At 36.2% G+C, this 44,733-nt stretch carries 41 protein-coding genes and 1 pseudogene; 23 read left to right on the top strand and 19 right to left on the bottom strand.

Translation table 11 applies throughout. The features are described 5' to 3' along the window. A partial coding sequence (locus FJR06_RS19160; protein WP_168652064.1) for a tetratricopeptide repeat protein occupies window positions 1-416 on the top strand: 416 nt, incomplete at its 5' end. 633 nt (window positions 417-1,049) lie between these two features. Here the strand turns inward: FJR06_RS19160 and FJR06_RS19155 are convergent. After that, a complete protein-coding gene (locus FJR06_RS19155) occupies window positions 1,050-1,664 on the bottom strand; it encodes a hypothetical protein (protein WP_168652063.1) in 615 nt (204 codons plus the stop codon). 151 nt (window positions 1,665-1,815) lie between these two features. On the opposite strand from FJR06_RS19155, the gene FJR06_RS19150 reads away from it, so the two are divergent. Further along, the gene (locus tag FJR06_RS19150; protein WP_168652062.1) at window positions 1,816-2,703 is read left to right on the top strand and encodes a DUF4351 domain-containing protein; all 888 of its coding nucleotides are present in this window, start codon (window positions 1,816-1,818) and stop codon (window positions 2,701-2,703) included. A 294-nt stretch (window positions 2,704-2,997) separates the two neighbouring features. Next, window positions 2,998-3,360, top strand: coding sequence for a hypothetical protein (locus FJR06_RS19145; RefSeq protein ID WP_053541086.1), 363 nt, complete (start codon window positions 2,998-3,000; stop codon window positions 3,358-3,360). A 156-nt stretch (window positions 3,361-3,516) separates the two neighbouring features. Here the strand turns inward: FJR06_RS19145 and FJR06_RS19140 are convergent, their stop codons facing one another. The 3 genes from FJR06_RS19140 to gloA form a co-directional block, all read right to left on the bottom strand. Further along, on the bottom strand, window positions 3,517-4,146 hold the full coding sequence (locus FJR06_RS19140; protein ID WP_168652061.1) for a methyltransferase domain-containing protein: 630 nt from the start codon (window positions 4,144-4,146) through the stop codon (window positions 3,517-3,519). 30 nt (window positions 4,147-4,176) lie between these two features. Next, window positions 4,177-6,795, bottom strand: a complete 2,619-nt coding sequence (gene clpB, locus FJR06_RS19135; RefSeq protein WP_168652060.1) for an ATP-dependent chaperone ClpB — start codon at window positions 6,793-6,795, stop codon at window positions 4,177-4,179. Between the two features lie 92 nt (window positions 6,796-6,887). Continuing rightward, complete coding sequence (gloA, locus tag FJR06_RS19130) at window positions 6,888-7,280, bottom strand: lactoylglutathione lyase (protein WP_015080233.1); 393 nt, start codon at window positions 7,278-7,280, stop codon at window positions 6,888-6,890. Window positions 7,281-7,453: 173 nt separating this feature from the next. On the opposite strand from gloA, the gene FJR06_RS19125 reads away from it, so the two are divergent. From FJR06_RS19125 to FJR06_RS24785, 6 genes and pseudogenes are all read left to right on the top strand, one after another. After that, complete coding sequence (locus tag FJR06_RS19125; RefSeq protein WP_168652059.1) at window positions 7,454-8,038, top strand: Uma2 family endonuclease; 585 nt, start codon at window positions 7,454-7,456, stop codon at window positions 8,036-8,038. A 25-nt stretch (window positions 8,039-8,063) separates the two neighbouring features. After that, window positions 8,064-8,642: a Uma2 family endonuclease gene (locus FJR06_RS19120; RefSeq protein WP_168652058.1), complete on the top strand. Its 579-nt coding sequence runs from the start codon at window positions 8,064-8,066 to the stop codon at window positions 8,640-8,642. A 168-nt stretch (window positions 8,643-8,810) separates the two neighbouring features. Next, window positions 8,811-9,047: pseudogene (gene eno, locus FJR06_RS19115) on the top strand (phosphopyruvate hydratase); the annotation flags it as partial. 33 nt (window positions 9,048-9,080) lie between these two features. After that, window positions 9,081-9,500 carry an element excision factor XisH family protein gene (locus FJR06_RS19110; RefSeq protein WP_027400758.1) on the top strand — a complete coding sequence of 140 codons (420 nt, stop codon included), beginning with the start codon at window positions 9,081-9,083 and terminating at the stop codon, window positions 9,498-9,500. Further along, entirely contained in the window at window positions 9,488-9,823 is a 336-nt protein-coding gene (locus FJR06_RS19105; RefSeq protein WP_168652057.1) for a XisI protein, read from the top strand. Before FJR06_RS19110 ends, FJR06_RS19105 begins: the two co-directional genes overlap by 13 nt. Window positions 9,824-9,850: 27 nt before the next feature. After that, a complete protein-coding gene (locus FJR06_RS24785; RefSeq protein ID WP_256369520.1) occupies window positions 9,851-9,979 on the top strand; it encodes a hypothetical protein in 129 nt (42 codons plus the stop codon). 372 nt (window positions 9,980-10,351) lie between these two features. Here FJR06_RS24785 and FJR06_RS19100 read toward each other — a convergent pair whose 3' ends face one another. The 4 genes from FJR06_RS19100 to FJR06_RS19085 all read right to left on the bottom strand — a co-directional run bounded on the left by FJR06_RS19100 (window position 10,352) and on the right by FJR06_RS19085 (window position 14,804). Then, window positions 10,352-11,233 (bottom strand): DMT family transporter, encoded by an 882-nt coding sequence (locus tag FJR06_RS19100; RefSeq protein WP_168652056.1) that lies wholly within the window; start codon window positions 11,231-11,233, stop codon window positions 10,352-10,354. A gap of 3 nt (window positions 11,234-11,236) precedes the next feature. Then, a complete protein-coding gene (locus FJR06_RS19095) occupies window positions 11,237-14,140 on the bottom strand; it encodes a hypothetical protein (RefSeq protein WP_168652055.1) in 2,904 nt (967 codons plus the stop codon). Window positions 14,141-14,221: 81 nt separating this feature from the next. Continuing rightward, window positions 14,222-14,596, bottom strand: coding sequence for a hypothetical protein (locus FJR06_RS19090; protein ID WP_168652054.1), 375 nt, complete (start codon window positions 14,594-14,596; stop codon window positions 14,222-14,224). 34 nt (window positions 14,597-14,630) lie between these two features. Next, on the bottom strand, window positions 14,631-14,804 hold the full coding sequence (locus FJR06_RS19085) for a hypothetical protein (protein ID WP_168652053.1): 174 nt from the start codon (window positions 14,802-14,804) through the stop codon (window positions 14,631-14,633). A 668-nt stretch (window positions 14,805-15,472) separates the two neighbouring features. On the opposite strand from FJR06_RS19085, the gene eno (FJR06_RS19080) reads away from it, so the two are divergent. Beyond that, window positions 15,473-16,762 (top strand): phosphopyruvate hydratase, encoded by a 1,290-nt coding sequence (gene eno / locus FJR06_RS19080; RefSeq protein ID WP_168466113.1) that lies wholly within the window; start codon window positions 15,473-15,475, stop codon window positions 16,760-16,762. 205 nt (window positions 16,763-16,967) lie between these two features. Here the strand turns inward: eno (FJR06_RS19080) and argC are convergent, their stop codons facing one another. Further along, complete coding sequence (gene argC, locus FJR06_RS19075; RefSeq protein ID WP_168652052.1) at window positions 16,968-18,026, bottom strand: N-acetyl-gamma-glutamyl-phosphate reductase; 1,059 nt, start codon at window positions 18,024-18,026, stop codon at window positions 16,968-16,970. Window positions 18,027-18,236: 210 nt separating this feature from the next. Here argC and FJR06_RS19070 point away from each other — a divergent pair, with 210 nt between their 5' ends. Both FJR06_RS19070 and FJR06_RS19065 read left to right on the top strand, forming a co-directional pair. Then, window positions 18,237-18,458: a helix-turn-helix domain-containing protein gene (locus FJR06_RS19070; protein WP_015080221.1), complete on the top strand. Its 222-nt coding sequence runs from the start codon at window positions 18,237-18,239 to the stop codon at window positions 18,456-18,458. After that, window positions 18,459-19,289 carry a ScaI family restriction endonuclease gene (locus FJR06_RS19065; protein ID WP_168635469.1) on the top strand — a complete coding sequence of 277 codons (831 nt, stop codon included), beginning with the start codon at window positions 18,459-18,461 and terminating at the stop codon, window positions 19,287-19,289. A gap of 21 nt (window positions 19,290-19,310) precedes the next feature. On the opposite strand, the gene FJR06_RS19060 is transcribed toward FJR06_RS19065, so the two are convergent. Further along, window positions 19,311-20,162, bottom strand: coding sequence for a site-specific DNA-methyltransferase (locus tag FJR06_RS19060; protein WP_168652051.1), 852 nt, complete (start codon window positions 20,160-20,162; stop codon window positions 19,311-19,313). Between the two features lie 292 nt (window positions 20,163-20,454). Between FJR06_RS19060 and ribBA the strand changes: the two genes are divergently transcribed. From ribBA to FJR06_RS19045, 3 genes are all read left to right on the top strand, one after another. Next, a complete protein-coding gene (gene ribBA / locus FJR06_RS19055) occupies window positions 20,455-22,128 on the top strand; it encodes a bifunctional 3,4-dihydroxy-2-butanone-4-phosphate synthase/GTP cyclohydrolase II (protein WP_015080219.1) in 1,674 nt (557 codons plus the stop codon). Window positions 22,129-22,325: 197 nt separating this feature from the next. Continuing rightward, window positions 22,326-23,618, top strand: a complete 1,293-nt coding sequence (locus FJR06_RS19050; RefSeq protein WP_015080218.1) for an ATP/GTP-binding protein — start codon at window positions 22,326-22,328, stop codon at window positions 23,616-23,618. Window positions 23,619-23,622: 4 nt separating this feature from the next. Then, complete coding sequence (locus FJR06_RS19045) at window positions 23,623-24,258, top strand: RloB family protein (RefSeq protein WP_168652050.1); 636 nt, start codon at window positions 23,623-23,625, stop codon at window positions 24,256-24,258. A 136-nt stretch (window positions 24,259-24,394) separates the two neighbouring features. Here the strand turns inward: FJR06_RS19045 and FJR06_RS19040 are convergent, their stop codons facing one another. Next, window positions 24,395-25,273 (bottom strand): Rpn family recombination-promoting nuclease/putative transposase, encoded by an 879-nt coding sequence (locus FJR06_RS19040; protein ID WP_168652049.1) that lies wholly within the window; start codon window positions 25,271-25,273, stop codon window positions 24,395-24,397. A gap of 105 nt (window positions 25,274-25,378) precedes the next feature. Further along, window positions 25,379-26,236 (bottom strand): peptidoglycan recognition family protein, encoded by an 858-nt coding sequence (locus FJR06_RS19035; protein WP_168652048.1) that lies wholly within the window; start codon window positions 26,234-26,236, stop codon window positions 25,379-25,381. A 453-nt stretch (window positions 26,237-26,689) separates the two neighbouring features. On the opposite strand from FJR06_RS19035, the gene FJR06_RS19030 reads away from it, so the two are divergent. The 5 genes from FJR06_RS19030 to FJR06_RS19010 all read left to right on the top strand — a co-directional run bounded on the left by FJR06_RS19030 (window position 26,690) and on the right by FJR06_RS19010 (window position 31,380). Beyond that, window positions 26,690-26,899, top strand: coding sequence for a DUF2997 domain-containing protein (locus FJR06_RS19030; RefSeq protein WP_015080214.1), 210 nt, complete (start codon window positions 26,690-26,692; stop codon window positions 26,897-26,899). A 38-nt stretch (window positions 26,900-26,937) separates the two neighbouring features. After that, window positions 26,938-27,324, top strand: coding sequence for a DUF1257 domain-containing protein (locus FJR06_RS19025; RefSeq protein ID WP_015080213.1), 387 nt, complete (start codon window positions 26,938-26,940; stop codon window positions 27,322-27,324). Further along, window positions 27,324-27,779: a ferredoxin gene (locus FJR06_RS19020; RefSeq protein ID WP_015080212.1), complete on the top strand. Its 456-nt coding sequence runs from the start codon at window positions 27,324-27,326 to the stop codon at window positions 27,777-27,779. Before FJR06_RS19025 ends, FJR06_RS19020 begins: the two co-directional genes overlap by 1 nt. Window positions 27,780-27,838: 59 nt before the next feature. After that, window positions 27,839-29,566, top strand: a complete 1,728-nt coding sequence (locus FJR06_RS19015; protein ID WP_168652047.1) for a DnaJ domain-containing protein — start codon at window positions 27,839-27,841, stop codon at window positions 29,564-29,566. 365 nt (window positions 29,567-29,931) lie between these two features. Next, on the top strand, window positions 29,932-31,380 hold the full coding sequence (locus tag FJR06_RS19010; protein WP_015080211.1) for a glycoside hydrolase 100 family protein: 1,449 nt from the start codon (window positions 29,932-29,934) through the stop codon (window positions 31,378-31,380). 156 nt (window positions 31,381-31,536) lie between these two features. Here FJR06_RS19010 and FJR06_RS19005 read toward each other — a convergent pair whose 3' ends face one another. Continuing rightward, window positions 31,537-32,295, bottom strand: coding sequence for a TIGR00297 family protein (locus FJR06_RS19005; RefSeq protein WP_168652046.1), 759 nt, complete (start codon window positions 32,293-32,295; stop codon window positions 31,537-31,539). Window positions 32,296-32,352: 57 nt separating this feature from the next. Between FJR06_RS19005 and FJR06_RS19000 the strand changes: the two genes are divergently transcribed. Both FJR06_RS19000 and FJR06_RS18995 read left to right on the top strand, forming a co-directional pair. Beyond that, the gene (locus FJR06_RS19000; protein ID WP_015080209.1) at window positions 32,353-32,784 is read left to right on the top strand and encodes a VOC family protein; all 432 of its coding nucleotides are present in this window, start codon (window positions 32,353-32,355) and stop codon (window positions 32,782-32,784) included. A gap of 435 nt (window positions 32,785-33,219) precedes the next feature. After that, the gene (locus FJR06_RS18995) at window positions 33,220-34,098 is read left to right on the top strand and encodes a 2OG-Fe(II) oxygenase (protein WP_168652045.1); all 879 of its coding nucleotides are present in this window, start codon (window positions 33,220-33,222) and stop codon (window positions 34,096-34,098) included. 8 nt (window positions 34,099-34,106) lie between these two features. Here FJR06_RS18995 and FJR06_RS18990 read toward each other — a convergent pair whose 3' ends face one another. Next, window positions 34,107-34,709, bottom strand: coding sequence for a triacylglycerol lipase (locus tag FJR06_RS18990; RefSeq protein ID WP_148760203.1), 603 nt, complete (start codon window positions 34,707-34,709; stop codon window positions 34,107-34,109). A gap of 434 nt (window positions 34,710-35,143) precedes the next feature. Here FJR06_RS18990 and FJR06_RS18985 point away from each other — a divergent pair, with 434 nt between their 5' ends. Then, window positions 35,144-35,476, top strand: a complete 333-nt coding sequence (locus FJR06_RS18985; protein WP_168652044.1) for a hypothetical protein — start codon at window positions 35,144-35,146, stop codon at window positions 35,474-35,476. Window positions 35,477-35,566: 90 nt separating this feature from the next. Here FJR06_RS18985 and FJR06_RS18980 read toward each other — a convergent pair whose 3' ends face one another. The 5 genes from FJR06_RS18980 to pcrA all read right to left on the bottom strand — a co-directional run bounded on the left by FJR06_RS18980 (window position 35,567) and on the right by pcrA (window position 44,345). Further along, window positions 35,567-36,076, bottom strand: a complete 510-nt coding sequence (locus FJR06_RS18980) for a Tfp pilus assembly protein FimT/FimU (protein WP_168652043.1) — start codon at window positions 36,074-36,076, stop codon at window positions 35,567-35,569. A 159-nt stretch (window positions 36,077-36,235) separates the two neighbouring features. Beyond that, entirely contained in the window at window positions 36,236-37,237 is a 1,002-nt protein-coding gene (hpsC, locus tag FJR06_RS18975) for a hormogonium polysaccharide secretion pseudopilin HpsC (RefSeq protein ID WP_235081808.1), read from the bottom strand. Window positions 37,238-37,399: 162 nt separating this feature from the next. Further along, window positions 37,400-38,026 carry a type II secretion system GspH family protein gene (locus tag FJR06_RS18970; protein WP_168652042.1) on the bottom strand — a complete coding sequence of 209 codons (627 nt, stop codon included), beginning with the start codon at window positions 38,024-38,026 and terminating at the stop codon, window positions 37,400-37,402. A gap of 23 nt (window positions 38,027-38,049) precedes the next feature. Continuing rightward, window positions 38,050-41,517 carry a hormogonium polysaccharide biosynthesis protein HpsA gene (gene hpsA, locus FJR06_RS18965; protein WP_168652041.1) on the bottom strand — a complete coding sequence of 1,156 codons (3,468 nt, stop codon included), beginning with the start codon at window positions 41,515-41,517 and terminating at the stop codon, window positions 38,050-38,052. Between the two features lie 500 nt (window positions 41,518-42,017). Then, the gene (gene pcrA, locus FJR06_RS18960; RefSeq protein WP_168652040.1) at window positions 42,018-44,345 is read right to left on the bottom strand and encodes a DNA helicase PcrA; all 2,328 of its coding nucleotides are present in this window, start codon (window positions 44,343-44,345) and stop codon (window positions 42,018-42,020) included. Window positions 44,346-44,733: the final 388 nt, after the last annotated feature.

Raw genomic sequence — 44,733 nt, 5'->3', positions numbered from 1 at the left:
TTTATTTGCAATCTTTAGATATCAGAAAACGCCAATTAGGTGATGATCATCCCGATGTCGCACAAAGTCTGAATAATTTGGCACTATTGTATGAGTCTCAAGGTAAATATTCAGAAGCTAAAAATTTAGCTAAACAAGCATTGGTAATATATCAAAACAGATTAGGTAATGAACATCCTAATACGCAAAATGCAGCAGTTACAGTAAAAAGCTTGTATATAACGGGACTTTTACATTGTAATATAGAAACCTTGTTTGGTATTCTCCAAGTGCTTGCACAACAAGCAAACCTTCCTGAACTTAATAATGAAACAGCGTTAACCTTACTAGAAAGAATAGAAAATAATCCTGAACTATTGTCATCTATTCGAGAATCTTTGCAACAGCAAACAGAAGCATCTGATGGCGATACATAAAAACAGGTTTGTAATGCAATCATAAAATTGTCTGAATCAGGATGTCCAGGATTATAGGATTTACAGGATTACAAGTGTCAAAATACTTGGTAAATTACTAAAACCCTGAAGAAAATCATGCTTGAGTTAAATAAATATAGTGCGATTTTGTGGGAAACTCTCACAAAACTAATTCTGCTTTGCGTAATTCATCATTAACTTACCAAAAACCATTGAGAACAACTACAAAAACCATAGATAGAAAACTGCCTAGATAGAAAATGAGGCAATAATTAAAGTAAATCCCATAAATCATCCACAATAATTACTCTTATACATATAATCCTGTAAATCCTCAGCAATTCTCATTTTGAAAAAAATAAAATAGGGTCTGAATCACGGATTAGACGGATTGCACTGATTTCACGGATTTTAGTGACTCTTATCATAGCAAACAACCTAATCCGCGCTATCAGACAATTATTCCCAAAGCATCAGATAACAATCCAAAAAAATACTCTCATCATCCATTCATAACTCATCACAAAAAAAAGGTAATAAACCTATTGACATCTCATTTTAAATATGTTATACTGAAATTGATAAGGAAGAACTATCTTAAATAATTTTTAAAATGAAGTAGTATAAAAATCATTAAGATTCCAAAATTTCCACTAAAATTCGCAATAAATCCTCCAAGTCAGCCGGAACACGATATAAATCAAGGTCTTGAGTTACTGTACGAGACTGACGATCAAATTTCCCAAACTGCCAAATATTGCCTGTAGAAACTGCACCATGTAAAATATTCTTGTCTGATTCAATCCATTGATCAAGAGCAATTAGTTCAATTGCTAATTGCAAAAAACCTTTTTCTAAGTCTTCATTTTTAGCTTCAACAACTAGAAAAACTTGGCAGTTTTGCATTAAATAATCTAAAGAACCCTTTAATTGATTATTAACAACAATCGGATATTCAATATTAAGCGTAGCTTGAGTATAGTGCAGTACATCTGTTAAAACTGGAGCAATCAGAAATTCCCTTCGAGCCATTTCACTAGTCAGACTAAGACGAGGTAAAACTTCTTCAATACGTGCTTTTAGATCAGTTAAACGATCAAAAGTATGAGTAGATTGAGGTAATTTTAAAGAGCGACGTTGAAGAGAAACATTAAAATAAGCTAAAATATCTTGTGGAGCAAAGTTAAGTTTAAAATAATCAGCAAAAGTATAAGACTGTTCTGGATTAATGATGTTTGTTTTTGGCATTTTATTTTTAGTACCTGTTTATTGTATAGTAATTTAAGGATTGTTTTTATTTGTAGTCTTACTTAATTATAGTTTTTATTTTATGATTTAATACCTGTTATTGTAAACTTAATCAACAAAATCTATCTTCAGAATCTAAATAGAACCAATTGTGACCCGCTTTATCCATGACCAATTTGCCAAAGACTATTTAGAAGAACTACTAAAACCCTTTGGACAAGTTGAAGCACCCAGCCATTTAGCTGGAGAAATCAGGGAAATAGATGTATTATTTTCCCCCGTCAGCACACAAACCGCCGACATCGAGATATTAGGATTGTTAGGTAAACTAGCAGCTACACCTGCTATCTTTGAACCCTTTCGCAATCCAGCAAGCAAAGAAGAAATCTGTGATTGTTTGTTAAAATCATTAGAAGTGAGAGGTGCATTACAACGAGAAGCAAAACGGAATAAAAACCCCATAGCTACCATAGAAACACCTAAACTATGGGTTCTGACACCAACAGCATCACAAACCCTATTATCCGGCTTTAGAGCCATAGAAAACCCCAATTGGCCAGCAGGAATCTACTTTTTAGCAGATTACTTGAATACAGCCATTGTCGCCATTCATCAATTACCACGTACACCCGAAACCCTATGGTTAAGACTATTAGGACGGGAAACAGTACAAAAAAGAGCAATTGATGAATTAGAAACATTACCAACTAATTACCCATTCCAACAAGCAACGTTAGAATTGCTTTACAACCTCCAACAGACTTTAAAGATCAATAACAGTTCAGAACCAGAAGATAAGGAGTTAATTATGCGGTTAGCACCATTTTATCAACGAGATAAACAACAAGCTAGACGAGATGGTGAAGAACATTTGATTTTACGGCAATTAAATCGCCGATTTGGTGAAATTAAATCCTCATTAATCGAGCAAATTCAATTATTGTCTATAGAACAACTAGAAAATTTAGCAGATGCTTTGTTAGATTTTTCACAACTTGCTGATTTAGAAACTTGGTTAAAGCAACAAAAACCACAATAAACAGATATAGCCATATACCATAAAACCCGTAGGGGCGGGGAAACCCCGCCCTCAATTGTATTGCATCAAGCATAATAACTTAATATTAACAATACTAAAAAGATTAAATTGTAATTTTAAATCATTGTCATTTATTCTTTAAGCATTGCATAAAAAAACAAAAAGATTAGATATCAATACACAAGCATTGTTTAGCAATCCAAATCTACTCAAATAAAAAATCTAAATAACGTATTGCCATAAATACACATTGTATAGTAAACTGATACAAATATTTTTAACAACAAAGTTATCATGCCAGCCCCAGATACTAGTCGCCGCATCACCCCTAGCAACCTCCAGCAAGATATAGATTCTTACAACGGACTCAAAGCCGTCTCCGGTTATACCACTGCTCGTGTAGCAGCCACACCGGAAGCATTACAAAAAGCTTATGCAGAAATGGTGACAAGACAACAAGAAGAAACCGAAAAACAAGCATTATTTAAAGCCTCCGCAGATGCAGCCAAACAAGCAGAATGGGAGTTCCATAATGCTGTTTTAGCCATGAAAGAAGCAGTAAAAGGTCAATTTGGGTCAGATAGTGATGCAGCCCAAGCAGTAGGTTTCAAGAAGAAATCAGAACGGAAACGTCCCACCAAAAAGAAAACCGAGTAGGATATTCTCATGATCTTATACCATTTCTTTATGAAGCTGCGTTGAATTTTGTAACCTTGTCTTTTCCTCCTCTGTGTTCTCTGTGCCTCTGTGGTTCGTTCCTTTCTAAATTTGGGGCATCTTTATACAGAATTGGTATTAGACAAGCGATCGCACTTATATTTTTTCTAAGATCAAAAAGTAGTGATATGGGAAAGTAGGATCAACATATTCTTCCCTCACTATCAAACCAGCTTTAGCAACAGATTCCAAAAACCGCTTTTTGGGATATCCTTTCAATCCCAATTCCCAATAATGTTCATCACAAAGTGGTGTTGTACTCCAAAATTGGGGAATTTCCCAGAGTAAATGTCTGGCTTTAAGTAGAAAAGAAGTTTTGATTTGCAATGATAGATATTCAGTAGCATTGGGAATCGAAATCACCAAATATTTCTTAGTAATTGCGGCGAGTTTTTGCAATGCTAATTCAGATTTTTCATAAGGAAAATGTTCTAATACCTGAAACAGAACAATTGCATCAAACTTATCTTTTGGTAGTATAAAGTCCGCCGTCAAATCCAACATTATATCTGGTTTGAGACTAGGATCAATATCCGCCGTAGTTACGTTATAGTTATTTTGTCGGAGTATTTCTGTAAACAAAGAATTAAAAATACCAATTTCTAGAACATTTTTAACTTGACTACCCAAGGAAAACAATAACCGCGACTGATGATGATAACTAATAAATCTTTCCTTGGAAAGATATTGCGAACTTGTAATCCCTAAAGAAGAAATCAATTCCATAGAAAGCCCCCTATTTACTAATGAAAATGCTTAAAGTTTTTTACTAAAACTTAACCCAGTTTCAGCCTTATCAATGATGATAGTATCACCAGAAACAAAAGTATTTTCCAGTAACTTCGTAGCCAGAGGATTTTCTACCTCGCGCTGAATTGAGCGTTTTAATGGACGTGCGCCATAAACAGGATCATAACCAGCTTCCACAAGATGATCACAAGCGGACTGGGATATCTCGAAAGAGATTTTCTGTTCTTTGAGCAGATTTTCCACCCGTTTGAGTTGAATACGGATAATATGCCCCATTTCTGAACGATTAAGAGCGTGGAAAAGAATTAAGTCATCTATGCGGTTGAGAAATTCGGGACGGAAGTGACTTCGCAAACCTTCCATCACCTTATTACGCATCAAATCATACTTAGAATCATCCCCAGATACATCCAAAATATGTTCACTGCCGATGTTGCTAGTCATGACTATGACAGTATTCCGAAAATCTACAGCCCGTCCTTGGGAATCAGTAACTCTACCATCATCTAAAACTTGCAACAAGATATTAAATACATCGGGGTGGGCTTTTTCCACTTCATCTAACAGCACCACCGAGTAAGGATGTCTGCGAATTGCTTCCGAAAGTTGTCCCCCTTCTTCATAACCCACATATCCGGGAGGCGCACCCACCAAGCGGGAAACTGAGTGTTTTTCCATGTATTCAGACATATCTAAACGCACTAAAGCATCATCAGAATCAAAGAGAAATTGAGCTAAGGCGCGGGCGAGTTCGGTTTTACCCACGCCAGTTGGTCCCATAAACAAGAATGAACCAATGGGGCGAGAGGGGTCTTTCATCCCCGCACGGGCGCGACGAATCGCCGCAGAGACGGCGGAAACGGCTTCTTCTTGACCAATTACCCGTTCATGCAAATGACTTTCTAATTGCAGTAATTTTTGCCGTTCTGATTCCAAAAGGCGATTTACAGGGATTCCTGTCCATTTAGCGACAATTTCGGCAATATCGGCTTCGGTGACTTGTTCGCGCAACAAAGTCGAACCTTGAGTTTGCATTTCTAAAAGTTTCGCTTCTTTAACTTCTCGTTCTCGTTGCACACCTTCTAACTTACCGTACTTCAATTGAGCGGCTTTGTTTAAATCATAGTCTCGTTCTGCTTGTTCAATTTGCACCCGCATGGCATCTTCTTCTTTCTTTAACCCGCTGATAGATTCTAAAATCTGCTTTTCCCCTTGCCATTGTTCATTAAATATTTGCTGTTTAACTGTTAAACTGGCAATTTCTTGTTCAATTCGTTCTAATCGTTCTCTAGTTGGAGAAATACTCTGTTCTTCTCCAGATAATGACAGCTTTTCCATTTCTAGCTGCATTAAGCGCCGGTCAATGGTTTCTAATTCCGCAGGTTTGGATGTAATCTCCATTTTTAATTTCGCTGCGGCTTCATCAACTAGGTCAATAGCTTTGTCTGGTAGAAATCTATCGGCAATGTAACGCGCTGATAAAGTTGCGGCAGCCACTAAAGCGGAATCGGAAATTTTGACGTTATGATGCACTTCATAACGCCCTTTCAAACCTCGCAAAATCGAAATTGTATTTTCTACTGTTGGTTGATCTACATATACTTGTTGAAAACGTCTTTCTAATGCTGCATCTTTTTCAATAAATTTGCGATATTCATCTAAAGTGGTTGCCCCAATACAACGCAACTCGCCCCGCGCCAACATAGGTTTAAGCAAATTTCCGGCATCCATTGACCCTTGTTGATTAGAACCAGCCCCGACTACGGTATGCAGTTCATCAATAAATAAAACTACTTGCCCGTTTGATTCCGTAACTTCACGGAGGACATTTTTTAAACGGTCTTCAAATTCACCTCTGTATTTTGCTCCTGCAATCAAACTACCGATATCCAAGGAAATCAATTGGCGATTCTTTAAAGACTCAGGAACGTCGCCATTTACCATTCTTTGGGCTAATGCTTCAGCGATCGCAGTTTTGCCAACTCCTGGCTCACCAATTAACACAGGGTTATTTTTACTACGTCGAGACAATACCTGAATTACCCGGCGAATTTCATCATCTCTCCCAATCACAGGATCTAATTTTCCTGCTTTGGCTTGTTCTGTCAAATCTCGTCCAAATCTTTTTAAAGCTTCCTCTTGCACATCCGCTTCTGCTTTTGGAGATGCTTTGATTTTGGGAGTAGCGCGAACAGATTTAACCCCAAGTTCTACTTGAGCAATATCTATATTTAAGCTTTTAAATAATCTTCTACCAACCCGTTCATCATTACCAAACGCTAAAATTATATGCCCTTCTGAGATTTCCTCCTCTCTCATTTTGGCTCTAATTTCATCGGCTTTATCTAAAAGTAAATCTAAATTTCGCCCCAGGTAAAGTTGATCACTTTTTCCAACTTTCGGTTGACGTTGGGTAAAAGCCTCTAGTTGTTGTTTAAACCGCACAGAATCAACTTCCGCACGGGTGAGAATGGCTGTAGCTAGGCTGGTAGGTTCTTCTAAAAGGGCGAGAATTAAATGTTCAACTTCTAATTGTTGTTGTTTATAAGCACGAACCACGTCTTGGGATTTTGTTACCGCTTCCCAGGCTGTATCAGTAAATTTATCAGGATCTGTAGGCTGCATTTGTAAAATTTTAGATTTTAGACTTGTAATTTAAGTTTAGGGGGGAATTGGGTAATGGATAAAGAAGTTATCTTCCTACCCTCTACCCTAAATTATTCTGGAGTTTTTAATTGAATCAATTCAACTTTATAACCATCTGGATCTTCCACAAAAGCAATTACCGTTGAACCATGTTTCATTGGTCCTGGTTCTCGGACTACTTTACCACCCAGTTGTCCAATGGTCTCACAGGTAGCGTAAATATTATGCACACCCAAGGCGATATGACCATAGGCACTACCTAAATCATACTTTTCTACGCCCCAGTTGTGGGTGAGTTCTAAAACTGAATGATCACTTTCTTCTCCATAACCGACAAAAGCCAGGGTAAATTCTCCCGCTGGATAATCTTTCCGACGGAGTAACTTCATTCCCAGTACATCACAGTAAAATGTTAAGGACTCTTCTAAATTACCTACCCGCAGCATTGTATGTAGTAATCGCATATTTACCCTTTATTCAATTCTTATATTTTATATCTTATATCTGATCAGGAATTTTCACGATACTTGCGTTTAATCCTGCTTTTGATTGCCAAATCGTTGATAATTCTATCTTGACCAATTTCAGCAAGAGATTGTGGTAAAATTGATTTTAATTTCAGATGGAGGAAATAATTATGATTTCATCACCTTTGATATTACATTTTCCCTCATCAATGCAAATGACAGATGAAGAATTTTTTGATTTCTGTCAAGAAAACCGTGATTTACGCATTGAGAGGAATGAATTCGGAAATATATTAATTATGCCACCTGTTGATTCAGAAACGGGAAATCGAGAATTTCATATTATTGGACAGTTAGCAATTTGGTCAGATGAAAATGGTTCAGGAATTGGCTTTTCTTCCAGTGCGGGATTTACACTTTCCACAGGTGCAATACGTTCTCCTGATGCTTCCTGGATAAAATTAGCAAGATGGAATCAACTCACACCTACACAACAACAGAAATTTGCACCTATTTGTCCTGATTTTGTGATTGAATTAAGGTCAGCTTCTGATAATTTGCAGCCTTTAAAAGAGAAAATGCAGGAATATATGCAAGAACCAGGAATCCAATTAGGGTTATTAATTGACCGCAAAAATCGTCGAGTTTATATTTATCGTCCTGGACAAATAGAAGAGTGTTTAGAAAATCCTGATACTGTGAGTTGTGATATTATTTTACCAGGGTTTGTTTTGAATATGGGTAAAATTTGGTAAACCAAATAAACAGAAGGAAATTATCATGCTTTCATCTCCTTTAATGTTACAAATGCCTTCATCAATGACAGATGATCAATTTTTTGAATTTTGTCAACTAAACCGTGATTTACGAATTGAGAAAAATAGATTTGGAGATATATCAATTATGTCACCCGCAGGTTCAGCAACAGGAAATCGTAATTTTAACTTAGCTGGACAATTATATGTTTGGTCAGAAAAAGATAACACAGGTATTTGTTTCGATTCTAGTACAGGATTTACACTGTCTACCGGTGCGAAACGTTCTCCTGATGCTGCTTGGGTAAAGTTAGAAAGATGGAATCAACTCACACCTACACAACAAGAGAAATTTGCACCTATTTGTCCTGATTTTGTGATTGAATTAAGGTCAGCTTCTGATAATTTGCAGCCTTTAAAAGATAAAATGCAGGAATATATGCAAGAACCAGGAATCCAATTAGGTTTATTAATTGACCGCAGAAATCGCCGAGTTTATATTTATCGTCCTGGACAAACAGAAGAGTGTTTAGAAAATCCTGATACTGTGAGTTGTGATCCTATTTTACCGGGGTTTGTTTTGAATATGAGTAAAATTTGGTAAACCAAATAAACAGGAAGATGCACGTTATTAGTTTTAGAATAGTAAGAGAGTAGAAAAATGACCCTTACTTTTAATCCAGAGAAATACAAGGAATTATTAACAACATATCTTCCCAAAATTATCAAGACTGAAGCAGAAAATGAACAAGCTTTAGTTATTGTAGAAGATTTAATTCGCTATTTAGGTGGACCTTTGGCGAATTTATTGCCAGTCCCCTTAATGAATGTGATCAACGGTGGAGCGCACGCATCTAATAACGTTGACTTTCAAGAGTTTATGATTGTCCCTATCGGTGCGCCTTCTTTCAAAGAAGCTTTGCGTTGGGGTGCGGAAGTATTTGCCACTCTCAGCAAAGTGTTAGATAATAAGAGTTTGCTGACAGGTGTGGGTGATGAAGGTGGTTTTTGTTAGGCTAAAGTTAATATTCTTGATTTAGTAATGCCACAGTACGATTTATATCACAATCAAGTTAAAAATGCTCTAACCAAAGATGGATGGGTAATTACCGATGACCCCTTTATACTAGAATACAAAGGCTTGCGTTTATATGCTGATTTAGGAGCAGAAAAATTATTTGCTGCCCAGAAGATGCAGCAAAAGATTGTAATTGAAATAAAAGTTTTTAATAGCCCTTCTTTAATTACAGAATTAGAAAAAACATTAGGACAATATAATATTTATGTTAGTTTAATTAAAAGAATCAATCCAGAACGTAAATTATATTTAGCGATTCCTGAAGCTGCTTATCAAGACTTTTTTCTTAAACCAGCTATTCAAGATATTTTAAGTGATCAACAGCAGATTAATTACATTATTTTCGATCCAATTCAGGAGGTAATTGTACAATGGATAAGTTAGAAAAATACAGAAGAATTATAATTAGTATTGTTGGAAATCACGCTAAGTATAAACCTAGTCATGGAAAAATTGAGGCTTTATGTATTTGTGATCAAGAATCTGATAATTATTTGTTAATGGATACAGGTTGGGATAAAACAGGTAGAGTTCATGCAGTGGTGTTTCATTTGCGAATTATTGATGGGAAAATCTGCATTGAATGGGATGGTACAGAAAGGGGAATAACTGGGGAATTATTGGAATTAGGAGTAGAAAAGGATGATATTATTTTAGGGTTTATTCGTCCTGAATATCGGCAGTTTACAGATTTTTCTGTAGCTTAGAACACAGCCATTACTACGGTGCGTCAGATGTCAAAAATCAGTTCATCTGCAAATTTCACGGTTTATCTGCAAATGCCATACCGCAATTGGGACAATGAATATCAAAGCTACTCCAAACAGATGTTTTATGATAGTCCCAATAATAGCCATGTTTAAATAGTTGTGTATGACACTTTCAGCAATAGTTTATGTGTGTTTGATGTCGACAAGTTCTACAGTCTGCTGTGTATTTTTCTGCCCCTTGTTTTGGGTGAAGATTTACGCTGGTACTACCACAATTCAAACAAAATAAATCATTAGTAGGTTGTGGATCTATTGGATTTCCATTTTTTGCATTTTTATGACTTTCTAAAAGATACTCAAAAGCCATTCCAACTATTTTTTTTAGGTTATCTGTAAAATTTGGTTTGTGCGTAATATATCCATATTTGTGAAATGGAAATGTAGGTTCAAATATGATTCCTTCGGTGAGCTAGGCACATCACCCTCTTGAACAAGAGCGATCGCTTTAAATCCACAAGATACAGATTAGGAGAAAGTTAATAAACAAATTCCTAACACCATAATTGCACTACCGAACAACCTTGTTCTGATGTTTTTTTCCTTAAATATCAGATAACCGAATCCTACACCCATCAATAGGCTAGTTTGTCTGACAGCAACAGAATTAGCTGCTACCGTTAACCCTACAGCAGTTACATGACACCACATATCTACTGCTTTCAAACTTCCCAATAAAACCAATTTAGAGAAATTTGTTCTTAGTTGAAAAAACCAATTGGGCGAGAAAACCACAACTATCGGTAACATCATTAATGCTGTACAAAAATACAAAGCAGCCGAAAATACCAAAGGAGAAGAATTTTTAGCTCCTATTTTGTCAAGGGATGTTGTTAATGCCCAGAGTGCTGCTACTATAATCATTAACCGCGATGATTGGGTATTGATTATAGATAATAAAGGGGCAAAATAGTTATTTTCTTTGGGTTTTAAATTTAAAAAATAAGCACCTAGACAAATTAAACTAATACTAATTATCTGTATATTATTCGGCAGTTCTCCCAGAGTAAAGGGAGAAGCTATCACTAAAAATAGGGGAGAAAAACCCATTAAGGGAACAGTTAATGACAAGTCTCCTAAGCGCAAAGCCCTCATATATAAAATGCCGCCAACTGTGGATAAAGTAGCATCTGCTAACAAAGCCCACCAAAAATCTTTGCCAATATCAGGAATAGGTTGGGGAGATAATAATAACCAAGGGATATAAATAATCAGGGTAAAAGCTCTTAATCCCCAAGCAACTAAATATTCATCCAAAGGGCGATCGCTCTTATTTGTCACAATTTTACTAAAGACATCTCGCAGAGATTCAAAGGTAGCCGCCGCCAGTGAGAAGTATAACCAAGTCATTGTCTAATAAAGCCTAATTGTTAGTTTTGCTAAATTATCAGCTAGAAATGTAATTTTATCCCCAGAACTTAATGTAATAAAGGATTCTTCTAAACCGTTTAATATATTTTGAATAGGAGGTTTAACATAATGCTCAACGATGATACTTTCTGGTAAATTGATGATAATTAATTGTCCAGAAGCGTGATAGGTAAAATTAGCATCTTCGACAAAGCCTTCATGCTCAACTTCTTTGATTTCAGAGGACACTTGCTCGCTATGATGACTAATTTGAACATTTCCTTGAACATCTAATATTCTTACGGGATTGGTTTCTGTGGTTTGCACTTGAATTTTTTCTGATGAAGTAATTTTCTGAGTCAACTTGATTTGTTTCGCGTTTGAATCGTAGTTAGGAAAGGACAGCTTATAGTGATAAGAATTTTCTAAGTAATGTTTTTCAATCCGCACAACTTGTGAATCATCTAGAATATTGTGTAACGATGGATCAGTATTAGAAGTCTCAATTAATACGGTTAGCTCAGATGAAGAATTAGATGCTTCGGAATAAATGGAAACGGCATCTTTAGAGGTATTGTTATGGCGACAAATGAGAATGGCTTGTATATGGTCGTTATTTAACAGCGCATTTAAGGCTTCATCCCCTTCGATTTGGAGAGCAAAACTAGGATTAATATGCTTGATTAAGTTTCTGTGGTTAATGTTCGAGGTATCGAGTTTATAATTCCATGTATGGTTATTCGTCGTTAATGCAAAACTGGTTTGATGATTTTGAGGATCAATATCAATTCGGTAATCAATTTTATTGTTCTGATTTTGGGTTGTTAAGTAGCCAGAATAAAAATTACTTTCAGGATAGGGGGTTAATGTAATAGCTTTACTGAGTAAGGTTTCTGCGTTTTCAAGAGACTGGATAAAATCTACTAATTCTGAATCTAATCTGTTAAGGAAATTAACAAAAGTCTGTTCATCTAGGTTAACTTGATAGCTATTACTCCAGTTAAATTGTGCGGATTGAAGATGCAATGTATATTGATTTTGATGTGTGGGGATAAGACGATAGTTGATTTGGTAACTTTCATCATTACTGGATAAAGTTCCTGTATATTGATTATTAGAGCTTTGCTTGGTGAGGAATTTTAATGTGTTAGTAAAATCTAAAATTTGATCAGGATCAACGACTTCTGAGAATAACTCTTGAAAGAGTTTATTTTGATAGTTAGCAATATTTTGACTGTTGATAATTCTTTGGCTATTTTCTGTGACAATAATGTTTAATTGGGTATCTGTATTGGGTTCATCGCTGGCGATAAAAATTCCAGTAATAGTTTCGGGAAAGACACTATTTATTTGAATAGTTGTTTCTAAGATTATAGAAGATTTTGGTTTGATGGCGTTGATAAAATTTGTCTTGGCTGTATTTAAAATAGTAAAACTTGAAGCAAAAATAGATTCTTGAGTAAGTTTATAGAAGTCTGCTAAGATGATCTCAATTTTTTCTGGATTATTTTGAAATGATTTGACTGTTTGTTGATAGATACGTTGGTAAAAGTCTGGACTAGATAAATTTTCAGAATTGTCTAGGATGTCTTTAAAATCAGTGATTTGTTCAGCAATAGAAGAAAAAAGTCGAGTTCCTGATACAGCGTCAAGATTTATTAATATCTTATTAATATATTCTGACATCCTTTTGGAGTTTACTTCAGTTATAAAATTAATACCTATTTCTTTATGAGTGGAATCATCCTTATAAAAAGAGAGAGCTCTCCCAGGCCACAATGTAGATTGATAAACGAATAAGTGATGACGTTCACAATTAATTTTTAGTTTATTCTGAAGAGTTGACAACTTTAAAAGAAGAGACAAAATGAAAACTATTTTTTCAGACTCAAAATCACTAGTTGATATTTTATTTTGATGATTAAATATTTTTTTACATTCGTTCAAATAATCAAATTTTATTTGCTGAAAATCATCGATAAACTTTTTTTCTTGAAACCGTAAATTATCACAAATTTCATCATCTCCTATTATGTATTCATGTGGATTATCTGAATACTTATCCAGCCATTTAGCACGTAAATTATAATCATAATAAGCAGGATTATCTTTAAGAGGACAGTAATATGTATGAAAATACGTATAATCCTTAGACTTGTCACATTTGAAACATCTTATTTTAAAGAAAAGCTCGTTTTGTTTCTTTTCGTATAGATATTTTCTTTCTTTTGGCCATTTAGAGGGTCTATCATCATCATATCTCCATTGTCTATATTCGTCATCATCAGGAGTTAAGGGTGGAAAATTAGGATATTCAACATAAGACTCGATCATATCCTTAAGAGGTGTTTCCATAATCGGTTTACCCAACTCAGAAACTAACAATAACTGCTCAAAACTAATAGAGAATACTGTCTCTGGAATTGCTGACAATTTATATTTTAAAATTCGAGCATACTTGACCAAATTTTTATCGTCCTGATTAACCGCTATATTCCATTTACTATCATTAAATGTAACTTCAATATTTCGACTCTCATCATTCTCAATAAGCAGGGCAATCTCCAATATTCTTGTTCCATCTATCGTACTCACAATAGTCTGAATACAAGAAGAATTATCTGCATTATCAACCTTAGACTGAAACTTTAAAGAATTAGCCAATTGAATTAGATTTTCAGGAATCCCAGACTGGATAACTGCATCGAAAATCTTATTTTCATAATCAGATACCTGAACAGCATCAGTAATAACATTAATGACTTCCCCATCATTAACAACCTTTATTTCCTGAATGCCTAATTTGTTGTCCGTGAGAATTTCCAGTTTTTCACCATCAATTATTACCTCTGTAATTGTCTCCAAAGTTTTAGACTTAATCTTCTGTGAAGGGTAAGTTACTGACATAGTTACACTCCTTAAAACTGATGTACAAGAGCAGCGATCATAAAGGCTATTACTTAATCTCAAGGTTTACGTAGGCTTTATCTAGATACTTTTGACATCAGCGTAGGCTTTATCTAGATACTTTTGATATTCTGGCAATTTTTTAAAACTATTTGCGGCATCGTTGAAGTTTTTTTCAGCCTCTTTAATGCTATTAAAATTGCCATCACCTCCAATACCTACCTCAGACGCACCCCGATAACCAGACAAAGCATCATCAGCAAATTCACGAATGTTTTCTGTGGATTTTGATCTACCCTTTTCGGACTCGTAATAGTCCAAAGCTTTTAAAAGAATATTAAGATTAACAATTTCCAGCCTGTATAAAGCTTCATTCATTGGTGTGGATACAAACCGCCTGTATAAACCTAAGATAACGAAAGATCCAAGAGTTTGAAATATAAATGGGATAGCCATTTTAGCCTCCACTACTAGGGGAATACATATACCACTATAAAACCAGAAACCCTAATTCCTCTTTTTGTAATGATAGTTCAAGAAAATCAGCTAATACTTGTTGTGTATATCCTAACCCAAGTAAAGCTATTCGTGCCTTCTCTCTTACTTCAGCAGAGGCTGTCAATGTACTGCGTCCAGGGGAAACGCATCTAAATCTTATTGACAAAATACCGTTTTAATGTATAAACCAAGAAATTCCTATTTATCGTTTGATTGATTTTTTCAGTATGACAGTGATGGGCTAAAAAAAATATTGTCAATAAGTGGTCGTTAATGCGAATAGTTTGGTCATTATTGATAAGATGCGTTTCCCCTGCTAGTGTCATAGATTCTATATTTGGGTGAAATATTTACAGCACTCAAGCACAAAATAGTCTGGAATTGATTAAAATCTCAGCTAATACAATAGATTCGATAAGAGATACCAATAATCTCAAATATATAAATTTAGGAATATCTGTCTGAATCAGGATGTCCAGGATGTGAGGATTTACAGAATTTTGTACATAAATATTAAAAATGGCAATTTATGTATTCAAAACAAGCAAACTATCAATAAAGAATCCTGTACATTCTTTAATCCTAGAAATCCTGATTCTGACAAAATAAAGTATCAATAAATAATCCTGTACATCCTTTAATCCTAAAAATCCTGATTCTGACAAATTCCGTGTTTCCTTCCATACTCAGGGATCATTACCACCCGTCGTGATTGGAAATCTTCTTTAATGTCAGCCGATTTTCCCCCAGAAACACATAAACTAACGATTGGGTTATTAGTAAACTGTAAAGGTTAACCCTGACGACATACTCAAAATCAAGGACAAACCACGAATGACTAAATTTCTAGACACTGCTATTGAAGCCATTGTTTCCCGCGAAATCCTCGACTCACGGGGAAGACCTACACTAGAAGCGGAAGTACATTTAGCTGGTGGTGCAGTCGGACTCGCGCAAGTTCCTAGCGGTGCTTCCACAGGCACATTTGAGGCTCATGAACTGAGAGATGGGGATAAAAGCCGTTATGGTGGTAAAGGAGTCCTCACGGCGGTAAAAAACGCCAATGAGATATTAGCACCCAAATTATTAGGGTTGGATGTCCTCAACCAAGAATTGTTAGACCGGACAATGATTGCTACAGATGGTTCTTCTAACAAATCTAACTTAGGCGCAAATGCCATTTTAGGTATTTCTTTAGCAGCAGCCAAAGCAGGTGCAGCAGCTTTAGATATTCCTCTCTATCGCTATTTGGGTGGACCTTTGGCGAATTTATTGCCAGTCCCCTTAATGAATGTGATCAACGGTGGAGCGCACGCATCTAATAACGTTGACTTTCAAGAGTTTATGATTGTCCCTATCGGTGCGCCTTCTTTCAAAGAAGCTTTGCGTTGGGGTGCGGAAGTATTTGCCACTCTCAGCAAAGTGTTAGATGATAAAGGTTTGCTGACAGGTGTAGGTGATGAAGGTGGTTTTGCACCTAACCTAGAATCTAACCAGGTAGCTTTAGAATTGTTGGTAGCAGCGATTAAACAAGCTGGTTATAAGCCCGGGGAGGAAGTAGCCTTGGCTTTAGATGTGGCTGCTAGTGAATTTTACAAAAATGGCCAGTATGTTTATGATGGTAAACCCCATAGTCCTGTTGAGTTTATTGATTATTTAGGTCAGTTGGTTGACCAATATCCGATTGTATCTATTGAAGACGGTTTACATGAGGAAGATTGGCAAAGTTGGCAATTACTAACTCAGAAAATTGGCTCAAAAGTACAATTAGTGGGTGATGATTTATTTGTAACTAACGCTACCCGCTTACAAAAAGGCATTGAACAAAAAGCCGCTAACTCGATTTTGATTAAGTTAAATCAAATCGGTTCTCTAACTGAAACTTTGGAAACCATTGATTTAGCCACTCGCAACGGTTTCCGTTCAGTAATTAGCCATCGTTCTGGTGAAACTGAAGATACAACAATTGCTGATTTAGCTGTAGCTACTCGCGCCGGTCAAATTAAAACCGGTTCTCTGTGTCGCAGTGAACGGGTAGCAAAATACAATCGCCTCCTCCGCATTGAGCATGAATTAGGCGATCGCGCCGTCTATGCTGGTACTGTTGGTTTAGGACCGAAATAGGTGACAGGTGACAGGTGACAGGTGACAGTGAAGAAAGCAGGGGAAGCAGGGGAAGCAGGGGAAGTAGGGGAAGCAGGGGAAGCAGGGGAAGCAGGGGAAGCAGGGGAAGCAGGGGAAGCAGGGGGAGAATATTAACTTTTGCCTCTTGCCTTCTGTTCCCTGTTCCCTGTTCCCTGTTCCCTTTTTCCCTGTTCCCTGTTCCCTTTTAAGGATAAAACCCAATTTTAGGTAATCCCAAGGTTTCATCCCAGCCTAGCATCAGGTTCATACACTGAATCGCTTGTCCGGCTTGACCTTTTATCAGGTTGTCAATGGCTGACATGACGATAACGCGACCAGTGCGGGGGTCAACTTCTATGCCGATATAACAATTGTTACTGCCACACGCCCATTTAGTTTGGGGATAAGTGCCACTATTGCAGATTTTCACCCAAGGGGAATTACGATAAAAGGCACTGTAGATAGTAATGAGGTCATCACGGACTAAACCGGGATCGCGCATAGTGGCGTACACAGTGGCTAAAATCCCCCGCACCATGGGGATGAGGTGGGGTGTAAATTGGATTTTTACGTCATGACCTGCCAAGTCGCTACATATCTGCTCAATTTCTGGCGTGTGGCGGTGTCTACCAACGTTATAAGCACCTAGAGAGTTATCAGCTTCGGCTAACAACAGGTTAACTTTGGCTTGTCTGCCGCCCCCAGATGTGCCGGATTTGGCATCAATAATGGCTGTTTCGGGGACTATTAACCCTTGTTTTAAAAGTGGGGAAAGTGCCAGTAAACTGGCTGTAGGATAGCAACCGGGACAGCCAATTAGATTTGATTCGGCAATGCGATCGCGGTATAATTCTGGTAGACCATAAACTGCTGTCGCGGCTATGGTGCGATCGCTTCTTTCTGTACCATACCAATCTGTATAAGTTTTCAAATCACCAAAGCGATAATCAGCACTCAGATCCAGTACCTTGCAGCCTTTTTCTATAAGTTGGGGAGCAATTTGGCAAGCCAGTCCATTGGGTAAAGACAGAAATACCACTTCACAACGACTAGCAATAATATCCGGTTGTACTGCTTCAATGGGCAAATCTACTATATTACCGAACTGTGGGTAAAGGTCAGCAAAGGATTTACCTGCACTACTTTCACCACCTAAATAAACAATTTCCACTTGAGGATGATCCATCAGCAGTCGCACTAGCTGTACTCCGCCATACCCTGACGCGCCAACAATTCCAACTGGTACGCGTCTTAAATTTCCCATGATCTTAAATCCTTATCCACTTTTAGTTATCTATTATCAATCATCAGCAGTCAAGCTACTAACTAATTACTAATGACTTTTGATTGAACTTTCGCAGCATTGTATAGCAAAGCGGATCTTTTAGCGTACCTATAATCACAAATATCTTTAAAAAATAATCACACTCATAGTGTGTAGAAAATCAGTACCACTAAAGATTATGTTTGCTATGTGACAGAAAATTCTCAACTTCAAAAATTTGGCGAATATATTCGCACAATCAGAAAAGCGCAAAATCTTTCTCAAGAACAGTTAGCAGAACTGTCAGGACTACATCGCAACTATATCGGTGGTGTTGAACGTGGTGAAAGAAATATTGCTTTGTTAAATATTATCCGTATTGCTCAGGCTCTGGGAATATCACCCAGTGAATTATTAAAAGGTTTAGATTAAATGGTATTTCCTTATGCCAGTATTCCAGTTGAAAAATGGGCAGATAAAACAAAAGAACTGATAGAAGAACATCCTCTCAAGCCAAATGTTATTAGAGAGGTTGCTTTAAAGAGTTGGCAGCTTTTATGGCAAACAAAAATAGGAGAGGAAGACACATATTTGAGCCTGGCAGAAATTGATCCACCAGCTATTATGGTGGGTTATTTTTTTGAAAAACTATTTGCCAAAGAATTGCAAAAGCGTTATCCAGAAGAATGGAGAGGAACACAATGTAAAGATGAAAAAGATATTGTTTATCTAAAGGATACAAGATATTCAATAGAGATAAAAACTTCTGGTCAGCTTGGCACAAAAATTTTTGGAAATCGCAGCTATGGTCAAAAAGCAAAAGATGAAAATAATGAGGAGCTTGCTAAAAAAGAAAAGTCTGGTTATTATATTACAGCTAATTTCTACCAGCAAAGTTTAACATTATTAAGATTCGGTTGGATAGATCATGAAGACTGGAATGCACAAAAATCAGCAACAGGTCAGGCATCTGGTTTAGATCAAAAAGTCTATGAGCATAAACTTTTTACAATATCAGGAGAATATATTTTAGATTCTCCTGTTAATTTATTATGTAAAGTTGGTGATGTAATTGCGAATGAGATGAATAAGGAAGGAATAAAAATTATTCAGGAATTAAGTGATTATCAAGGTAATAATCAAACTGTTAAAAAAGCCAAAGTGCAGGAAAAATATCACAATATACTTAAATTGAATTCAGGGATTGAAAAATTTGCACTGGGCAAAAACATAATAAATGGTGTTTGGTGGTGGTTAACTTAAAAATATAAAATTACTTTTATTTTATACAAATAAAGACATTTGTTCTACTTGACAACTTTGTTCTTTCAAAAAAGTTTCAATTCTATTAGCAGCAATATCACAGTAATCTTGACGAATTTCAAAACCAATTACTAGCCGATTTAAATCTAAAGCTACCATAGCAGTAGTACCTGAACCCAAAAATGGATCTAGGATAATTTGATTTTGATTTGAAGATGCTTGAATTATTCTTTGAATGACAGCAGAGGGAAACTGTGCTGGGTGTGGTGTTCTTTCTTTTGAAGATCGGTTTTGTCCAGAAGTTACTTTCGGAAATTCCCAAACATCAGTGGGATTTTTACCTAAAGGATTAACCCTGATTTTACCATTCTTTTTTTGATTGGGATATTTAACATTAGGATCACGAATATCGTCAAGATTAAAAGTATAAGCTTCTGAATTTTTCACATACCACAAAAATTTCTCATTTCTAGGTGAAAAGAACTTACTTCCTGCGACTCCAGCACCATAATTCCAAACAATTTCCTGAATTAAATAAAAAGGAATTTTATCCCAAAGTAAATAGGAAATAGGAATTGCTTTAGCACGATTTTTAATAGATAAATAACCTAAATTTAGCCAAAAAGCTCCATCACATAAAGTCAGACGATAAACTTCTGTTATCCATTTTTCACACCAATTTATATAATCGTCCAATGGTAATAAATTTTCATATTCCTTGCCAATATTATACGGCGGACTGGTGACAGTTAAATTAATTGATTCATCTGGTAAAATTGTCATCGCCTCTAAACAATCTAAATTGTAAATGAGACAATTAGACGCTTGAAAGTAGGGTTTACCTAGTAATTTACTTATATCAGTCAAATTCATAGCTTAATAATCTGTATATACGGGACTCTAAACTATTAATAGTATATATGAACTATTTTATTGTCAAGTAACAGTTTAAGTAGGTGAACGGAAAAAAACCGAAATATGTAACGAAAAGTAAAATCGCCCAAACCCTCTTCACTCTTGCCTCTTGCCTCTTGCCTTGTCATAACGACGATTTTCAATGCTAACCTACTTAGTTATCTCACAAAACCTCTAATTCCGATAAACAAGCTACAATCTAAAATAAGAAATTGTTAAAAAACTTTACGTTAATAGCTGGAAATTTTCTGTGTCACAGCCTAATATTACCCAAACCTTTAAATTTGATCCTATTGATGCCGCTTTGGCCGATCTCAAAGCAGGTCGTGTCATTGTTGTCGTAGATGACGAAAATCGAGAAAATGAAGGTGATTTAATTTGCGCCGCCCAATTTGCCACCCCGGATATGATCAACTTCATGGCTGTAGAAGCCAGAGGACTGATTTGTTTGGCAATGACAGGCGATCGCCTTGATGAATTAGACTTACCATTAATGGTCAGCAAACTCACAGATACTAACCAAACCGCCTTTACCGTTAGTATTGATGCTGGTCCCCATTTGGGCGTTAGCACTGGTATTTCCGCCGAAGACCGCGCCCGGACTATCCAAGTCACCCTCAACCCAGCCACCAAACCGGAAGAATTACGTCGTCCTGGTCATATTTTCCCCCTGCGGGCTAGACCAGGAGGCGTACTTAAACGGGCAGGACATACAGAAGCCGCTGTAGACCTATCCAGACTAGCGGGACTGTATCCAGCCGGGGTAATTTGCGAAATTCAAAACCCTGATGGTTCAATGGCGCGGTTACATCAGTTAATGGAATATGCCAAAAATCATCACCTGAAAATTATTAGCATTGCTGATTTAATCAGTTATCGTCTCCAAAATGATCGCCTGATATATCGAGAAATCGTTACCAAACTACCCAGCGAGTTCGGTCAATTTGATATTTACGGCTACCGTCACACCCTAGATAGGACAGAACACGTCGCCATTGTCAAGGGAGATCCAGCAAATTTCCGAGATGAAGCCGTAATGGTGCGAATGCACTCGGAATGTTTAACAGGAGATGCTTTAGGATCTTTGCGTTGCGACTGTCGGATGCAGTTACAAGCCGCATTAAAAATGATTGAAAATGCTGGTCAAGGTGTCGTTGTTTACCTACGTCAAGAGGGACGGGGCATAGGTTTAGTTAACAAGTTGAAAGCCTATTCTTTGCAGGATATGGGCTTGGATACAGTGGAAGCAAATGAGCGTTTAGGGTTTCCTGCTGATTTGCGTGATTATGGCATGGGAGCGCAAATTCTCATGGATTTGGGCATTAAAAAAATTCGTTTGATCACTAATAATCCCCGTAAAATTGCTGGTGTCAAAGGTTATGGATTAGACGTGGTAGATCGTGTTCCCCTCTTAATTGAGTCTAATGATTTTAATTCCTATTACCTAGCTACTAAAGCTAAGAAATTGGGACATATGCTGTTACAAACTTATCTAGTTACAGTTGCCATACATTGGCAAGATGAACCGGAATCGGTGACTGAACGTTATGAACGATTAGAGAAATTACGGTATTTATCCAAAAATCAACATTTATTGTTACAGGAAGAAGCCCGTCCCTTGGGAATCGCTTTATTTGATCAACCCTCTTTAACTGTACATTTAGGTTTTGACCAAGCTAATATTGCTGAATCCAATTGGTATCAACAAAAAGGTCATCCTTACCTGCAAGCAATTTGCCAGATTTTAGATGAAATTGCAACTTTACCCTATATTCAGAAAATGGAATTTCTGATTGCGACAGGTAGCGATCCTTTGAGTAATTTGCAAGTACAGTTAGATAGGCAAACTTTCGCTGATGGTGTACTACCTTCTTCTTTAAAAGGTATTTTTCAAACACAGCACATTTACAGTTTTAGTAAGTAGGGTTTGCTGAATTTCCATAGATTAATCATAGCTTTAGTTTTATAACTAGAGCTATTTGTTGATTATTTATGTATGCTTGAATAACCCCACAAATAAAAGTTGCTATTAACTAGACATTAGCAAGGACAAAAAGTATAATTTTTACTATTTATAATAATTTGTGGGTTATATACAGATAACCAACTAAAAATAAAGTCATGCTTGTAGAATTTAGTGTAGAAAATTATCGTTCAATCCAAGAAAAGCAAACATTAAGTATGGTAGCTGCTGATAATGAAACCATGCTAGATAGTAATACTTTTCCTGTCCCTGATAATGATGATTTATGCTTAGTTACAAGTGCTGCTATTTATGGTCCAAATGCTTCTGGTAAAAGTAATTTACTCAAAGCTATACAAGTTCTGAAAAATCTTGTCATTAACTCAGCTAGTAGAATGCAAATTGGGGATAAATTACCTGTTGAACCATTTAGATTAAATAGTGAAACAGCAAAAAAGCCTAGTAGTTTTGAAGTGATTTTTATTCATGAAAAAATTCGTTATGAATATGGAGTTTCTTTAAATCGAGAACGAGTATTTGAAGAGTGGTTAATTGCTTATCCGAATGAAGTTCAACAAAACTGGTTTTCTCGTGAATATCTACCAGATAATCCAACATTTGAACCAAATGAAGGTTATAAATGGTCTTTTGGTAAAGGATTAAAAGGGGAAAAAAAGCGTATTCAAAGATTTGTTCGTTCTAATTCTTTATTTATATCTCATGCTGCACAAAATAATCATCCTCAATTAACAGAGGTATTCGATTTTTTCCAAGATGAACTAAAAATTATTCTTCATATAGATACACCCTTCATAGTTGATGATACAAATAATGAAGGTTATTATAATTATATGGTTAAATTACTAAATGAAGCAGATATAGGTATTGCTGATCTAAAAATTGAAATTATACCTGAAACATTAAATGATGATATGATTCATCGAATTCAACAGGAAATGCAGAAGCTAGGAATCAACGCAATAAGCAAAGATATTCCTGATTTTGGCAGATTAGATATTATCACTGTACATAAAATGAATGACTCTGATAAAACGGTAGAATTTGAAATTGATGAAGAATCTGATGGTACAAAACGCTTATTTGAAATAGCAGGATATTGGTTATATGTATTGCAAAATGGAGAAATATTAATAATAGATGAAATAGATAGAAGTTTACACCCAGTTCTTTCTAAAGCATTAATAAAAATGTTTAATAATCCAGAAATTAATAAAAACAATGCTCAATTAATATTTACAACTCATGATACTACATTATTAGATGGTGAAATATTCAGACCTGACCAAGTGTGGTTTACTGAAAAAGATAACAGCATGACTAAACTATATTCATTGTTTGACTTTCGACCTCGTGAAGATGAATCTTTACAAAAAGGTTATTTACTAGGTCGCTATGGTGCTATTCCTTTTATTAATGGGTTGAGTCTTTAAAAATATGTCACGGGGAAAATCTACCAATAATTTAAAACGAAGTTCGGAGAATAAAAATCCTAGAGGAGACCTTTTAATTGTAGTTGAGGGTGAACAAACAGAATATAATTACTTTGATTCTTTAAAACGTGAATTGAAATTATCAACAATTAAGATTAAAGTAGTTTCCGCTAATGGTGGAGATCCTTTAGAGATTGTAAATACAGCTTATGATCTATACCGACAAAAACAATATGATCAAGTATTTTGTATATTTGATGATGATAATAAACCGGAAAAATATAAACAAGCTCTCAGCACAGCAAAAGAACATGATTTTGAATCTATAACATCAATACCCTGTTTTGAATTTTGGTTTTTACTCCATTGTTGTTATACTACCAGTCCCTTTAGTAGTTACAAAGAATTACGTCCAAAGCTAGAATCAGAAATGAGAAAAGAGGGTATTTTAAGACCAGGAGAAAATTATAATAAAAGTGATAAATTGCTATATGAAAAACTCAAATCCAATCAAGAAAAAGCAATTAGTCATGCTATTAAATTAGAGCAAAATCATCCTAACGAAAATGGATGTACAAAACCATCAACAAAAGTACATATTCTAATTGATAAACTACAAAAACAAAAAAATTTTGAATGAGCAATTATCTATTAGCAGTATTAACGCTTCTTAACTGGCGAAAAAAATGTAATTTTGGAAATAGGTAAGTTTTTGATTTTCACCTATTCCCTTTTTTCTTAACTAGCAACTTACGCGAATATTCAGCCCAAATAATTTAATTTACCCGCCCTTTTAACCAAGTTTGGATATCAGCAAAGCTGGTAAAATCTAACAATGCTTCGCTCAAATCTTCGAGAACCGGCAAAGGTAAACTAGAAATCGAGGAACGCATTTCCTCAGAGATTTTTCCAAACCGCTTAGTCAACAGTCGAATAATCACATTAACAGTTGCTTCTTCTCGTCCTTCTTCTCGTCCTTCCTCTCGTCCTTCCTCTCGTCCTTCTTCCTTAATTTCTTGGTAAACTCTAGTTTCCTTGAGTGTTATTCCTAGCATAGACTCTACCTCCATTCGGCTAAGTTTTTCAAACTTGTACACCATGATAGTCGTGATCATCTCTATTATGGCGCGACTTGATGGTTGAGGATCTTCTTCACGGGTTCTTATTAACAAATCCCGTGCTGCTGCTGGTGCTTGTTCTTCCTCTACCGTAGTCAATACCATCAATGCTACCCATAGAGGTAATTGACGAATATCCCCCAATTCATCCAAATACACTCTATGTACTTGTTCACCTTTTAGTAAGGTTCTATGAGGGTAAATGTCCCTTTGTTCGGTATTGCGAGATGGATATATTATAACTGCTTGCCAGTCACTAAATCTAACGCGGTTACGATAGAAATATAGTGAAGATTCTGCAAATACTCTTTCATAAAGTTGTTCATCCTTTTGGAATTGTACCTCACAGAAATACACAACCCCAGCACCTTCGTTTTCTGGGGGGAGAAATACTCCATCTATTTCAAACTTGGGTTCTTTGACAGCTACCGAATCAAATCGGTAAGCATCTGCATTTATGGGTGGATTTGTCAACAGTTCAAATAGTAAAGTTGGAGATTGTTGAAATAGTTTATAGAAAATGGAGTCTCGACGCATGAAGCATTCTATCTATTTGTTAAATATCCTCTAAATTTAATCACATTATTTGAGATTCTGCATAAGTTTTAACTAAATTAAATCCTCAGAATTTTGTTTTGCTAACTAATTGAAAGTTTGTAATTGCCGAAAAGAATGCAATTTATTGAGAAACTTTTCACCATCAAAACTTAAAGGATCAACTTTCCCATTCCCCACATCTACCGCACGATGGGTTGTAATTCTATCATCTGGAACTTGACTTTGAGCAATTAACCAAGCTAAAGAATTATATTGAGCTTCTGTATATCCTGAATGTGCTTCTATATTACTTTTCCCCCAAGCATCGGTCGGGGTTTCTAGAGATACATGATAAGCAAAATTATTTACAGATGGGGGTAAATTAGGATTAGTTTGCACAGTTTCCACACCATTAACACCTTTGAAAACTGAGTTACCAGCACCAAAAGCGCGTTTTTCTGGAGGAACTAAATAAATAACTTTTCCCTCTAAAGTAATTATGGCATGATAACTAGCTTGAACACTTTCATCATCATGAGGTGTTTGAAAAAAATTAATGGCGCTAGAAGTAGAATTGGTAGTTTCATGAAGGACAATAATGGCTTGATTATTACAAGGTACACCATTAACATCTGCGGTATAGCGATCGCCATAATTGCTAGGATCAACTGTAACCTGGGCAAAATTAGGTGTATAATTAGCGAAATCTCTAGTAGTTATATACAGAGGATTAATTTTTTTAATCTTTGCGGGAGACGGGATTAAATTTCGCTTTTTTTCTGGTTTAGTTATTGTTGACTGTAATTGCGCTGGTGGATATTGATACTCAGTTGTCCCTTCCGATGTTGATGCAATTGTCTGATTGTGTTGTTGTCTCGCACCCCCAATGAATACAGCCAAAATTAGGGTAGCTAACATCAAAAAAATTAGTATTACTCTAGTCGCCCAGTCTCTAAATCTCATGTTTTTATTTAAAATTGGTAATATAGTGTAATGTCTGTGAATATTTATGGCAGAGCCAGTAACAATTATACCTGATCACCAGTGTAAAACCTATGACTTGGTTCAATTCAATGATAATGATAAGATCTTTCAATGAATTTTAGATTTTTTTCATATTCATTCCTGACTAGGGATTTTGCCTACAAGCTTTATTTAATCAGATTTTTGATAATTTTTGGTCTTTAGCAGTCCTCATCTTGACTAATTGATCAGGTTAAGAGAAACTTATAACTAACGAACGTAAATACTAATCTAAAATAATAACTTTTGTAAACATTATGAAATATATGTGCTTAAATATGGAACATTATGAGACAAGTGGCAAATTTGTATCTAAGTTCCTATCCCTAAATTTTGAGTAGGTCTGGTAAACCAGCAAAGTTCAAATATACTATCTAGGTTGGCTTTCAAAGCATGGAAACATTAGAATTCATCATTTATCCAGATGGTCGAGTCCAAGAAAAAGTCACCGGTATTATCGGTGCATCTTGTACTGAGGTAACAGCAGCCATAGAAGCCCAGCTAGGACGAGTGTTGAGTAATGAACCAACCTCAGAGTTTTTTGCCACTAACCCGCAACAAAATAGTGTGGTGGATACACAAACCGCCCACAGCGAATGGTAAGTTTTCCAACTAGTTAATTTCATTGATTACAAACCACCATGTCACACTTTAGCCAAATTAAGACACAGATCCGTAATCTGGAATCCTTGAAAGATGCCCTTTCTGACTTGGGAATAGACTGGAAACCTGGACCTGGTGAGGTGCGGGGTTATCGTGGTCAAACTCATGCAGCCGAAGTCACAATTGAACAGCAAAATGGTTATGATATCGGTTTTAGATGGAATGGTCAAGAATACGAATTAGTTGCAGATTTACAATATTGGCAACAAAATCTATCTGTGGATGGGTTTGTTCGTCAAGTAACTCAACGTTATGCTTATCAAACAGTAGTTAAAGAAACTACTAAAGTTGGCTTCCAGGTAGCCGAACAACAACAACAGAAAGATGGTTCTATTCGCCTAGTAGTACAACGCTGGAGTGCGTAATGTCTAATTTGCCGCCGTCGTCACCAGAAGAGGAATATAACCGTTCCGGTTTAGAACCAGAATTAGGGAGTCTTTTGCGAGATGTCCCCGAACGTTCTGGTTTAGAACCGGAATTAGGCGGATTAGTGCGGCAAAAAGGTGTTTATGTTGATGAAATTACCTGTATTGGCTGTAAACATTGCGCCCATGTTGCCCGAAATACTTTTTTTATTGAAGAAGATTATGGGCGATCGCGTGTCCTCCGTCAAGATGGAGATATAGAAGAGGTAGTTCAAGAAGCCATAGATACCTGTCCTGTTGATTGTATTCACTGGGTTGATTACACAGAACTGAAAAATTTAGAAGCAGATAGAAAATATCAGGTAATTCCCGTAGCGGGTTATCCCGTAGAACATGGTGTAGCTATTACAGAAAAACGCCGGAAAAAACAAAAGTTAAAAAAATCTAGTTCTTAAATTACCAGCAACTTAGTGTTCAATCCTTAAATCCTATAAATCCTGATTCTGACGTAAGCATGAAACCAACATCCCCAACAGGTGCAGCATTCATCACCACCGGAACTTTAACAGGTGCGGGTATTTCCCCTACCGTTGGAGGTATGGGAATAGCTGGAGGCTTTGGTGGTGTGGGAATAGGTGCTGCTGCTGTAACTGTTGCCGGTGCGGTTGTTGGCGCTGCTGCTTATGGTGCTTTTAAAGGAATTACAGCAGGGGATAGCGCCGTTTTTGGTGCAATGGGTATTGGTGCTATTGGTGGTGTTGCCGTTTCTAATGTTATCGGTGGCATAGGATTTGTTGCACCTAAAATTGGTTTAGCTTTTGGTATTGGTACAGTATCAATGACAGGAATTGGTGCAGTTTTAGGACTTGCTGCTTATGGTGTGGCTAAATTATTAGATGATTCTGAATTTAGGGAAACTCCCATGCAAGTTTTTGAACGCATGGAAACAAAAGTTTTAAATAATGATTATTATTATTATTTGGAAGCATTACTAGAATTATCTGGTGATGATATAAATGCCAAATTTACAGCTTTAGAAATTGAGGAAGAATTAAAACAATTAAAGTCCAAAATCCAAGGTAAATCTCCTCAATTTAAACCAGAAGTTGAACCCAAAATATTAAATATAACTCCTCAAATAACGGAAGTTTGGCAATGTGTGAAAACCCTCAAAGGACACACAGCCACCGTGAATAGTGTTGCTATTCATCCTGATAATAAAACCTTAGTTAGTGGTAGCAATGACAGACAAGTTAATTTATGGAATTTGCAAACTGGAAAGTTGCTATATACTTTTTCTGGACAAGCTGAAGCTGTGTTATCTGTAGCTATTAGTCCCGACGGAAAACAGGTAATTAGTGGTAGTGTAGATCGGAAAATCAGCAGTTGGGAATTAGAAACAAAAAAATATAATCGCACATTCTCTTATTTAAGTTCTCCCTATAGTCATAATAGTTTTGTTAATGCACTTGCTTATAGTCCTAATGGTAATACTATTGTTAGTGGTAGTACGGATAAAACTATCAGAGTTTGGGGAAGTTATACAGGAACGATTAAACACACTTTAAATGGACATACAGATGCAGTTTTAGCTATTGCTATTAGTCCTGATTCTACAACTCTTGTTAGTGGCAGTGCTGATAAAACTATCAGAATCTGGAATTTACAAACTGGTGAACCACTTTATACCATTAATCAGCATTTAGCAGCAGTAAATACATTAGCAATTACTGCCGATAATCAAACCCTGATTAGTGGCAGCACCGATAGTACAATTAAATTCTGGAATCTCCATACAGGGGAATTACGCTACACTTGGTATCAACCCTCAACGGCTATTTCTGCGATCGCTATTCACCCTGATGGTAAAATTATTGCTAGTAGTAGTCAAGATGGAATTATCAAACTTTGGAATCTTGAAACTGGGGAATTGCTAGAAACTATTTCTGGGTTTAGTCCCCTAGCTTTCAGTCCAGATGGTAAAATATTGATTAGTGGTGGTAAAGGTGGCACTCTCAAGATTTGGCGGCAGGTTCACAGCAGTGATGATTTACCCTTAACTGGGGAATGGTGGGAAATTTTAGGCATAGAACCGAAAACTCACCCCAAAGATGTCAAACTTGCCTACTTGAGATTAGCCAGATTATATCATCCTGATATTAACACTTCTGTCAGTGCCAAAACTGCCATGCAAGCAGTCAATCAAGCATATCAAAGGTTTCAGCTTATGAATAGCTTGTAAAATATATATCGCTTCATCAGTATTAATACCTCAATTTTTTTTAATTGTTTATATTGCATATTCGGAAAAAACGTTATAAATTGTTAAGTTGTAGGGGAATAATATATTTTGTCATGTCCATGATCAATTCCTGATTAAGCAGATATACTCTATTGAAGTGATTTTACACGGAGAATAAAGTGCATTTTCAGAGATTGAAAAAACTGCTAAATATGATGCAGTTAGATTTTGACATTGACCGAGTTTTAGTATTTTGACTGGATTGATATTTGCTATTTCAAAGTTATCATGAAAAGGGCATAAAGAATAATTAAAGGTGCATCTACTCCCAACAAATCTACTATCCAAATGGAGTTAGTCTGGTAATGCAACTAAACAAATTAGAGACAAGTAAAAATATAGAAAATGAAGCTTGGCTTGCATTAGAGAATTCAATTCTCTACTACAAAGGTCAGCCAGTAGGAACTCTAGCGGCTTATGATTCATCCGTAGAAGCCCTAAATTACGACCAATGTTTTATCCGAGATTTTGTTTCTTCGGCTTTAATTTTTTTGATTAAAGGCAGAACAGATATTGTCAAAAATTTCCTAGAAGAAACATTAAAGTTGCAACCGAAAGAAAAGGCCTTAGATGCCTATAAACCCGGTAGAGGGCTAATTCCAGCCAGTTTCAAAGTTGTTTCTGCCAATGGGGAAGAATTTTTAGAAGCTGATTTTGGTGAACACGCTATTGCTAGAGTTACACCTGTAGATTCTTGTTTATGGTGGCTAATTTTATTACGGGCTTATGTCGTCGCTACAAATGATTCTTCCTTAGCTTATCAACCTGAATTCCAAACAGGAATTAGGTTAATTATGGATATCTGTTTGGCCAATCGTTTTGATATGTACCCCACGCTGTTAGTTCCTGACGGTGCTTGTATGATAGATAGACGCATGGGGATTTATGGGCATCCTTTAGAAATTCAAGTTCTATTTTTTGCGGCTTTACGGGCTGCGAGAGAATTACTAATTTGCACAGGGAATGGGGATATTATCGAAGCAATTGATAACCGCTTACCTTTATTGTGTGGACATATTCGTCAGCATTATTGGATAGATATTAATCGTCTGAATGCAATTTATCGCTTTAAAGGTGAAGAATACGGAAAAACTGCGGTCAATCTTTTCAATATTTATGCAGATTCTTTACCTTATTATGAATTAGATAAATGGCTACCGAAAAAAGGTGGTTATTTTGCGGGAAATGTTGGACCATCACAAATGGATACTCGGTTCTTTACTCTGGGAAATTTGATGGCTGTGATTTCTGATCTTTCTACTGAAGAACAGTCCCAAGCCATTATGAATCTGATTGAAAAACGATGGGATGATTTAGTAGGAGATATGCCTATTAAAATCTGTTATCCTGCCTTACAAGGTGAAGAATATCGAGTAGTCACAGGATGTGATCCCAAAAACATTCCTTGGTCATATCATAATGCCGGAAGTTGGCCTGTTTTAATGTGGATGTTAGCAGCAGCAGCAGTGAAAACCAAAAAACCACAGTTAGCAGAAAAAGCCATTGAAATTGCTACAGCTAGACTGAGTGAAGATGAATGGCCAGAATATTACGATGGTAAAAAAGGGAGATTAATTGGTAAACAAGCGAGGAAATATCAAACTTGGACAATTGCTGGGTTTTTATTAGCAAAGGAACTCATAGATAATCCTGATTATTTACCATTAATCAGTTTTGATAAATTACCTCCAGATGTGGTTTCTAGGGCTTGTGAATTTGAAGTTGGCAATATAGATCCTTATCTGTCTATGTAGTCAAATATCTGTTAACAATGAATATCTTTTCTTTAGCCTCTTGATAATTATATGGGGCTTTTTTTACATTGAAATTTTAGATCCTATAGAGGTTTAGCATTACTAAACCCTTACCTCAAAGAAACTTAACCATTAATCTTGGCGTTGAGTCAATAATTAAACAAAGATACTTTGGTAAATTAACGCCATGATAATTGCCGCAGTTGCACCAATCAAGGTATTAATAATATTGACAACTTCATTGGTAAGCCAAGTATATTTAGATTGCAAAGTTGCACCAATGACACTTTCTAAATTGGTAGCGATAAATGCAGCTAAGACAGTCCAAATTATCCCCAGAGGATTAATTAAATTTACTCCCCAACCAATGAGTGCGATCGCTATTGATGCTACCATACCAGCTAGAGTTCCTTCTAAACTTACCGCCCCTTCTGTCCCTCTAGGAACTGGTTGCAATGTCGTAATTAAAAAGGTGCTTTTACCATAAGCTTTACCAACTTCACTCGCGGTAGTATCAGATAGTTTAGTGCTAAAACTGGCGACATAACCCAAACATAGTAAATATTTAAAATCAGGGAAAACCAACAGTCCCAACGCACACAAAGCCGCTATTAATGCTGAACCCCATACGTTTTCTGGACCTCTTGCACCGGCACGCTTTTCGGCAATTCCTGCGGCTTCTTTTTCGGCCATACCAATCCGTGTTACCCCAGAACCAACAAGAAAATAAAACACTACCACTAGATATCCTGGCCAACCTAGTGTTCCCCAAATGATAATTCCCAATAACCCAGCATTAAGTATACCTGCGGGCGTGAGCAACTTTTTCGGAATAATGGCTACTATTCCCAGTAAAATCGTATTTAAGCCTAATCCCATTAACCAGGGATTTAAAGAATCAATCAAAGACAACATGGCTGCTAAATTATGAGTATTTTTGCCATAATATTATCAGATATAACTGCTCGATCTATGAACAAAATTTTATTTCATCTCGCTTTTCCCGTTGCTGATATTCCCCAAACTAAAGCCTTTTATGTGGACGGTTTAGGCTGCATACCTGGAAGAGAAAGCCCTCATGCTTTGATTCTCAATCTTTATGGACATCAATTAGTAGCTCATGTTACTAAGGATATTTTAACACCACAAAAAGCCATTTATCCGCGACATTTTGGCCTAATTTTTACCAAAGAAGAAGATTGGCAAGAATTACTAGCAAGGGCAAAAAACAAAGATCTAAAATTTCGAGAAGAACCAAAAAACCGCTTTACTGATTCTCTCCTAGAACATCGCACTTTCTTTTTAGAAGACCCTTTTTATAACTTAATGGAATTTAAGTATTATTGTCATCCAAAGGCAATTTTTGAAGGTACTGAATATACTGCAATTGGTGATAAAACTTAGAGGGCAGTAAATAAGCAACATATACTGATAGTATAAATATTGTGAAGTGGGTAAAAACATCCACTTTTTTTATGCAAATTATCATAAACAGAACCAATTAATTATGACAAGTATCAATAGTATGATTTTTATGATTATAAAAATAGATATCTTAATGTTAATTCCATTGATAGATACAGCAGATTTCGCTCTCATGAGGTACAAACTTGAATTATGAAACTCTTGTAGTGCGGGCATCTTGCCCGCTGGATATGTACCTCATAACACCGGAAAGTGCTGTATTCATAGTTTTGAAATTAATCTAATTCAGAGGGAACAGGGAATGGGCAACTTTCTCACAGGAAAAACTCATTGCAAATGAGTGTTTCTTATCTGTTCCCTGTTCCCTTCTTTTGTAATGGAAATTAATTTCTAACAATACAAGGACAAGAATTTGTGGATAAAATTTTACTGAAAATTAGGACGAAAATATTCAAGAAAATTTATCAATATCCATTTTTTAAATATCAAGCTGATTGCTTTTATCAACAAGCTATAGAAAAAAATCTGCAAAATCTGCCTCTTCTTTCAGCACACGATATTGATTTAATTGAGATTATCAAAAGAGAAGGAGTTTTCATAACGACATTAGACAAATTGGGAATTACATCTACTATTGATATGTGGAAATCTGCCCAATACCTGATGCAAAAAATATCAGAGGATACATTTAATCATTCAGATCAAATTGTTGTTCATGCTAGTTCAGAACAAATTATGAAGTATCCCCAAATTTTCCTGTGGGGACTGGAACAACGGTTACTGAATATAGTTGAAAATTATATTTGTCTACCAGTAGCTTATCAAGGTGTATATTTTCGTCGAGATATTGCCAATCAATTAGAAGCAGGTTCGAGATTATGGCACATAGATCAAGAAGATAGAAAAATTTTAAAGATTATCATTTACTTACATGATGTTAGCGAAGATTATGGACCATTTCAATATATTCCTAAATCTTTAACCTCAAAAATATCTGATTCTTTAAAATACACATCTGGCTACATCCAAGATAAGATTATGCAAGGTGTTATATCTTCAGAAGTTTATAAATCATGTACAGGAATTGCTGGTACAGTCATCATTGCCGAGACTTCTAATATTTTTCATCGTGGTAAGCCACCTATAAATTCAGACAGATTTGCGATATTTTTTGATTACACTTCTAGACGATATAAACAAACATTATATGGTACATCTACTCTCGGATATAAAGATTTACTTTTACTGAGTAAGAATCTTTCAGAAACACAAAAAAAGTGCATTTTTTGGTAAATCCAAATTCATGCTTTTAGTGGTGCTATTAAGGCTTTTGCTACTATTCTTAAAGCCCTAATATCTGTTAACATTAAAGGATGTAATATCACGGGTAAAATTACTTCTTTGTCTATACCAATTTGCGAACTTTCCGCAGGTAAAATCATCAAATCATAAGGTGTCCAAATAGATGTAAAATTTAACTGCTTTAACATTTCGACATCAGAATTTAAATCATTGATAAAATCACTATTAGGACGCATTTGCACAGCACCAGCTAACCAAGTACCATAAGCAACTATAGTCCCTTTATGGGGTGAAGAAATGGTGATAAATCGCTGGACTCTATCTATTCCCCCCAACCGCTGAATATAATAACGGCTAACAAGACCACCCATGCTAAAACCAACTAAATCAAATGGTTGTTCTGCTTCAAAGGTAGTAGCTATATAATTAGCTACCTGCTGCGCTAATTTATCCAGAACCTCAGCACCATTATTAGGGACTAAATCTACCGTATGCACAGACAAACCTTGTTCTCTGAGATAAGATGCCATTTTATTGAAAACTGCCCCAGTATCGTTAATCCCATGCACTAATAAAACGGGATTTTGCTGTTTTGTTGCCATAATCTTGATTATTTATCTCAGTATTGTAATCGAAAATATATAAAATATACCAAATTTGTGACTGCCGAAAAATTATTAAGATTTATTAAATAAATTCTCATAATCTTATAGTTATAATAAAATTTAATAATTAATTTGCGTTATTTACCGGATACCGTTGTTAACATAAAAAACCTAAAAATAATTACTAGTACAGTACAGCGTAAGTAAGATAACCATTAAAAGTCCCTAAAGAGCTTATACAATCTGCTTTTTAATTTTTAATTGTTAATTTTTAATTCCGCCCTGCGGTGCTAGTAGTAAATGTAGGCTTTTAATTAGCAAGCAGTATGTCTAATAATTGGCCGCAGATAACGCAATCAAATGTAATATTACACCGTGATTTTTAATAATTTCGGTCACGTTCTAGACTATTCAAACCAGGAGCATTTTTTATGGGTTTTATCAAAAATATCATTGCGGGTATCGTGGGTTTTATTACCGGACTTTTTGGTAAAAAAGGTAATAACTACTACTTAGAGCTAAAAGAAGAAGCTGAAGAAGCTAATGTTACTCAAGCACCAGCAACAGTAGCACCAAAAGCTGAACCAAAAGTTACACCAGCAGCAGTAAAAGTTATTAAGCCTGAACCCGTGAAAATATCAGTCCCCACGGAAACCAATTTTGCCACCAAATATCTCATTCCTCTGAATAGTCCTCGTCGTCGTCCAGGGGTAAATATGAATGTCTTTTTAGATATGGCCCGTCAGGTGAAAACCCCAGGCTAAATACCCGGTTAGCTGTTACGCATCTAAATTTGATCATCCTAATAGCTAGATGTTGTGGTGCGGGCATCTTGCCCGCTACAATCATACAAATTAATTGCAAGAGTTATCCTTAGCGGTTCGCATTGCGCCTAATATAGTGGAAACAATAACACAACGCTTTGCTGTGCCACCAGGTTTACTAGATAGGGTGATTTTGCCGAGTGGAGGTATCACACCACCAATATCATCAAACCGGACTCGTCTCACGCCATTAGATAATTGTAATGTTGATTCCACCACATCTAACTGCACACTAGGATCTAAGTCATTCCATTTAGCATTAGATGGGTCAATTGTAGCCGGATGAACTGCCCATTGAACATTATTATTTTCTTCTCGGAAACTAGCGTGGTAGGTCAACTTTTCTTTTTTGGCTTGGCTTTGGGCTTCACGCATGGCTCGATAAACTTGATCTTGGGCAATATTTAAGTGCTGAGTCTTGATCAAAGCGAACCAGCTTGGTGCAGCTATTCCTGATAGTATACCAATCATTAATAGTGCCGTAATCGTTTCTATCACAGTAAAACCGCTATTAGAGCGATTATTTTGTAAATAATTCATCCCTGATTATTTGCAAGCAAAACATATATATATTGCGATGTGGGATGATTTTTTATATGCCGTTTTTTTCTGAATTTTTGATTTTTTTATAGCTATTGTGAAATTATTACTTTATGAACCAGTGTCAAGAGTCGGACAACTAACTTTTTAAGTTAATGATTAATAGCCACTTTTTGCTCCTTGAACTATGGCATTAGCCGTGGGAAAATAACTTTTTTTATCATTTTCATATTTTATAAGATTTGGATTACTTTCTCTACGAGCTAGGGCATTACCGCGAATAAATACCTTTGCTGTTGTATTGGCTTTATCTACACAAGCATAAAACCCTGTCATATCATTACTTGGCGTTGGCGTTATTGTGCTTGGCGTTATTTTTGACCATGTAATTGGAGGTGTTATGGTATTATCTGGACAGGTGGCCGCTGGTGGTGTGGGTGGTATGGTTGGAACGAGTGGTGGTGTGGTTTGATCTACATAGTCAATTAACACATTAGCCGTATTACCACTACTATAATCTCCAGATTTCTGCCAATTGATCATGGCATCTTCTACAGTGTTGGATTGAGCTATATTAAAGGGATTAAAACCTGGATTAGGACAGTTATCAGCATTAACATACTTCTTAGTATATCCTGAACAAGTTACACCTCCTGTAGAAACTTCCACACCGTCTTTAACTTCCCATTTAGCGATACGAGCAGATTGTGACCAATTTGTATTAGTATCTTTAATTAAATAATAAGCAACTAATGAATATACAAAAGTATCATCTTTTCCTGATGTAGTGGGAATCACCTGACTAACAAAATTCCGTTTCCAAAAAACTAATATAGGAGTTTTAGTATCATCATTTGGGTAACGCAATTGAGATTTTATTTTGTCAATACCAGCAGCATCATAAATATAAATAGCTTGTTGTAAATCACGAGAAATATGATCCAGTGCTATTTGGATTTCTTGCTCAGAATTTATCTTAATTTGCTCATTGCTATCTGTGGTTATCACACTAATCATAAACTCTAGTAATAGTGTGATAATTATAGATGACATCGCTAAAGCTACTAACAATTCAACGAGAGTAAACCCACCAGATTTATCAAGAGATTTTGAGGCTTTGAATTGATTTTTGAATATAAATTGAAGTATCTTGATCATCATTGTATTGTCCTTTTTTAAATGCACCAAAGGCAGATTTTCAGATGTTTCTGTTTTAGATTAAATTATTGCACGGTGGGGATTTTACTCGCTTTTTATGGGAAAATTAATGGTGAATTTGATTGAATTAACCTCAGGGATAAACCAATTTATTGACAAGGTTGATTATTGAACGCAACCCAAGCGGGAACATAAACTGCCAAAAGTGGTACTACCGCTAATCTCAACTGTTGTTATCAAGATTGGCGCTTGTTTATTAACTAAAATACCACCTGTCCTAGACCCTAGAATAGTTTGATCAAAATCCAAGTCTTCTCTATATATTCTAATCGCTAGACGATAGCCATCACTTGTTTTCGTACCTGCGGGCTTTATTTGAGCCGCTTGAATGTAAAATTCATCAAATGGGCTATTTTGATCTGGTTGACAAGTTGAAATTGGATTACAAGCCGTGATGGTGCTATCCTTCTTAAAGAAATACAAATCTGTATCTGTTTGTTGAGGAACCGGCATTGCTGTTTCTAGATTTATAGGAGTATTTGGAGTTTCTGTAATTACTTTAGTGGGCGCTGAAATTGAATTATTGCTGACACCATTAATAAATGTCTTAGCAGCTTGAACAGCTTTTTCTGTAGTTTTCGACTGCACCCGGACAGCCGTGGACATGACCAGGACGGGTGATATAGTAACCAAGAGAATAGCAATGAAAACTACCCCTACTAGTACCTCAATAATTGTAAAACCAGAGTCATTGTAAGATAAATTTTTGGGCTGTGGTTTGGTTTTGATCATTGTTTCTCACCTCCTTATAAGTTTTATGATTGACAGATATCAGGACGTTGCTTTGGATCTTCTATGGCAAAGTTATTAGGATCAGAAGTTTCTTTAGCACATAACAAAGTTTGTAACCATGTATCACCTCTGCTAACTTCCCGTAAATATTCATCCGGTGGTTCAGGTGGTGTGACTGCGAGTTTACTGGCAAATAAGTCGGGTGACTGAAATAACAACCCTACATCGTAACTCCACTGTCTTGTCGGGGGACTATTAAGTTTCTGAGGTGGATTTGTCCCTGTAGCATAGGCACTCTTTTTTACCTGCATAAAAGCCCCATTGAGCTTGATTTTACTACTAGTCCAATTCTCTATAACGCGAACCAAGTTATTTAGACCACCATTTAGACCACCATTATCTACTGTAGGTTTAGCAGGATTGTCACCAGCAGCAATAATCAGATTAAAAGTAGTATCGTTCTTAGCTATTTGTTGGCTACCTATTGCATAACCCAATTCCTTGAAGTCGAAGTCTCCAGAAAGCAAAGTAACAGCATCAGCTAAAATATTCGCAGGTCGCCATTCATCACCTGTGGTACAATTAGGAAATCTGGAGTCACCAGAACGACAGGCAAAGTTGGGATTAAATGTACTGCGAGTATAGAAGTTACTCCAATCATCTGCTAGTGTATTAGTAAATTCCTCTTGAGTGTGTTTATTAAAATCACCTTTAATATACGCTGGTAAGTTGGTAGCTAAAGTTAACCCCTTTTCCTCTTCCTTGTAGCTATTTGTTCGCCCCAGTTTCTCGCCTTTAATGAGTATAATTGCACTGGGACGGCGTGTGGTGTCGTCTGAATAATCTACAGGACTTTCAAGTTTTCTTTCAAGTTTTTCAGCGTCGGTATTACCCGCACTCATATCTGGTAAAGCATCATCACGAGTCGAGTAAATAATACCGCTATTGGGTAATAAATATTCTGAACCACCAATGGTTGTTGTCCGTAGTTGATTCAGGTCTAAAACTGTAGCGCGAACTTTTTGATTTTCTCTCTGGTCAGAAAAGAAGGTTTCAAAAATTGCACCATGGGGAATAACGGAATTATTAGGACTAAGACTACCATCTAGAATTTGTAGAGCGCAAATCTGAGCATCAATGGCAGACTGCTCTGATATAGTTATATTTGCTGCTGCTTTGTTTAATGCTCTAGCTAGTAATCCCTCATCTATGAAACGTCCATTACTATAATTTAATTGAGATAGATATGTCAAAGCTGTTGCATAATCACTAACTGTTTTAGTGGGTGCAGGATAAACTATACCATTGTTAGATTTACCATCTTTGTCTTTTTCAAGATTAGGAGCATTTGGTAAACTGTTCATATTTTTGTAGCTATTATTATCAGTAGGATCGTAATAACTACTCACACAAGCTATAGGTTTGGGCGTTTGGGCATTGTAGCCAGTAGACTTGTAGTGATAAACTGCTGTAGCCCGCATTTTTAGATAAGGTGTTGTTGTATCCGTAGAACTTATTGTTCCTACATTATCAGGCCATATTGTTTTTACGTTACTGTTAATACTACTAGGAGTATCATTTTTACTCAAATAAACACCTGCCCCGGTAACAACTCGTAAACCACCCACGGGTCCTGTGGTACTTGTTGGTACTTTGGCTGCTGCTAATTCCCAGTCTCCATCTCTTTCTGTAGAACCAATATCTGCTAAATTCCGTACTAAAGAGGGTCGTGTGCGAGTTTGCGTAGTATCACTTGGTAAATCCCATTTAATGCCACTAATATCTTGGGTATCCTCAATATATGAACCAATAAACTGATTTTTACTTGTATCCCACCTCAGTTCGGGTAAATTGTTACTAACTAGGACTCTATCACCCAATAGTTTTTCTTTTCCACTATTTTTCTTCAATTCTTTTGGGTCGCTGGCCTTGGGTTCTAAGGATGTTCCGCTAATGTTGAGTGATAGATTAGTATAATTAACACCTGTTTTACCGTCTGTTGGGTCTGTAGGATAAACCCAGTTATCAATGGGACGCAGGGTATTAGCAGAACCTTGTAATAATGAGTTAGGATATATTTCTGTAGCACCAAAAGCAACTTCTGTATAAGGTACACGACGAGTCCGTCTTTTAAAGTAAATTTCTAATTGTTGACGACGGTATTTAGTGGTCTCTGTACTGTTAAAAGTTATTCCTAATGCTGTTTGTTTGAGCGCAAGACCGTTTTTAACTTCTGTTGGATCATTAGCACCTGTAGAATCAGCAGCAATTTGAGCATCAATTAATTTATTAATCCGCCGTACATAAGCTAGGTTATTATAGGCTGTATCTTTGGGACTATTTGTCACTGATTTTGTTAAAGTACCAGTAGTAACATTATCTATTTTACCGTTGTATAAATCAACAGTCGCTCCCCCCGTATCACTTGCATCAGTAAACTTACCCAGAGCTAAATTACCACCAACAATAATTTTGGCATTTTTAGGTTTATAGAAACAAGACGCTTCACTACTAACTTGATATAATTTAAGATTACTAACACTTCCAGCAGCCAGTAAATTACTATTTGTAAAAACCCCACCATTCAAATTTGTAGAAGAATTTAATTCTAGATCATCGTCATAAACAACAGCATTGTTATTTGTTGGTGTTTGTACCCTGTCTTGTTGATACTCTACAGCCCCACCCAGACTACCAGCGATCTTACCATTATATACTTCATGGTCAGTATCGGGAGGATTAGTAATTCTGGCTATAGCGGTATAAACAAAAAAGGCTTTCTTGATTTCATTATCTTGTCTCACCCAACCAGTATTACCTACTAAACTGGTATCGGTACTTCCACAATTAGCATTTAATGTCCCCTTGACTACTGGTGGATTTCTGGCTTCTAAAGCATTTCTGGCTCTGCTATACTGACCATTTACCACTGGTGGGGTTTTAAAATAAATACCGTAGAGGGTATAGCTATCAAATTTCCCGTTGCTGTCAGTATCAACAGGAAACCTCCAAGCTGTTTGTAGTGATGGTGGTAGTGGTGGTTGTCCCTGTAAAGATAGTGTTAGTTTAGTTTCATCACCAAATGTATATTTATCTATATTATTAACAAGAGCATTATACAGATCATTGTCTGTTGGTGTAGTTTTCGACAGAGTTTTATCCTGCAATAATTTACTAATTTTTGCTTTACCTCTATCAATTGCTGGAGTAGCAGCAGTGATAACAGACTCATTGACACGGACATTACTAGCATTTTTCGCCCGGTCAAAGGAGCGGAACATGATAGCAGTGGTTAATAAAACTACTACTACCGATACCATTACCACTGTTGGCAATACGAAACCTGCGTTTGCAGCCTGCTGTTGTTTTTGACTACTAAAAACAGTTCGCAATAACCAAATGAGTTGTTTTTTTATATTTGCTAAAAACCGCCGGATAAATCTTGTGGAGTTTTTTGTGATTATTTTCAATGGGTGACGTTTTTGAGACATGACTGCTTCCCTGATAAATAATTGAGCGGGTAGGGGTTTAGCAATGCTAAACCCCTACAAATCTAGGTTTTTCGTGATTTTACAAAAGTCAATGTCCCAACCCTTTTGAGTATATATTGGTGGGAGCAACTACTGGAGTTTTATGGGAATAGTTGCCTGTTTCTATTCATCGTATTTCTTTTATAGCATTGTTGATACGCAAGTTCTAAACTGGAAAATACTGAATTTTTCAACTGCAAATATTATATTTCTCCTGAATACTGATAGTATATCTACTTGCTTAGACAATTGCACCAATAATTATATAAATTTTTGATAAAGCAACAGCAACCCAACGCTCATGTTGGGTTATGGCTTCACCCCCCGTCAGGGATACTTACCTCAACCCAATCTACAAATCAAGACTTTTTTCGATTTGAACAAGGTATTGATCAAGCAAAATCGGCGGTTAGAAACCGCATCTACACAAGCAAAGTCCACCTGCTTGGACTAATGCAAAATTAAACTTTTTGTAATTGCGCTACTCTGGGGTCTACTATTTTTTGTCCTAAACTCAGGAATTTAATCGCTACAGAAACCTTATTCCCTTCTCCGAAAATGTGGGTAATTTCCCCAAGCCCAAAGGACTTATGCAATACTCTGTCACCGACTTGCCAAATTCCAGAAGTGCTTTGTTTACTAGAAGTTGCAGAGGTAGTTTTAGTAGAACTCCGGGTAACTTTATTTTGGGTAGTCAGTAATTCTGCTGGTATTTCATCGAGAAATTGCGATCGCATTGCCGGTTCTCTAGACCCATATAAACGCCGTTCTCTGGCATGGGATAAGAATAAACGTTCTTGAGCGCGAGTAATACCAACATAACACAAACGCCGTTCCTCTTCTAACAATGAAGGATCTTGTAAGGAACGATAACCCGGAAAAAGCCCCTGTTCTAAACCCACCAAAAAGACAACCGGAAACTCCAACCCTTTAGAAGCGTGTAAAGTCATTAACGAAACCGCTGTTTGTCCTTCTTTTAAATTATCTAAATCAGAACTCAAAGCCGCACTTTGCAAAAATGCCTGTAAAGAAATATCTTCTCCAGCATTTTCTTCTTGAAATTGCAACATAGCATTATGCAATTCATTGACGTTACTGATTCTATTATCAGCTTCATCTGTAGCTTGATCTTGCAATTCTTTAATATAACCAGAATCTTCTAAAATACCTTGTAAGATTTCCGAACCGGGAACTACTTTGATTTGTTCTTGACGATTGTAAATCATGGCTGCAAAATTATTTACAGCTTTCGATGAACGTCCTGCTAAAGTATTTACAGATGTTTCATCACTTAATATTTCCCATAAAGTTGTTCCTAATTGCTGGGAAGCATTCACCAAAGCATCCACAGTAGCCTTACCAATGCCCCTGCGCGGTGTATTAATCACTCGTAATAAACTTACAGTATCAGCAGGGTTATTAATTGCCCTTAAATATGCCACAGCATCCTTAATTTCTTTACGATCATAAAATTTCATTCCTCCCACAACTGTATAAGGAATTTGATATTTTACTAATAATTCTTCAAAAGGTCGAGATTGGGCATTAGTTCGATATAAAATTGCAAAGTTACCCCAATTTAATTCCGGGTGTTGATTTTCTAAATTTCTAATTTGGTTAATCACAAAAGCCGCTTCTGCCATTTCTTCATCAGCTTTATGACAATAAATTGCTTCCCCTGGTTCTCTTGTGGCTTTGAGAATTTTATCAATGCGTTGAGTGTTATTTTCAATTAATTCATTCGCAGCTTGGAGAATATTTTCACAAGAACGATAATTCTCTTCTAATTTCACCATAGAACGAGTATCATCATCTGCCAAACCATCGCCAAAATTTTCCTGAAATTCTAGCAAAATGGTAAAATCTGCCATTCTAAAACTGTAAATTGACTGGTCAGCATCACCAACCACAAACACAGACCGATTTTGCCATTTCCATTCACTTTTACGGCTTTCTCCATTTGTGACCAAAAGCTGAATTAAATCATATTGAGTCCTGTTGGTATCTTGATATTCATCAACTAGAATATGACAAAATTTCCGATACCAATAACTTAGAACTTTCTCGTTTTGTTGAAATAATCTCGTCGGAATTAAAATTAAATCATCAAAATCTAAAGCATTATTTTGGGAAAGTTTATCCTGATAGCGATTATAGACATCAGCTATGATTCTACCGCGATAATTGGGCTGTTCACTTTCAAATTGTTGGGGAGAGAATCCTTGGTTTTTAGCATTACTAATGGCGTAGCGTACAGACTTGGGTTCAAATTTCTTACTATCTAAATTTAAATCTTTAGTAACTATTTCTTTAATTACACTTTGCACATCGGATTCATCAAAGATAGAAAAGTTTTTATCCCATTTTCTGCCTTTTTCATCTTGATACTTTTCGATATCAAATCGCAGAATCCGTGAAAATAAACTGTGAAAAGTTCCACACCACATATCTTTAATTTTAGTGCGGTAAACCTCTGATTTTAGTAAGCTTTGTTGATATTCTGTCAGCAAATCCAACTTTTTACCATGTTGCGATATGGCTAATTGTTCAGCAAATATCCTTTGAATTCTGTCCTTCATTTCCCTAGCGGCTTTGTTAGTAAACGTCACCGCGAGGATATTTTCGGGATTAACACCATGTTTAAGAATCAAATTAGCAATGCGGTAAGTAAGCGCCCGGGTTTTCCCTGAACCAGCGCCAGCAACCACCAACAATGGTCCGCAGTGGTGTTCTACGGCTTGACGTTGACTAGGGTTAAGATGACTCAGGAAATCAATATTTGTGGTCATAAACTATAAAAATGATGAAAAGGACAATTTGTTATCGGGTTAATCGGTAAGGGTAAAACTCAGTACAAAGAATAAAACGAAAGCAGCATAATGGGGCAAAAACAATAAAAATTTACTTAAATTGCTAAAGTTTCAGAAAATTTGATATAATGTTAAGCTATTTAGTTTTATTCTTGCTTCCTAACTAGCAACTTAATGTTACTAGACTTTGTGTAAAGTTTTGTCATACTGTGAAGAACTGTAGATGTAAGATAAACCATAATCCCTAATCTCTCACCCTGATTAATGAGAGAAAGTACCGATTAACAGCCTTTTGGTTGTAAATATCTAGTAGTCTGTTAAATTTATTTTGACGGGTTTTTGGTAGTGCGGGCATCTTGCCCGCGTG

The sequence above is a fragment of the Dolichospermum sp. UHCC 0352 genome, from assembly GCF_009711925.1.
In the GTDB taxonomy this organism is placed as follows: Bacteria; Cyanobacteriota; Cyanobacteriia; order Cyanobacteriales; family Nostocaceae; genus Dolichospermum; species Dolichospermum lemmermannii.
The sequence above is the reverse complement of the archived record's forward strand: the minus strand, read 5'-3'. Positions and strand labels throughout refer to the sequence as shown.

Bases quoted from the DNA above. Each gene is read 5' to 3' on its own strand.
- FJR06_RS19155 (WP_168652063.1), bottom strand. From the start codon at position 1,664: ATGCCAAAAACAAACATCATTAATCCAGAACAGTCTTATACTTTTGCT.
- FJR06_RS19145 (WP_053541086.1), top strand. From the start codon at position 2,998: ATGCCAGCCCCAGATACTAGTCGCCGCATCACCCCTAGCAACCTCCAG.
- FJR06_RS19140 (WP_168652061.1), bottom strand. From the start codon at position 4,146: ATGGAATTGATTTCTTCTTTAGGGATTACAAGTTCGCAATATCTTTCC.
- clpB (WP_168652060.1), bottom strand. From the start codon at position 6,795: ATGCAGCCTACAGATCCTGATAAATTTACTGATACAGCCTGGGAAGCG.
- gloA (WP_015080233.1), bottom strand. From the start codon at position 7,280: ATGCGATTACTACATACAATGCTGCGGGTAGGTAATTTAGAAGAGTCC.
- FJR06_RS19125 (WP_168652059.1), top strand. From the start codon at position 7,454: ATGATTTCATCACCTTTGATATTACATTTTCCCTCATCAATGCAAATG.
- FJR06_RS19120 (WP_168652058.1), top strand. From the start codon at position 8,064: ATGCTTTCATCTCCTTTAATGTTACAAATGCCTTCATCAATGACAGAT.
- FJR06_RS19110 (WP_027400758.1), top strand. From the start codon at position 9,081: ATGCCACAGTACGATTTATATCACAATCAAGTTAAAAATGCTCTAACC.
- FJR06_RS19105 (WP_168652057.1), top strand. From the start codon at position 9,488: ATGGATAAGTTAGAAAAATACAGAAGAATTATAATTAGTATTGTTGGA.
- FJR06_RS24785 (WP_256369520.1), top strand. From the start codon at position 9,851: ATGTCAAAAATCAGTTCATCTGCAAATTTCACGGTTTATCTGCAAATG.
- FJR06_RS19100 (WP_168652056.1), bottom strand. From the start codon at position 11,233: ATGACTTGGTTATACTTCTCACTGGCGGCGGCTACCTTTGAATCTCTG.
- FJR06_RS19095 (WP_168652055.1), bottom strand. From the start codon at position 14,140: ATGTCAGTAACTTACCCTTCACAGAAGATTAAGTCTAAAACTTTGGAG.
- FJR06_RS19090 (WP_168652054.1), bottom strand. From the start codon at position 14,596: ATGGCTATCCCATTTATATTTCAAACTCTTGGATCTTTCGTTATCTTA.
- eno (WP_168466113.1), top strand. From the start codon at position 15,473: ATGACTAAATTTCTAGACACTGCTATTGAAGCCATTGTTTCCCGCGAA.
- argC (WP_168652052.1), bottom strand. From the start codon at position 18,026: ATGGGAAATTTAAGACGCGTACCAGTTGGAATTGTTGGCGCGTCAGGG.
- FJR06_RS19065 (WP_168635469.1), top strand. From the start codon at position 18,459: ATGGTATTTCCTTATGCCAGTATTCCAGTTGAAAAATGGGCAGATAAA.
- FJR06_RS19060 (WP_168652051.1), bottom strand. From the start codon at position 20,162: ATGAATTTGACTGATATAAGTAAATTACTAGGTAAACCCTACTTTCAA.
- FJR06_RS19050 (WP_015080218.1), top strand. From the start codon at position 22,326: ATGCTTGTAGAATTTAGTGTAGAAAATTATCGTTCAATCCAAGAAAAG.
- FJR06_RS19045 (WP_168652050.1), top strand. From the start codon at position 23,623: ATGTCACGGGGAAAATCTACCAATAATTTAAAACGAAGTTCGGAGAAT.
- FJR06_RS19040 (WP_168652049.1), bottom strand. From the start codon at position 25,273: ATGCGTCGAGACTCCATTTTCTATAAACTATTTCAACAATCTCCAACT.
- FJR06_RS19035 (WP_168652048.1), bottom strand. From the start codon at position 26,236: ATGAGATTTAGAGACTGGGCGACTAGAGTAATACTAATTTTTTTGATG.
- FJR06_RS19030 (WP_015080214.1), top strand. From the start codon at position 26,690: ATGGAAACATTAGAATTCATCATTTATCCAGATGGTCGAGTCCAAGAA.
- FJR06_RS19025 (WP_015080213.1), top strand. From the start codon at position 26,938: ATGTCACACTTTAGCCAAATTAAGACACAGATCCGTAATCTGGAATCC.
- FJR06_RS19020 (WP_015080212.1), top strand. From the start codon at position 27,324: ATGTCTAATTTGCCGCCGTCGTCACCAGAAGAGGAATATAACCGTTCC.
- FJR06_RS19015 (WP_168652047.1), top strand. From the start codon at position 27,839: ATGAAACCAACATCCCCAACAGGTGCAGCATTCATCACCACCGGAACT.
- FJR06_RS19010 (WP_015080211.1), top strand. From the start codon at position 29,932: ATGCAACTAAACAAATTAGAGACAAGTAAAAATATAGAAAATGAAGCT.
- FJR06_RS19005 (WP_168652046.1), bottom strand. From the start codon at position 32,295: ATGTTGTCTTTGATTGATTCTTTAAATCCCTGGTTAATGGGATTAGGC.
- FJR06_RS19000 (WP_015080209.1), top strand. From the start codon at position 32,353: ATGAACAAAATTTTATTTCATCTCGCTTTTCCCGTTGCTGATATTCCC.
- FJR06_RS18990 (WP_148760203.1), bottom strand. From the start codon at position 34,709: ATGGCAACAAAACAGCAAAATCCCGTTTTATTAGTGCATGGGATTAAC.
- FJR06_RS18985 (WP_168652044.1), top strand. From the start codon at position 35,144: ATGGGTTTTATCAAAAATATCATTGCGGGTATCGTGGGTTTTATTACC.
- FJR06_RS18980 (WP_168652043.1), bottom strand. From the start codon at position 36,076: ATGAATTATTTACAAAATAATCGCTCTAATAGCGGTTTTACTGTGATA.
- hpsC (WP_235081808.1), bottom strand. From the start codon at position 37,237: ATGATGATCAAGATACTTCAATTTATATTCAAAAATCAATTCAAAGCC.
- FJR06_RS18970 (WP_168652042.1), bottom strand. From the start codon at position 38,026: ATGATCAAAACCAAACCACAGCCCAAAAATTTATCTTACAATGACTCT.
- hpsA (WP_168652041.1), bottom strand. From the start codon at position 41,517: ATGTCTCAAAAACGTCACCCATTGAAAATAATCACAAAAAACTCCACA.
- pcrA (WP_168652040.1), bottom strand. From the start codon at position 44,345: ATGACCACAAATATTGATTTCCTGAGTCATCTTAACCCTAGTCAACGT.